The organism is Stenotrophomonas sp. TWI1183, assembly GCF_039673115.1.
In the GTDB taxonomy this organism is placed as follows: domain Bacteria; phylum Pseudomonadota; class Gammaproteobacteria; order Xanthomonadales; family Xanthomonadaceae; genus Stenotrophomonas; species Stenotrophomonas maltophilia_AA.
Genome location: NZ_JBDJKZ010000014.1, coordinates 1 through 57,422, shown reverse-complemented (window position 1 = coordinate 57,422; position 57,422 = coordinate 1). Strand labels below are relative to the sequence as shown.

Genomic DNA, 57,422 nt, shown 5'->3' with positions numbered 1-57,422 from the left:
TCACCAACAAGGCCGCCGGCGAGATGCGTCACCGCATCGACCTGCAGCTGCCGCAGGGCAGCCGTGGCGCCTGGATCGGCACCTTCCACGGCCTGGCCCACCGCCTCCTGCGTCTGCACTACCAGGACGCCAAGCTGCCCGACAGCTTCCAGGTGCTGGATTCGGACGACCAGCTGCGGCTGGTCAAGCGCGTGGTCCAGCAGCTGGAGATCGACGACGGCAAGTTCCCGCCGAAGCAGATCGCGTGGTGGATCAACGAGCAGAAGGATGAGGGCCGTCGCCCGCAGCATATCCAGCCCGAGCCCCATGACGCGTGGCTGGAAACCATGCGCCAGGCGTATATCGCCTATCAGGAGCGCTGCGATCGCGCCGGCCTGGTCGATTTCGCCGAGCTGCTGCTGCGCGCGCATGAACTGCTGCGCGACAACCCGGCGCTGCTGGCCCACTACCGCTCGCGCTTCCGCGAAATCCTGGTGGACGAGTTCCAGGACACCAACGCCATCCAGTACGCCTTCGTGCGCGTGCTGGCCGGCGATACCGGCCACGTGTTCGTGGTCGGCGATGACGACCAGGCCATCTATGGCTGGCGCGGCGCCAAGGTCGAGAACGTCCAGCGCTTCCTCAAGGATTTCCCGGGCGCGCAGACCGTGCGCCTGGAGCAGAACTACCGCTCCACCGCCAACATCCTCGGCGCCGCCAACGCGGTGATCGCGCACAACCCGGACCGTATCGGCAAGGAGTTGTGGACCGACAGCGGCGACGGTGACCCGATCGATCTGTACGCGGCCTACAACGAGATGGACGAGGCGCGTTACGTGGTCGAGCGCGCGCGCCAGTGGGTGCGCGATGGCGGCAGCTACGGCGACGTCGCCGTGCTCTACCGCAGCAACGCGCAGTCGCGTGCCTTCGAAGAAGCGCTGCTCTCCGAGCAGGTGCCGTACCGCGTGTACGGCGGCATGCGCTTCTTCGAGCGCGCTGAAATCAAGGATGCGCTGGCGTACCTGCGGTTGATGACCAACCGCAACGATGACGCGGCATTCGAGCGCGCGGTCAACACGCCGACGCGTGGCATCGGCGACCGCACCCTGGATGAAGTGCGCCGCTTGGCGCGTTCCCACGCGATCTCGCTGTGGGAAGCCACCATGCTGACCACCCAGGGCAATACGCTCGCCGCGCGCGCACGCAACGCATTGGCCGGCTTCCTGGTGCTGGTCAACCAGCTCCAGGCCGAAGCCGACGAGATGACGCTGGCCGAACGCATCGACCACGTGCTGGTGCGCTCGGGCCTGCGCGAGCATTGGTCCAAGGAAAGCCGCAACGCGCTGGATTCGGAATCGCGCGCGGACAACCTGGACGAACTGGTCTCGGTGGCCTCGCGCTTCGTCCGTCGCGAAGACGATGTCGAAGAAACCCAGGACATGAGCGAGCTGGTCGCGTTCCTCGCCTACGCCTCGCTGGAGGCCGGCGAAGGCCAGGCCCAGGCCGGCGAAGAGGGCGTACAGCTGATGACGCTGCACGCCGCCAAGGGCCTGGAGTTCCCGCTGGTGTTCCTGGCCGGCATGGAAGACGGCCTGTTCCCGAGTGCACGTTCGCTGGAAGAAAGCGGCCGGCTGGAAGAAGAGCGTCGCCTGGCCTACGTGGGCATCACCCGCGCGCGCCAGAAGCTGGTGCTCTGCTATGCCGAATCGCGCCGCATCCACGGCCAGGACAACTACAACGTGCCCTCGCGCTTCCTGCGCGAAATCCCGCGTGAGCTGGTGAACGAAGTACGCCCGAAGGTGCAGGTCTCGCGCGGCACCTCGCTCGGCGCCAACCGGGTGATGGGCCATGCGGCGCTGGAAGCACCGCCGCTCAAGCTGGGCGCGATGGTCAACCATCCCAAGTTCGGCGAAGGCATGGTCACCGACTACGAAGGCAGCGGCCAGCACGCCCGCGTGCAGGTCGAATTCATCGAGGCCGGCAGCAAGTGGCTGGTGATGGCGTACGCCAATTTGACGGTGCTCTGAGCAGGTGTGTCACGGATGACGCGCCACGTGCTCTTCATCTGCAGCCAGAACCGCCTGCGCAGCCCGACCGCTGAGCAGGTGTTTGCCGATTGGCCGGGCGTCGAGACCGCTTCTGCGGGTCTCAAGCCCGATGCCGACGTACCTGTCAGTCCCGAACTGCTGCAGTGGGCCGATCTGATCGTCGTGATGGAGCGCGCTCACCGCAGCCGGTTGGCCAGCCGCTTCCAGCGCTGGCTCGGAGGCAAGCGCATCGTGTGCCTGGATATTCCGGACGATTACGCGTTCATGGCACCTGCGCTGGTTGCCTTGCTGCAGGCCAAGGTGCCACCGCTGCTGCGGTGAGCCGAGGCAGGCGCCCGGCGGATGCGCCGACGTCATCGGTAGTGCCGGCCGCTGGCCGGCTGCGCTTTACTGTGGCGGTGTCGGGAGCCGGCCAGCGGCCGGCACTACAATGGCGTCACCCTCTTCGAACAGGCCCCCGCCATGACCGATTCGCCGCTGCACCTCACCGTCAAATTGAACGCCAGGCTCCAGCCCGAGCATCGCCATGAGCTGTTCGAAGACCCGCTGGATGCGCTGCTGGGCAGTGCCGAGCTGGGTGAGATCACCGGCGGTGGCACCGCGCTGAGCGAAGAAGGTGAAGTGGATTACGGCGATATCGAGATCGCGTTGAACGATCCGGCCTCGCTGCCCGGCGTGATCGAACTGCTGGAGCAGCTGGGTGCGCCGAAGGGTTCGCTGATCCAGCGCGAAGGCGCTCCCGATCAACCGTTCGGCGTTACCGAAGGCCTGGCCTTGTATCTCAACGGCACCGATCTGCCGGACGAGGTCTACGAGCAGTGCGATTCGAACCATGTGTTCGAGCAGATCGTCGAGCGCATCGACGGCCACGGCGAGATCTGCAGCTGGTGGCAGGGCCCGACCGAGACCGCGCTGTATCTGTATGGCGCCTCGTTCGACACCCTGCACGCGCGCATCGCCGATCTGCTGGCGAGCTACCCGCTGTGCCAGGGCGCACGCGTGGTGCGTACCGCCTGATCAGCCGTCCGGCGCGTGGCCTGCCGCTGCAGCACGGGCAGCGCATGCCTGCGCTATCCGCGTTGCGGTGGGCCAGGGCGCCTCGCTTCATCCCCGATCGCCCCCGACTCATCCCGGATTTCACGCAGTTCGTCGCGTGCCGCTTGTCGCTCCCCGGGCCGGCGCCCAGAGTCTGCCCCTGTCCGCTGGGAGCGCACTCGTGAACAAGGGAATTCCGTATCTGCTTGCTGCACTGGTCCTGCTGACATGGTCGGCAGGCTGGGCCGAGCCGGTGCTGGCCCTGTTCCAGCACGCCCAGACCTGCCTGGCCGGCGGTGGCGACTTCGATCTGCTGCGCCTGCGCTGCCAGCCGCCGCCCAGCGTGGTGTACATCGGCCGGGCGACGCTGTGGTTCTGGCTGGGTGGCATCGCCTTCGCGGTGGTCGCATTGCTGGGCACGCGCTACAAGGCGCGCTGACAGGCGGACGGCCAACCGGCATCATCAGCCTCTGTCCGAAGGAGGCCATATGGGTCCGAGCGAAAAGGAAAAGATGCTGTCCGGGAAGCCGTATCGCCCGGGCGACCCGGAGCTGCAGGCCGACATGGCCGCGGCCAAGGTCTGGATGGTCCGCTACAACGCGGCACTGGCCGAGAGCCCGGCCGCGCGCCGCGCGCTGCTGCGCGAGCAGCTCGGTGCGGTCGGCGAAGGCGCGGTGATCCGGCCGCCGTTCCATTGCGACTACGGCTACAACATCCGCCTGGGGCAGGGCGTGTTCCTCAACTACAACTGCGTGATCCTGGACGTAGCCGAGGTCAGCATCGGCGATGGCACCCAGATCGGTCCCGCGGTGCAGCTCTACGCCGCCGACCACCCGCGCGATCCGCAGGCGCGTGCCGAGGGCCTGGAGTCGGCCAGGCCGGTGCGGATCGGCCGCAACGTCTGGATCGGCGGCGGGGCGATCGTACTGCCCGGCGTCAGCATCGGCGACGATGCGGTGGTCGGCGCCGGCAGCGTGGTCACCCGCGATGTAGCGGCCGGCGCGACCGTGGTCGGCAACCCCGCGCGGGAGGTGCCGGCACGGCCGCACGGCGATTGATCCAGCTCAAGGCGTCGCGTCCACATCGGGTGTGCAATGGTGGTGTCCCCATTGCCCATCCCCAAGGAGCTCTGCCATGTACAAGCGCATCCTGATTGCCACCGATGGTTCGGAGCTGGCCGAGAAAGGCCTGGCCAAGGGCCTGGAGCTGGCCAAGGACCTCGATGCGGAGGTCGATATCGTGACTGTCTCCGAGCCGTGGGCGGTCGGCATGTACGACGCCATGGGCTGGAGCGTGGGCTACATGAACACGCCCGAGTACAAGGCCGACCGCGAAGAGACCGCGCAGAAAGTACTGCAGCCGGCCAAGGCCGCCGCCGAAGCCCAGGGCCTGCGTACCGCCACCGTGCACGTGCTGGACCGCTATGCCGCCGACGGCATCATCGATACCGCCACCGAGCGCGGCAGCGACCTGATCGTGATGACCTCGCATGGCCGCCGGGGCGTCACCCGTGTACTGCTGGGCAGCCAGACCGCCGAGGTACTGGCCCGCAGCACGGTGCCGGTGCTGGTCATCCGGTAACGGGGAACCGGTATCCGGTAACGGAGACACCGGGTAGTGCCGGCCGCTGGCCGGCTCCTCGGGTAGTCCGATGCAAGCGCAGCCGGCCAGCGGCCGGCACTACGCATCCGTTGCGCAGCGTGCGCGTCCGGTCAGTCGCGCAGCTTCAACGTCTGCGACTCATCCAGCGTGCCATCCGGCTGCAAGACCACGTAACGCTCGCCGCTGCGGTCGAACAGCACCGGGATCGGGTCACGGAACAGGGGGCGGCGCACGAAGCGCAGCTGCCAGCCGAAATGTTCGAGTGTTTCCACCGCCTGGCGCTGCTCCGCGGTCAGGCCGGCGCGCAGTTCAGCCGGATTCGGGACGTTGCGGCGTTCGGGTGTGGTCATCGAGCGTAGACGTGCAGGGACGGGCTTGCTGCCCCGGCCACCGCGTGCGGGCACGGGGCGGCGGGGCGGACACCAGCGGGGTTCACCAGCTGTAGAGCTTCCAGTAGACCGGCGAGACGCCGTCCTTGTCGCTGTCCATGCGGCCATCGCCGTTCTGGTCGTACATGTAGAACGGCGCGCCGCGCGACGGAGTCACCTTGACCATCCGCAGCTGGCCACCGACCCGGTATTCCTCGATGGTGTCGCCATTGTCCTGGACGGTCTTGAGCACGTCGGCACCCGAGACATCGACCGGGGGCCTGCCGCCACCACCGGTGGCACAGCCGGCCAGCGCGAGCAGGCCTGCGAGCAACAGAATCTTCATGGGCCGGGAGTCCTTGGGCGAAGAAGGGCTGATTATGCCCGATGGATCGTGAGCCCGGTGCCGACGACGGTCAGGGCCGGGCGCGTAGAATCGTCATATGAGCCGATTAGTCCTGATTGACGGGTCCAGTTACCTGTATCGCGCGTTCCACGCGCTTCCGCCGCTGACCAACGCACACGGTGAACCCACCGGGGCCTTGTTCGGTGTGGTCAACATGCTGCGCGCCACCCTGAAGGAGCGCCCCGAGTACGTCGCCTTCGTGGTCGATGCGCCCGGCAAGACCTTCCGCGACGACCTGTATGCCGACTACAAGGCCAACCGCCCGCCGATGCCCGACGACCTGCGCCCGCAGATCGAGCCGATGTGCCGCATCGTCGAGGCGCTGGGCCTGAGCATCCTGCGCATCCCCGGCGTGGAAGCCGATGATGTGATCGGCACGCTGGCCCTGCAGGGCCACCGCGATGGCCTGCAGGTGACCATCTCCACCGGCGACAAGGATTTCGCCCAGCTGGTCCGCCCGGGCATCGAGCTGGTCAACACCATGACCGGCAGCCGCATGGATTCGGACGCGGCCGTGATGGAGAAGTTCGGCGTGCGCGCCGACCAGATCGTCGACCTGCTGGCGCTGATGGGCGACGCGGTGGACAACGTGCCGGGCGTGGAGAAGTGCGGGCCCAAGACCGCCGCCAAGTGGCTGGCCGAGTACCAGCACCTGGATGGGGTGATGGCGGCGGCGCCGACCATGAAGGGCAAGATCGGCGAGAACCTGCGCGCGGCGCTGGAGCGCCTGCCGCTCAACCGCGAGCTGGTCACGATCCGTACCGATGTGCCGCTGGAGGTCTCAGCGCAGACGTTGCCGCTGCGCGAGCCGGACGTGCCGTCGCTGAGCGAACTGTACCTGCGCTATGGCTTCACCCAGGCCCTCAAGGAGCTGGGCGGCCCCGTGCCGGCTCCGGCCGCTGCCAGCGATGCCCCGGTCAGCCTGCGCGGCACCGCAGCCGGCTACGCTCGTGCCACGCCGGATGACGCGGTGGTGCCGGTCGATCCCGCACTCTCGGCCCCCGGCGAGTACGAGATGGTGCTGACCACCGGGCAGCTGGAGGCCTGGGTGCAGCGCCTGGCCGATGCCGAGCTGATCTCGTTCGATACCGAGACCGACGCGCTGGACGCCATGCGCGCCAACCTGGTCGGCATCAGCCTGGCCGTCGAACCGGGCCGGGCCGCCTACATCCCGGTCGGCCACGATTACCCCGGCGCGCCGGCGCAACTGCCGCGCGAGCAGGTGCTCGAGGCGCTGCGTCCTGCCCTGGAAGACCCCGCCAAGAAGAAACTTGGCCAGCATGGCAAGTACGACCTGCACGTGCTGCGCCGCCACGGCGTGAACCTGCAGGGGTATCACGACGACACCATGCTCGAGAGCTTCGTGCTCAATTCCACCGCCACGCGCCATGACATGGACTCGCTGGCGATGCGCTACCTGGGCTACACCACGATCAAGTTCGAGGAAGTGGCCGGCAAGGGCGCCAAGCAGATCTCGTTCTCGCAGGTCGGCCTGGACGAAGCCTGCCGCTACGCCGCCGAAGATGCCGACGTGACCCTGCGCCTGCACCACGCGCTGCAGCCCCAGCTGCAGGCTACGCCGTCGCTGGATGGCGTCTACCGCGACATCGAGATGCCGCTGGTGCCGGTGCTGGCGCGGATCGAAGCCAATGGCGTGCATATCGACATGGCCGAGCTGCGCCGGCAGAGCCAGGACCTGGGCTCGCGCATGCTGGCCGCCCAGCAGAAGGCCACCGAGCTGGCCGGGCGCACCTTCAACCTGGATTCGCCCAAGCAGCTGCAGGCCGTGCTGTTCGACGAGCTCCAGCTGCCGGCGCTGGTGAAGACCCCCAAGGGCCAGCCCAGCACCAATGAAGAGGCGCTGGAGGCGATCGCCGAGCAGCACGAACTGCCCCGCGTGATCCTGGAGTACCGCGGGCTGGCCAAGCTGCGCAGCACCTACACTGACAAGCTGCCGGAGATGATCAACCAGGACACCGGGCGGGTACACACCAGCTACCACCAGTCCGGTGCCGCCACCGGCCGGTTGTCGTCCTCCGATCCGAACCTGCAGAACATCCCGATCCGCACCGAGGACGGCCGCCGCATCCGCCGCGCTTTCGTGGCCCCGCCGGGGCGCAAGATCCTGGCCTGCGATTACTCGCAGATCGAGCTGCGGATCATGGCCCACCTCTCCGAGGACCCGGGCCTGGTGCGGGCCTTCGAGCAGGGCGTGGACGTGCACCGGGCGACCGCCGCGGAAGTCTTCAGCCGGCCCCTGGACGAGGTGACCCCCAACGAGCGCCGCGCCGCCAAGGCGATCAACTTCGGCCTGATGTACGGCATGAGCGCGTTCGGGCTGGCCCGCAACCTGGGCATCGACCGCGGCCAGGCCCAGGACTACGTGGCCCTGTACTTCAGCCGCTACCCGGGCGTGCGCGATTTCATGGAGCGCATGCGCCAGCAGGCCCGCGAGCAGGGCTATGTCGAAACGCTGTTCGGCCGCCGCCTGTACCTGAACGACATCAACGCCCGCAACCAGGGCCTGCGGGCCGGTGCTGAACGGGCCGCGATCAACGCCCCGATGCAGGGCACCGCCGCGGACATCATCAAGCGCGCCATGGTGAACGTGGACAGCTGGCTGCAGGACCACGGTGATCAGGCCAAGATGATTCTGCAGGTGCACGATGAACTGGTCTTTGAAACCGAAAGCGGTTTCCTCGACACCTTGCGTTTGAAAGTCGTTGAATTGATGTCCTCCGCCGCCGAACTGCGTGTTCCGCTGGTGGTGGATGCGGGCGTGGGCGATAACTGGGACGAGGCGCATTGAGGCCTGAATCACAGTCAAAAGGCTGAATTGGTTCAGTGCCCCGCGATAATCTGACTGTTGGATGAATGTTTATGGGGAGAGGCCCGGATTAATTGGGCCCCTTCACGAACTATCAATGTTCGGAGTGCTTTTATAGACCTCGACAGGCGCAATGCCTGTTGTGGATCTCTCCCATCCCCTGGAGCAGATCTCGGAACGGGGGCTCCTCCCCAAGCGCCCGTTCCCCGGCCCCGCTAACCTCCCCCTGGTTGGCGGGGCTTTTTATTTGTGGCGTCGGAACATGGCCGCCCGCGACGCCGGCCATTGCCTCGCACCGGGTGCCGGCCCATGCTGCCCGGACCAGTCGGGGAGAGGCAATGAGCGACCTGTTTGCATTGGCCATGCCGTGGTGGGAATTTATCCTGCGCGCGGTGGTGGTGTACGCGGTGGTGCTGGGCATGGTCCGGCTGTCCGGTAAACGCGCGCTGGGCCAGATCACGCCCTTCGACGTGCTGCTGATCGTGCTGCTCGGCAACGCGGTGCAGAACGCGCTGCTCGGCGAAGACACCTCCCTGGGCGGCGGCCTGCTGCTGGCGGCGACCCTGATCTCGATCAACTACGGCGTGGGCTGGCTGAGCACGCGCAGCCGACGCGTGGAGACCTTGGTCGAAGGCGAGCCGATCCTGATCGCCCGCGACGGCAAGGTGCTCGATTCGGTGCTCAAGCGCGAACTGGTCACCCCGGCTGATCTGGACGCCGCGATGCGCCAGCAGGGTTGCCTGTCGATCGACGACGTCGCCCTGGCGGTGCTGGAGATCAACGGGCACATCACGATCGTGCCGAAGAAATAATCAGACCCAGTCGCGCGGTACCAGGTAATCCGCCAAACGCGCCTCATCGCTGCCGGCCTCCGGCTGGAAGCCATACTCCCAGCGCACGCGTGGCGGCAGGCTCATCAGGATGCTCTCGCTGCGCCCGCCGCTCTGCAGCCCGAACAGCGTGCCGCGGTCGTAGACCAGGTTGAATTCGACGTAGCGGCCGCGACGGTACAGCTGGAACTCGCGCTCGCGCTCGCCATACGGGGTGTCCTTGCGACGCTCGACCAGCGGCAGATAGGCCTCCAGGAAGCCATCGCCGACCGCGCGCAGGTAGGCGAAATCGCGCTCGAAATCGCCGTGCAGGTCGTCGAAGAACAGGCCGCCCACGCCGCGCGTCTCGTTGCGATGGCGCAGGAAGAAATACTCATCGCACCAGCGCTTGTGCGCGGCATAGCGCTCCTCGCCGAACGGCGCGCACAGATCGTGCGCGACCTGGTGCCAATGCCGCACGTCCTCGTCGATCGGATAGAACGGGGTGAGATCGAAGCCGCCGCCGAACCACGACGCGACCGCCACGCCATCGCGCTCGGCGCGGAAGTAGCGCACGTTGGCATGCGTGGTCGGCAGGTACGGATTGGCCGGATGGAACACCAGCGATACGCCGGTGGCGCGCCATGAGGCACCGGCCAGCTCGGGGCGGTTGGCCGAGGCCGATGGCGGCAGGCGCGTGCCGGCCACATCGGAGAACCCGATCCCGGCCTGCTCGAACACCGCGCCATCGCGCAGGATGCGGGTGCGGCCACCGCCGCCCTCCGCGCGTTGCCAGACATCTTCGGCAAAGCGGGCCTGGCCGTCGGCGGTTTCGATCGCCGCACAGATGCGGTCCTGCAGGTCGGTCAGATACGCGCGGACGCGGTCGAAGTCGTTCATGGGCGCTACTTTACCGCAGGCCGGTGCACGGCCTGCGTGTGCCCGTGCGAGCTCAGCGGCCGCCTTTGCGGTTGGTGCTCTTGCTGTTTTTCGTCGGGGCGGGCGTTGCGGCCGGCGTGTCCTCAGCATCGGCGTCCGCATCGGCGTCCGCATCTGCATCCGCATCCGCTTCGGCCGCCATGCGCTCGGCGATCTGCTCCAGCCCGGCGCTCACCTGCATCAGGCCCCAGTTGCGGGTCGCGTGCACATCGCAGGCGACGTGCGTGCCTTTGCCATCCTTCGCGCAGAGGGCGGCCATCTGCTCGGGCAGCGCCTCGTCACCGGTGTGTTCATAGACGCTGGCCAGGTTCTCGCAGCCTTCGCGCACGCCGGCCGTGCACAGCTTCAGATAGAACGGCGCCGCCTCGGCCCAGCGGTTGCGCAGGGCCAGCTGGTGGCCGGCGGCATTGCAGCCCTGCAGCTTGCCGGCCGCGCAGCAGGCCTGGGCGCCGCCCTCACGGGTCAGCGTCGGGCAGTCCTGCGGAAGCGGGGTTTCGACGAACACCACCGGCGCGCTGCACTGCTGCGCCTCGCCGGTGCGTTCGTAGTAGCTGAAGCGGTTCCAGCTGTCCATGCCGATCAGGTTGCCGTTGGCCAGGCGCTTGAACACGAAGTCGTCGCCCTGGTCGTGGCGCACGCGGATGTCGCCGTCGACCAGGCGCGCGCGCAGCTTGCCGCCGAAGCCGCTGTCGATCATGCCGCCATCGCCGAACGGCAGATGGTCCATCAGGCCCTGGCTGGCCAGGTAGCTGCCGCAGGGCAGTGCGGTGGCCGCCAGTGGCGTCAGTGCGTTGGCATCCAGCTTGGCCAGCGGCGCCGCCCGCTCACAGGCGCGCGGGTCTTTGCCGCGGCTGCAGGCCCGCTGCAGCGCATCGCGGGCGGGGACCAGGCGGCCGGCCTCCCACAGGGCTTCCGCGGCCTTGGCGCAGAACGTGCCGCCGGTCTGTGCCTGGCAGATCGTGGTGATCTCATCGAGCTGCGCGGCCGGCAGCGGCGAGGCAGCGGCGGCCGCGAGCCCGCCGACCAGGGCCTTGGCAAAGGCCTGGCCCATGGCATCACGTGCGGCCTCCAGGCAGGCGGCCTGGTCGTACTGGGCGGCGTCGGGCTTGCAGACCTCCGGCTCGGCCATATCCGGGCTGTCATCCTGCGTGGCGGCCAGCGTCCCGGCCTCGTGCGCCTCGGACTGGAAGTTGGACAGCAGGCGCTTGCAGGCGGCCGGGACATCCTCGCGGCACCACTGGCGGAGGCGGTCGTTGCTGGCGAAAAGCATGTCGTCCAGGCAGGTGCCGATCTCGGCCCGGCAGGACGCAGCGGGGAACACCGTGGCGGGGCGACAGGGGGCGGCCTTCTGCAACCGGTACGCGTTGAAGCGGTCGCTGAGCCGGCGGCCACCGTCCTCCACGGTCAGCGCGCCGACGCCGCCGTTGTCCAGGTCGGCCAGCTTCAACTCATTGCCGAGGCGGCTGAGCAGGTACGGTTCGGGTGCCTGCCCGGGGATCTGCCGATAGCCCTGGTTGGCGCTCTCCAGCGTCAGCGTGGTGCCGGTGTCCTCGGCCAGGAAGGTGCCGCAGACCATGGCCTGGGCGGCCGCGGGCAGGCTGACCGCCGTGAGCAGGGTGAACAGCGTCGCGCGCCAGCCGTGGCGGCGCAGGAGGGGAATCGAAACAGTCACAGCGTCATCCTTGCGGGGGTGGTGCAGCGCACGCGGGCGCTGCGGGGGAATCTCAGCGGCGGAACAGTGCACGCACATCCGGCGCGCACAGGCGCACGATCAACCAGACATGGAGCACCGCGAACGCGACAGCGGTCAGTCCGGTCAATCCCGTCCAGATCACACGCAGCACCCGCAGGTCTCTGCGCAGCTGCAGGATCTCCAGCGAGTAGGTCTGCGCCGGCAGCTGCGCCAGCACATGCCGGAACGCATCGTCGACGGCCCACACGACCCCCCCGTTGAGTACGGCGGTCACGGCGAGCAGCACGACGAACGACGCCCACGCCCCGCGCCAGCGGCGCAGCATGCCCCAGCACGACACGGCGCCGGCCAGGCTCGACACGCACAGCACCATGTTGGCCAGGACCGGATGCGCCAGCAGCCACTGCAGCGTGCCAGGCAGCCAGTGCAGGTCCTCGCCGGCCAGCATCGCCTGAAGGGTGTCGGTAGCGGACAACGGAATGGAGATCAGCGCCAGCACCGCCCACAGCGCCGCCGAGGCCAGGCAGACCAGCAGCACGGACTTGAGCAGGGGCGCGAGGAACGCAGGTGCGCCATCCCCGCTGGGGCGTGGTGTGAACGAAGGCAATTGCGGGGGAAACGACGCTGACATCCGGTGTCCTGGTTGGGCAGGCCACGACGTCTAGGTCGCAGCCACCGCGTTCGCGGCCGCGGGCAGGATATGGTCTGCGCTCAGTGGTGCCAAGCGCACGCCATGCGGCGGGCGCAGCGGCACCCAGGCCAGTTCGGCGATTTCCGCCTGCGCCCGGGGCAAACCGGTCACCGTCACCCGGTACGCATTGGCGCGCACACGGTGCCCGGCTTCATGCACCGCCCACGCCTCGAAGCGGCCCAATGCGACGGCGCTTCCCGCCACCAGGGTGACACCGAGTTCTTCCTGCAGCTCGCGCGCCAGGGCGACCAAAGGCGCCTCACCGGGCTCGGGCTTGCCGCCGGGCTGGATGAAGGTCTCCGAGCCCTGTTTGCGCACCACCAGCACGCGGCCGCCGGCATCGAAAACGACCGCGGCGACGATATCGATCGTCGCCGCGGCGTGCTGCACGTCAGTGGGCACCGACGTCATCGCTGGATTACTTCAGGGTCTCTTCGAACAGCTTGAGGATGCGCTTGTACTGGTCCAGCCAGGAATCGGCACGCACATAGCCGTGGCGCTCCAGCGGGTACGGCGCAATCGTCCAGTTGTCCTTGTGCAGCTCGATCAGTTTCTGGGTGAGGTTGACCGAGTCCTGGAAGAACACGTTGTCGTCCATCATCCCGTGCGCGATCAGCAGGTGATCCTGCAGGCCTTCGGCGTATTCGATCGGCGACGACGTGCGGTACGCCTCCGGGTCGATGTCCGGGGTGTTGAGGATGTTGGCGGTGTAGCCGTGGTTGTACTGGTGCCAGTCGACCACCGGACGCAGCGCGGCACCGGCCTTGAACGTGCCCGGCGAGCGGAACAGCGCCATGAAGGTCATGAAGCCGCCGTAGGAGCCGCCGTAGATGCCGGCGTGGTCGCGGTCGCCCTGCTTGGTCTGGACCAGCCAGTCCAGGCCGTCCTTGTAGTCTTCCAGTTCCGGATGGCCCATGTTGCGGTAGATCGCCGTGCGCCAGTCGCGGCCATAGCCTTCGCTGCCGCGGTAATCCATGTCCAGCACGATGTAGCCCTTCTGCACCAGCAGGTTGTGGAACATCTGCTCGCGGAAGTAGGCGGGGTAACGCTGGTGCACGTTCTGCAGGTAACCGGCGCCGTGCACGAACATCGCGATCGGGTACTGCTTGCCCGGCGCGAAGGTCTCCGGGCCGTAGTACTTGGCCCAGACCACGCCGGCGCCGTGCTTGGACGGCACCTGCACCAGCTTGGGCTGGATCCACTCGCGCGCCTTGAATTCAGCGCTACGGGTATCGGTCAGCACCTTGGCCTGGCCGCCGGCGGTGGGCACCACGGCCAGCTGGGTCGGCAGGTAGGCGCCGGAGTAACGCACCAGCAGCTGCTGGCCGTCCGGGGAGAGCGAGAAGTCTTCCACGCCATTGAGCGAGGTCAGCTCACGCACCTGCCTGCTGGCGCTGTCCACCGCGCACACTTCGTAGTCGCCCGGCGACTGCTGGTTGCACAGGACGTAGAACCCGCGGCCGTCTGCGCTGGGGACCGGCATCGAGGTTTCCCACTTGCCGCCGGTCAGCGCCTGCGGCTTCGCCGTGCCCTGCTGGGTGTACAGGTGCGAATAGCCGGATTCTTCGGACAGCAGCCACAGCGTGCGGTTGTCGTTGGACCAGCCGAAATCGTTGAAGCTCCAGTTGATCCAGGCGCTGTCGGTCAGGCGATGACGCGTCTCCAGCTTGCCGCTGGTCGGGGTCACGCTGGCGATCCAGCGGTCCTTGTTGTCGTTGGCACGCAGCATGATCGCGGCCTGCTGGCCATCGGGGCTCCAGCGGATGCCGGGCGCACCGGGGCCACCGAGCACTTCCACCGGGCGGTTGCCCTTCAGGGCATCCTTGCCGGCCGCCTTGCGCAGCGCGGCCAGCGGGTCGGTGGCGATGCCCGGCAGGCCGTCCAGCGACAGCGGCTTGACCGTGCCGGCGACGGCATCGACCAGCCACAGCGCGTTCGGTTCCGGATCGTTGCGGCCGACGCGGGTGCGGGTGTCTTCGAACTCTTCGTAACCGGATTCGGTCACGTATTTGGGCATCTTGCCGCCGCGGCCTTCATCGAAGCTCTTCGGCTTGGTCACCACGATCAAGGTGCGCGCATCGGGCGAGAGCACGCTGTCGACGATCTCCACGTCGGCGCCCAGATACACCGGGCCCGGCGCACGGGTGCCGTCGGCACGGCGCCAGCTGGCTTCCTGTGCCTTGAGCGCCTCGCGCTGGGCGCGATCGTTGCGCAGCGTGGCCAGGGTGCGCAGCTGCTGCTCGCGCAGGGTGTCGGCCTTGGGGGCGTCGTCCGGGTTCTTCTCGGCCTTCAGGCTGGCCACCTGCTGCACGCCGGCGGCGGCGGTCCAGTGGAACCACCCCTGGCCGGTGCGCCAGATCACGCCGCCGTCGCGGGCGAAATTGACCACGTCGGACTTCTCCGTGCTGCGGGTCAGCTGGGTCAGCGCGCCGCTGCGCAGGTCGCGCACGAACACATCACCATTGCGCACGAAGGCCGAGCGCTGGCGCGCGCTGTCGTAGACCGGGCTGTCCACGTCCAGGGTGCCGCGCTGGTCATCGCCGACCTGGGCGGCCACGCCACCGGCCACCGGCTGGCGGAAGGTGTCGCGCACCGGGCTGCCGCTGCGCTTGAGCTGGTACTCGACCTGCTGGCTGTTCCAGGACCACCACGCGCTCTCGACCGGCGGACCGATCCAGTCCGGGTCGGCCATCGCCTGCTCGATGGTGATCGGCGTCGGCGCCGCATGGGCAGCGCCGCCGAGAGCGGCGAGCAGCAGCAGGGACAAAGGCAGCGTTCTGGGCATTGCGGGCGGCACCGTAGTAGAAAACCCGGCAAGCGTAGCAGCCGCAAGGACCGGGGGAGGGGGCCACAGGTCATGGGCGGGCGCTCCTGCGGCCGGCAAGCGGTGGACGGTGGGTCGGGCGCTGGGCCCCATCCCCTTGGAGGCGAAATAAAGGAGGAGGGGGCGGCCGCAGGCCGACGCCGGGGGACATTCGCCGGAAAGGGTATGGGGGCCCAGCGCCCGACCCACCTGCGACAAAGTGAAGCAGCGCGTCACCGGGTCGCATGTGCCTTTCACGGATACCGGCCCAGACTGGTGCGGATTTCCAGAAACCAGGCGGAGGCGTCACGTGGACGCGTTGTTGTTGTCGCGGATCCAGTTCGGGTTCGTCATCAGTTTCCATGTGCTGTTCCCGGCCTTCACGATCGGTACCGCCAGCTGGCTGGCGTTTGTCGAATCGCGCTGGCTGCGTACCGGCAATCCGGTCTGGCGCGAGCTGTACTTCTTCTGGCAGAAGATCTTTGCCGTGTCCTTCGGCATGGGCGTGGTCAGCGGCATCGTCATGGCCTTCCAGTTCGGCACCAACTGGCCACGGCTGAGCGAGGTCGCCGGGACGGTGATCGGGCCGCTGCTGACCTATGAAGTGCTCACCGCGTTCTTCCTGGAGGCCAGCTTCCTGGGCGTGATGATGTTCGGCTGGGGCAAGGTCTCGCCGCGCCTGCATTTCTTCTCCACCTGCATGGTCGCGCTGGGCACGCTGGTATCCACGTTCTGGATCCTGTCCTCCAACAGCTGGCTGCAGACGCCGGCCGGTTACGAAATCATCGACGGCATCGTGCACCCGCAGAACTGGTGGCAGGTGGTGTTCAACCCGTCCTTCCCGTATCGCCTGGCGCACATGGCCTTGGGCTCGTTCATCACGACGTGCTTCGTGATCGGCGGTGTGGGCGCGTGGTACCTGCGCAAGGACGTGCACCGCGAGGCCGGGCGCAAGATGCTGCTGGCGGCGGTCGGCTTCGCTGCGCTGACGGTGCCGGTGCAGATCTTCGTCGGCGACATGCACGGCCTGAACACGCTCAAGCACCAGCCGATGAAGATCGCGGCGATGGAAGCGCACTGGCACTCCGAAGGCGAGGGCAAGGGCGTCCCGCTGGTGGTGTTCGCGGTGCCCAATGAAAAGGCCGAACGCAATGACTACGAAATCGCGATCCCGCGCCTGGGCAGCCTGATCCTGACCCATTCGCTGGACGGCAGCTTCGATCCGCTGACCTCGGTGCCTGCCAGTGAGCGGCCCCCGGTGGTACCGGTGTTCTTCGCGTTCCGGGTGATGGTCGGGCTGGGCACGCTGATGCTGCTGCTGGCCTGGGTCTCCGCGTTCCAGTGGTGGCGCGGCAAACTGCTGCAGTCGCGCTGGTTGATCCGCGGCTGGAACTGGATGCTGCCCAGTGGCTTCATCGCGCTGATCTCGGGGTGGTTCGTGACCGAGATGGGCCGGCAGCCGTGGGTGGTCTACGGCGTGCTGCGTACCGCCGATGCGGTGGGTCCGCAGAGCGCGTGGATGACCGCGCTGTCGCTCGGCGTGTACATCGTCGGCTATGCGTTCGTGTTCGGCTGGGGCGTCTGGTACCTGGTGAAGATCATCCGTACGGGTCCCAAGCCGCACGATCCGGCGCCGAAACTGGATGCCGGCAGCCACACCCCGGCGCGGCCGCTGTCCGGTGCCGATGAACCGCTGGAGGAGCGCTGAGATGGAAATGACGACCTGGCTGCCCGTGGCATGGTTCGCGGTGATCGGTTTTGGTGTGCTGATGTACGTGGTGCTGGATGGCTTCGTGCTCGGCATCGGCATCCTCGCGCCGATGGCCGAGGATGAAGAACAGCTCGACATCATGATGAACACCGCCGCCCCGATCTGGGACGGCAACGAAACCTGGCTGGTGCTGGGCGGGGCCGGCCTGATGGCGGCCTTCCCGAAGGCCTACGCGGCGCTGCTGTCGGCGCTGTACCTGCCGGTCCTGCTGCTGGTGGTGGCGCTGGTATTCCGCGGCGTGGCGTTCGAATTCCGCTTCAAGGCGCACCGCTCGCGCAAACTGTGGAGCGTGGCGTTCGGCCTGGGGTCGCTGCTGGCCGCCTTCGCGCAGGGCGTGATCCTGGGCGCGCTGGTGCAGGGCCTGCAGGTGGTGGACGGCCGTTACGTCGGCGGCGCGTTCAGCTGGTTCAGCCCGTTCTCGATGCTGACCGGCGCGGCGGTGGTGTTCGGTTACGCGCTGCTGGGCAGCACGTGGCTGATCCTCAAGACCGAAGGCCGCGAGCAGACCTTCGCCCGCACCTTGACCCGCCCGCTGGTGGTGGCGGTGATCGTGTTCATGGGGCTGGTCAGCGCCTGGCTGCCGTTCCTGGATTCGCGCCTGATGGCGCGCTGGTTCAGTGATGGCAATTTCTGGTGGCTCTCTCCCGTGCCGTTGCTGACCCTGGCGGTGGCCACCGCACTGTGGCGCAGCGCGATGCACCCCAAGCGCGACCTGCCGCCATTCCTGTTGACGCTGGCCCTGTTCGTGCTCGGCTTCATCGGCCTGGTGCTGGGCATGTGGCCCTACCTGCTGCCGCCGAGCATGACCTTGTGGCAGGCGGCCGCGCCGGCATCGTCGTTGAGTTTCAGCCTGGTCGGGCTGGTGATCCTGCTGCCGGTGATCCTGGGCTACACGGCGTGGTCATACCGGGTATTCCGCGGCAAGGTGCGGGCGGATGTGGGGTATCACTGAGGAAAGCGCGGTGACTCTTCCCGGTTCCGTGTGGGCGAGGGCGGTCAGACCCTGCCCGGACGCGCCGTAAACCCATCCATGGGGGCTCGTGAGCGGCATCCATGCCGCTCCAACGGTCCCGGCAGGGTCTGACCGCCCTCGCCCTGCAGAGTTTGCGTCGTCGGTCGGAAGAAGCCAGCCGCAAAAGAAGGGTCAAAGGCAGCCGACCAGCGGTCGGCTCTACCAGAGCCAGAGCGTGGCATCGCCAGATGCATCGGGAAGAAACAAACAGCGTCGACCCGGCACTGCATTTGATGTTCACCATGCGCACCAGCCAACTGTGGAAGGGGCGGTGTGGGTGGGGTGGCGGGACCATGTGTTGCCATGGATGGCAATGAGCTTACATGGGTGAAGGCGCATTGCTCGCGAGGCACTGCCTCGCATGCGACTGAACGCACAGCCGTCAGCGGCTGGGCCGGGCCGCGGAGCGGGACTTGCAGCGGGTCCCGATACCCCACCCACGCCGACCCAGGCCAGGCACGACCGGCAAATCAAGGCTTTTGGCTTCTAAAGGCTTTCAGCTGCTCAACGAGTGGTTGGCTGCGAAAAGAGCAGCCGACCAGCGGTCGGCACTACAGGGCCTGCAGCCGGCGAAGGGAAGGGCAGCCGTCGGGAACTCAGCCGTGCAGCCCCTCGATCTCCACCAGCAGCTCCGCACGACACACCTCGGCGTGCAACACCACGAACGGCGGCGCCGTCGGCAGTGCCGCCATCTGCGCCGCCACCGCCGCCATATCCTCCGCACGACGCACATACACCTTCAGCACCGACCTCGAACCCAACACCGGTGACAGCGACGGCCGCTGACCGCGCGCCGTATCCACCAGACTCTGCAGATTCGTCAGCGTCTCCCGCAACTGCTCATCCACCGCACCCGTGTGCTGCGACACATGCCCCACGATCGCCGCCGTCCCCGACTGCAGCAACGGCAGGCCCGTGGCCAACGGCGGCAGCAGCGCCCGCGAAAAACTCGGCGACTGCGGCCCGTACTGGCGTGGATAGCGGAACGCGCTCACCTGGCGCGGATTCTCCAACGGCTGGCCCGGCTCGCGCGCCGACAACCAGTACACCTGCAGGCGGCGCTCGCCATCGAAACGGCCAATGCACGTCGCCGCCGGCAGCGCGGCTTCATCCAGTTCACGCAGGCCCCGCACGCGGCCCACGCAGAAACGCCGGTAGCGCTCCTGATCGCCCTCGCCCTCGGTCACCGCATCCAGATAGTTCCAGGTCCGCAACAGATGCGGATACCCGCAGCGCGACAGGAACGCGCTCATCCGCGCGTAGGCCTCGGCCGCGGCGGTCTCGATGTCGCTGTCGATCTCGTCGATGTCCAGCACCCCGAACAGCAGCTGGCCGTTGTGCGACCAGCGCACGCCGTCGGTGACACCGTGCTCGGCGGGCGTCTCACCACGCCACACCTCGACCTGCGCCGGGCCCTGCTCGGCCAGCGGCACCTGCAGCCAGCGCGGGTCCGCCAGCGGAGCGGGGTGCAGGCCGAAGCCGAACACCGCCAGGGTGCGCGGGTCGGCCAGGGCCGCGTCACGCTGCGCCGCCGGGACGTAGGCGACATGGAACAACGCAGGTCCGGAGGAAAGGGGGGCGACTGCCGGGGCCGTTGCGTTGTCGATCGTGTTGCTCATTTCAGAATGTGAATGCTGCCAGTGCCGAGAGTGTCATGATAGCGTGCGCTCCTTTCTCGGCACCGCCACCGGTGCCAGGCGATGTCGACGACAGGCGTGGAATGGCTGGCATGGGGGGCCGTTCTGCGTTGCCACCATGGCTCGTGCCTTCTCTTGGTACCCATCCATCATGTTGGCGGGAATGATTGAGTTTTCTGTAATCGATTGGGCGGCGTGGGCGCCGGGCATCACGACCCGGGCGGAGTGGCAGGCGTGGGCGAAGGCCCCCTGGCTGCCGGCCGGCGACGATACCCCGGCGTTGTCCGAAGTGCCGGCCATGCAGCGGCGCCGGATCGAACGGCTGGGGCGCATGGCGATCCAGACCGCGTGCTGGTGCGAGCAGCCCGACGACGGTGGCCAGGTGCCGCTGGTGTTCGCCTCGCGCCACGGCGATGTGGCCCGCTCGATGGAACTGCTCAATACCTTGAGCGCGGACCAGCCGATGTCGCCGACCGGCTTCGGGCTGTCGGTCCACAACGCGATCGCCGCGCTGTACTCGATCGCCCGCGGGCATCGGGGCAACTATCTGGCCCTCGCGGCCGGCCGCGCCACGGTCGAGACCGCCTGCGTCGAGGCCTTCGGGCTGCTCGCCGATGGCGCGCCGGAGGTGCGGCTGGTGGTCTATGAATCCCCCTTGCCACCGATCTACGCCGGCTTCGCCGACGAGCCCGACCCGTTCTTCGCCTGGTGCTGGCGGCTGGGACCGGCCGACGGCCCGGGCACCCGGCTGTCGCTGGGCTGGGGCGCCGGCGGCGAGGACCGTCCCTCCCAGGGGCTGCCGCACGGCCTGGAAGCCCTGCGCTTCCTGCTCGACGGCGGGCCTGCGCTGGGGCTGGATGCCGACGGCCAGCATTGGACCTGGCAGCGCCATGGCTGAGCGTTGGCCGGCCAGGATCAACCGTGCCTGGCGGGTGCTGGGCACGGGCCTGAGCTTTGCCGCCTTCGGGATCGGCGGGCTGGTGCTGGGCGGCCTGCTGTTCCTGTCGCTGCTGCTGATCCGCGATCCGGTGCGCCGGCGCGTGCTGGCCCGGCGGCTGGTGCAGGCCGGGTTCGCTACCCACGTGTGCCTGATGCACCGGCTCGGGCTGATGACGTATGACATCCGCGGGGGCGAGCGCCTGCAGCGCAACGGTCTGCTGATCCTGGCCAACCACCCGACCCTGATCGACGTGGTGCTGTTGATCGCGCAGCTCCCCAATGCCGACTGCGTGGTCAAGCAGGGGGTGGCGCGCAACCCGTTCATGCGCGGCCCGGTCCGGGCAGCGGGCTATGTCTCCAATGACGACGGTGCCGGGCTGGTCGACGACTGCATCGCCGCGGTCCGGGCCGGCGGCACCCTGGTGATCTTCCCCGAGGGCACCCGCACGGTGCCCGGCCAGCCGCCGAAGCTGCAGCGCGGGGCGGCCAACATCGCCGTGCGGGGCCGGCTGGACATCACCCCGGTGCGGATCACCTGCACCCCGCCGACCCTGACCAAGGGCGAGAAATGGTATCGTGTGCCATCACGGCGATTTCACGTTCAGCTGGAAGTCGGGGAAGATCTCCCGATTGCCCCGTTTCTGAACGAGACCGGCGATGCGCCCAGGGGGGATGCCTTGGCGGCCAGGCGTGTGACCGATCATCTTGCCCATTACTTCGACTTCGCTGGAGACCCGACCCGTGCAGGCACTTGAGCACGAGATCAAGGAATTGATCATTTCATCGCTTTCACTGGAAGACATTACTCCCGAAGACATCGATTCCGCCGCCCCCCTGTTCGTCGAGGGGTTGGGCCTGGATTCGATCGACGCGCTGGAACTTGGATTGGCCCTGCAGAAAAAGTACGGTGTCAGCCTGTCAGCCGATTCGGAAGAGACCCGTCGCCATTTCTCCAGCGTGCGTGCCCTGAGCGAGTTTGTCGCCGCACGCCAGCCGTCCTAACGGCGCGTCAGGATTTACCCATGACCAAGACCGAACTTTTCGAGCGCATCGTCAAGATCCTCAAGGACAGCTTTGAGATCGAGCCGAGCCGCATCACGCCCGCGGCGCGGCTGTACGACGACCTGGACATCGACAGCATCGACGCGGTCGACCTGATCGTGCAGCTCAAGCCGCTGCTCGGCCGCAATCTGCAGCCGGAAGCGTTCAAGCAGGTGCGTACCGTGCAGGACATCGTCGATGTGGTGCACGGGCTGTTGCCCGGTCAAGCGGCCGCCTGACGGCCATCGCTGAAGACTGACCATGGTCCGGGTACGCGTCGCGGCGTTTGCGTTGCTGTCGCTGGCATACCCGCTGGTGGTCTACCTGTCGCTCGGCCGGTTCGAGCCGCGCTGGTTGTCGCTGCTGCTGTTCACCCTGGCCGCGCTGCGCGCGCTGACCACCCGCCAGGCGGTGTGGTGGGTGGCCGCGCTCGGCACCGGCCTGCTCGCCCTGATCGCCACGGCCTTCAACGAGGCGCTGCCGCTGAAGCTTTACCCGGCACTGGTGAACGCGGTGATGCTGGTGATCTTCGCCACCAGCCTGCGCTTCGGGCCCAGTGCCGTGGAGCGCCTGGCGCGGTTGAGCGAGCCGGATCTGCCGCCGTTCGCGGTGCTCTATACCCGCCGCGTCACCTGGATCTGGTGCGGCTTCTTTGTTCTCAACGGAAGTCTGGCCCTGGCCACGGCGCTGTGGGCGTCCAACCAGGTCTGGGCGTTCTACAACGGAGTGTTGGCCTACGTGATGATGGGTGCGCTGTTTGGCGGGGAATGGCTGGTCCGGCGACGGGTCAAGGCGGCGCACGCGCATGGCTGAGTGGATCGCCCTTGACCGGTTGGCGCTGGCGCCGCGGCCCGGCCGCATCGTCGGCATCGCCGGCGACACCGTGGTGGACCACCCGCAGTTCCGTGCGCAGGTGCTGCGCTGGCAGCAGGCATTCGCGCGGGCGCCCGGCACCGACTGGGCGCTGTATTTCGATGACACGCTCACCTTCGCCGCCGCCCTGCTGGGTGCCTGGCATGCCGGCAAGCGCGTGTTCCTCGGCGGCGACAACCTCCCGGCCACGCTGGAAGGGCTGAGCCCGCGCGTGGCCGGATTCGCCGGTGACGTGCCGGCGCGGTACGCACCGCTGCAGCCGGATGCGGAGGTCGACCCGGCGCGGGTGCTGCAGCCGCTGGATGAGGCGGTGCTGGAGCTGGTGGTGTTCACCTCTGGCAGCACTGGCGCGCCGAGCGCGATCGTCAAGCGCATGCGCCAGCTGACCCACGAGGTGGATGCGCTGCAGGCCGCCTTCGGCGAGCAGCTCGATGGCGCGCAGGTGCAGGGCACGGTCTCGCACCAGCACATCTACGGGCTGCTGTTCCGGGTGTTGTGGCCGCTGGTGGCCGGGCGCGCGATCCAGCCGCGGCGGTTCTTCCACGAAGACCTGGTCAGCGCGCTGGGCGGCCAGCCGTCGGTGCTGGTGGCCACCCCGGCCCATCTCAAACGCCTGCCCGAGCAGCTGGACTGGTCCTCGCTGGGCGGCCAGCTGCGCGCGGTGTTCTCCTCCGGCGGGCCATTGCCGACCGAGGCCGCGCTGCAGGTGCGCGCCTTGATGGGCGTGGCGCCGACCGAGGTGTTCGGCAGCAGCGAGACCGGTGGCATCGCCTGGCGCCGCTGGAGTGCCGAGCAGCCGCAGTGGCATCCGCTGCCGGGCGTGGCGTGGCGGATCGACGCGGGCTGCCTGGCGGTCCGCTCGCCGCACCTGGACGGCGACGACTGGTGGCTGACCCAGGATCGGGCCGTGGCCGATGACGGCCACAGTTTCCGCCTGCTCGGCCGCGCCGACCGCATCGTCAAGATCGAAGAGCGCCGGGTCTCGCTGGATGGCCTGGAGCAGCAGCTGCGTGCGCACCCGGCGGTGCAGGACGTGCGCGTCCTGGTGCTGCCCGGCGCGCGCGAACAGCTGGCCGCCGTGGTGGTGCCGCAGGCGACGGGCGCCGCCCAGTGGGACGATGCCGAGCGCCGCCGCCAGGCGCAGCAGCTCGTCGCACACCTGGCGCGCAGCCACGACGCCGTGACCCGGCCGCGTCGCTGGCGTTTCATCGACGCATTGCCCTTCAACGCGCAGGGCAAGGTCACGGTCGCGGCATTGGCCGCACTGTTCCGCCCGGTGATGCCCACGGCCGAGTGGCAGCAGCGCGATGCCACCACCGCCGCGCTGCAGTTCGTGCTGGATCCGGACCTGGTCGCGTTCGACGGGCACTTCCCGCAGGCGAAGATCCTCCCGGGCGTGGTCCAGCTGGACTGGGCGATCCACTACGGTCGCAGCGCGTTCGCGATGCCGCCGCGGTTCCTGCGGATGGACGCGGTTAAGTTCCAGCACGTGGCGCGCCCGGGCGACTGCCTGCAGCTGAGCCTGGGCTGGGATGCAGCCAAGTCCGCCATGAGCTTCCGCTATGTCTCCGACCACGGCGTGCACGCCAGTGGCCGGGTGGTGTTCGGCGATGCGTGAGGACACCGTTACCCGCGTGAGCAGGCCGGCCTTCGCCCCGTTGGTGGTGATCCCGGTGTACGACCACGCGCACGCGATCGGCGCGGTGGTGCAGGGCGTGCTGGCCAGTGGCGTACCGTGCCTGCTGGTCGACGATGGTTCTCACTTGCCGTGCGCGCAGGTGCTCGATGCGCTGGCGCGCGCGCACGCACCGCAGGTGACGCTGCTGCGGTTGCCGGTCAACCAGGGCAAGGGCGGCGCGATGCTGGCCGGGTTCGCCGAAGCGGCGCGCCTGGGGTACACCCACGTGCTGCAGATCGATGCCGATGGCCAGCATGAAACCGCCGACATCCCGCGCTTCGTGGCATTGTCGCAGGCGCAGCCGGAGGCGGTGATCTGCGGCATCCCGGTCTACGATGCCAGCGTGCCGAAGGCCCGCCTGTATGGGCGCTATGCCACGCATATCTGGGTCTGGATCAATACGCTCTCGCTGCAGATCCGCGATTCGATGTGCGGCTTCCGGCTGTACCCGCTGGCACCGGTGACGCGCCTGATCGGCGAGGAAACCATCGGCCGGCGCATGGACTTCGACAGTGAGATCCTGGTGCGGCTGTTCTGGCGTGGCATCAAGGTGATCAGCGTGTCGACCGCGGTCACCTATCCCAGCGATGGCGTGTCGCACTTCGATGTCTGGCGCGACAACGTGCGCATCAGCCGCATGCATGCGCGCCTGTTCTTCGGGATGCTGTGGCGCGCGCCGCGGCTGCTGTGGCAGCGCATCGCGGGTCCGCGCGCATGACCACGCCTGCACCCGGAAGCGCGCCGCACTGGGCCGACATCGGCGAGTCCACCTCGGCCGCCGGCGTGCTGTTCCTGTGCTGGGTGCATCGCTGGTTCGGCCGTTGGCCGTTCCGCCTGTGCGTCTACCCGGTGGTGCTCTGCCATTGGTTGACCAACCGGGTCGCGCGCGAATCCTCGCTGCAGTACCTGGAGCGCCTGCAGGCGCATACCGGCGTGTTCGCCTCGGCACCGGGACGCTGGCAGAGCCTGAAGCACTTCGCGCTGTTTGCCGACACCATGCTCGACAAGCTGCTCGGCCTGGGTGGCCGCTATCCACCCGAGCACATCTACCTGCAGCGCGACCTGGTCCTGGACAAGATCGCGCGCCGCGAAGGCGGCCTGATCCTCACCGCGCACATCGGCTGCCTGGAGCTGTGCCAGGTATTGGCCGAGCGGGTGCCGGGCTTCCACATCACCGTGCTGGTGCACACCGCCCACGCGCAGCGCTTCAACCGCCTGATGCAGCGGCTCGATCCGCTGGCCTCGGTGGAGCTGCTGCAGGTCACCGACATGGGCCCGGCCACCGCGGTCGAGCTGCAGCGCCGGGTGGAGGCGGGCGGCTTCGTGGCCATCGTCGGCGACCGCGTGCCGTTGCGTGGCGGGCGCACCGTACCGGCCTCGTTCCTCGGCCACACCGCGCAGTTCCCGATCGGCGCCTATGTGCTGGCCGCGGCGCTGGCCTGCCCGGTCTACACCATGGCCTGCCTGCATCATGGCCGTGGCTACCAGGTGCGCTTCGAACAGTTCACCGACCGCATCGTATTGCCGCGCGGTTCGCGTGACGCCGCGCTGACCGCGCAGGCCGAACATTTCGCCCGGTGGCTGGAAGTTCAGGTCACCCAGGCACCCTTGGACTGGTTCAATTTCTTCCCCTTCTGGGATCAGGCATCTCATGGCAAGTAAGGCCGATCAGGCACCCTCCGTCCGCTTCGGCGATGCGCCGCTGACCATCGAAGACGTGGTCGCGCTGTCGCAGCGCCAGGCCCGGGCCGTCGTCACCGACGATGCCGCGTTCACCGCGCGGATCCAGCGCGGCGCGGACTTTCTCGATCGCCTGCTGCGCGAAGATGGCGTCATCTACGGGGTGACCACCGGCTACGGCGATTCGTGCACGGTGAACATTCCGCCAGCACTGGTGGCCGAGCTGCCGCATCACCTGTTCACCTATCACGGCTGTGGCCTCGGGCGCTTCCTGGATCCGCAGGAAACCCGCGCGGTGATCGCCGCGCGCCTGGCCTCGCTGGTGCGCGGCATGTCCGGGGTCAGCCACCCGCTGCTGCAGGGCCTGGCCACGCTGCTGCACCACGATGTGCTGCCGCTGATTCCCGCCGAGGGCTCGGTCGGCGCCAGTGGCGATCTGACCCCGCTGTCCTACGTGGCCGCGGTGCTGTGCGGCGAGCGCGAGGTGATGTACCAGGGCGCGCGCCGCCCGGCCGCCGAGGTGCTGGCCGAGATCGGGATGACCCCGCTGCGGCTGCGCCCCAAGGAAGGCCTGGCGATCATGAACGGCACCGCCGTGATGACCGCGCTGGCCTGCCTGGCGTATGACCGCGCCGATTACCTGACCAAGCTCGCCACGCGCCTGACCGCGTTCAACGTGCTGGCCAGCGACGGCAACGCGCACCATTTCGATGAAATGCTGTTCGCCGCCAAGCCCCATCCGGGCCAGACGCAGATCGCCGCGCGCCTGCGCCAGGACCTGCACAGCGACCGCCCGCCGCGCAATGAACAGCGCCTGCAGGACCGGTACTCGCTGCGCTGCGCCCCGCACGTGATCGGCGTGGTGCAGGACGCACTGCCGTTCTTCCGCCAGCTGATCGAAACCGAGCTCAACAGCGCCAACGACAATCCGCTGATCGACGTCGAAGGCGAGCGCATCCTGCATGGCGGCCATTTCTACGGCGGCCATATCGCCTTTGCGATGGATGCGCTGAAGAACACCATCGCCAACCTGGCCGATCTGCTCGACCGGCAGATGGCCCTGGTGGTGGACGCGCGCTACAACCACGGCCTGCCGGCCAACCTGTCGGCCGCCACCGGTGAGCGTGCGGCGATCAACCATGGCCTGAAGGCGCTGCAGATCAGCGTCTCGGCCTGGACCGCCGAAGCGCTCAAGCAGACCATGCCGGCCTCGGTGTTCTCGCGTTCCACCGAATGCCACAACCAGGACAAGGTCAGCATGGGCACCATCGCCGCGCGCGATTGCCTGCGCGTGATCGAACTGACCGAACAGGTCGTCGCCGCGCTGCTGATCACCGCCCGCCAGGGCGTGGCCCTGCGCGAGCGCGTCGGCATGAAGGCGACCCTGCACGGCGACCTGGCCGCGATGTACCAGGACCTCGCCGGGCGCATCGCCTTGGTCGAGGAAGACCGTGCGCTGGATGGCGAGCTGCGCGCCCTGCTGGACGATATCCGCGCACAGCGCTGGGAGCTGTATGTCGACGCCTGAGCTGAGCTTCGAGGTGGCGCTGTCGCCGGCCTTCCACGACTGCGATGCGATGCAGGTGGTCTGGCATGGCAACTACTTCAAGTACTTCGAGATCGCGCGCTGCGCGCTGCTGCAGCGCCACGACTACGACTACCCGCAGATGCGCGATTCCGGCTACCTGTGGCCGGTGGTCGATGCGCGGGTGAAGTACATCCGGCCGCTGCTGTACGGCCAGGCGCTGCGCGTGCGCGCCACGATCACCGAGTGGGAGAACCGCTTGAAGATCGCCTACGAGATCCTGGATGCGGACAGCGGTGCCACGCTGACCCGCGCCCATACCATCCAGGTCGCGGTCGACGCGGCCACCAATGAAATGCTCTACCTGTGCCCGCCGGTACTGTGGGAGCGTCTGGGAGTGCAACCGCAATGAACCGTTTCCTGCGCACGCTGTGCGTGCTGGTGATGCTGGCGGTGGTCGCCCCGGCGTGGGCCGCCACCGATGTGGACGTCGTCAAACAACGCGTGGCCAAGGTCGACGTGCTGCGCGGCGAGTTCACCCAGGAGAAGCAGGTCGCCGGCTTCAAGAACCCGCTGCGCTCGCAGGGCCGCTTCGTGCTGGCCCAGGCGCATGGGGTGATCTGGACCACGCTCAAGCCGTTCCCCTCCGAGGTGGTGGTCACCCGTGACCGCATCCTCAGCCGGCAACGCGATGGCAGCAGTCGCGTCGAAATGGATGGCCGCCAGCAACCGGCGATGCGCTCGGTCAACGCGATCATGTTCGCGCTGATGAGCGGGGATGCGCAGGCGCTGTCGGCGCAGTTCACGGTCAAGGTCGAGGTGTTGCCCGGCAACGCCTGGAAGATGCAGCTGACCCCGCGCTCGGCGATGCTCGGCAAGGTGTTCGCGCAGCTCACCCTGAGCGGCGACCGCTACGTGCGCGAAGTCCAGATCAACGAGGCCAACCAGGACGTCACCCGCATCCACTTTGCGGGCATGAGCGAGACGCCGGCCACGCTGAGCGCGGACGAGGGCGGCAGGTTTGAATGACGTGCTGACCTCGAACGGCCGCCTGCAGCGCATCTGGCGCTGGCTGGCCATTGTGTGGCTGCTGGTACTGGTCGGCCTCGGCGTGCAGCAGTGGCAGCTGTGGAAGAGCGAATCCCGGATCGATACCGACATCCTCGCGCTGTTGCCACAGGACGCGCATGACCGCCTGTTGTCCGATGTCACCCGGCGCATCGCCGATGCCAATGCACGTCAGATCGTGGTGCTGCTGGGCAGCACCGATGCGGCACGGACCAAGGCGGCCGAGGCGGCCTTCCGCGACGCCATCAAGGCAGAGCAGGGCGCGGCCCCGCTGCTGCAGGAAAGCGGCTCGATCGAGGGCTGGTTCGATCAGGCCCGCGCGTTCTACGCACCGTATCGCGACCGCCTGCTGACCAGCGCACAGCGCGAGCGCCTGCAGGACGAGCCCACCGAGGGCCTGGCAGCGTCGGCACTGGCGGCGCTGTACGGTCCGATGGGCGCACCGCGCCTGACCGAATGGCGCCAGGATCCGCTGTCGCTGTGGCCGCAGTGGTGGCAGGAACGCGCGCTGGGCTCGGGCCTGCAGATGGGCGATGACGGCCTGCTGGAGGCCGACGGCAAGCATTGGTCGATCGTGCAGTACGACACGGTCGGTTCGGCATTCAAGCTGGACGGCGAGCGGCACATCGATCTGCTGCTGGATATCGCCGCGGAAGCCGCCACGAAGCAGGCACCGGGCCTGGAGGTGCTGCGTGCCGGCGTGCCGCTGCATGCCGAAGCGGCGGCAGTGCAGGCCAGCTGGGAAATCAATACGATCGGCTGGGGCTCGCTGGCGGCGGTGCTGCTGCTGGTGTGGCTGGCATTCCGCTCGCTGCGCCCGATCCTGCTGGTTGCCGCCTCGCTGCTGATCGGCTGCGGTGTCGCGCTGGCGGTGACCGTGCTGGTGTTCGGCAAGGTGCACGTGCTGACCCTGGTGTTCGGTGCGTCGCTGGTCGGTGTTGCCGAGGACTACGGCATCCACTGGTTCGCCTCGCGCCAGGCCGAGCCCGCCGACCGCCGCTGGAAGCTGCTGCGGCATCTGCTGCCCGGCCTGTGGCTGGCCCTGCTGACCAGTGCGCTGGCCTATCTCGCGCTGGGCCTGGCGCCGTTCCCGGGCCTTCGCCAGATGGCGCTGTTCTCGGTGGTCGGCCTCGCGGCCGCCTTCCTGACCGTGATCTTCTGGTTCCCGTGGCTGGATGGCGGCGAGATCCGCCGCACCGGGTTCGCCCGCTGGCTCGGCGCCACGCTGGAGCGCTGGCCGCGCCTGCATGGGCGCAGGGCCGCGGTGTTCCTGGGCGTGGTCACCGTGCTGTCCGCGCTCGGCATCGCCCGCCTGCAGACCAACGATGATCTGCGCAGCCTGCAGTCGTCGCCGCCCGCGCTGATCGCCCAGCAGATCCGCATCAGCCAGATGCTCGGCATGCCCAGCCCGGCCCAGTTCTACCTGGTGCAGGGCGACACCGCCGAACAGGTGCTGCAGCGCGAAGAAGCGCTGATCGACCGCCTGCGCGTGCTCGAGGCCGACAAACAGATCGGGGGGTACCGCGCGATCAGCGATTGGCTGCCTTCGCAGCAGCGGCAGCACGCCGACGCCGCGTTGACCGCCAAGGTCGAGCCGCAGGTGCTGGCCCAGGTGGGTGAGGCCGTCGGTGAGCCACTGCTGCGCCCGGCCTACGCCGCGCAGGATCTGCAGGCCGAGGCCTTCCTCGCCTCGCCGGCGGCGATGCCGTTCCGCCACCTGTGGCTGGGCACGGTCGGGCAGGGCGTGGCCTCGGTGGTGATGGTCGACGACCTCTCGCGCGCCGATGCGCTGACGCTGCTGGAAGCGCAGGCCAAGGGCATCGACGGCGTGCGCTGGGTCGACCGCACCGCCGATTTCTCGCAGCTGCTCAAGCACTACCGCAAGCTGATGAGCGGCCTGCTGTTGATCGGCATCGCGCTGGTATTCGCGGTGCTGTACTGGCGCTACCGCGGGCAGGCCTGGCGCGTGCTCGCGCCGACCCTGGTCGCCGGCGCGCTGACGCTGGCACTGCTGGGCCTGTTCGGGCAGCCGCTGCAGCTGTTCAACGTGCTCGCCTTGATGCTGCTGCTCGGCATGGGCATCGATTACGGCATCTTCCTGATCGAACACCGCGGCGATGCCAGTGCCTGGCTCGCGGTCTGCGTAGGCGCGGCCAGTACCTGGCTGTCCTTCGGCCTGCTCGGGCTGTCGGCCACGCCGGCGCTGCGCGCGTTCGGGTTGACCCTGCTGTTCGGCATCGGCCTGGTCTGGCTGATTTCGCCGCTGTTCCGACCACCGCCGCACGACGCACCGCACTGAGTGACCGCGTTTTCCCTTTCATGATCTGATCAAGGATGTATCCGATGAACCCGCACGTGGAACGAACTGACATCCTGGTCATCGGCGCCGGCCCGGCCGGGTCCGTGGCCGCTGCGATGCTGCGCCAGCAGGGTCGCCAGGTGCTGATCCTGGAGCGCCAGCAGTTCCCGCGCTTCTCGATCGGCGAGAGCCTGCTGCCGCAGAGCATGGAGTACATCGAGGCTGCCGGTCTGCTGCAGGACGTGGTGCAGGCGGGGTTCCAGTACAAGAACGGCGCGGCCTTCGTGCGTGGCGAGGCGACCACCGAGTTCGACTTCCGCGACAAGTTCTCGCCCGGCTGGGGCACCACCTACCAGGTGCAGCGCGCCGACTTCGATGACGTGCTGGCGCGCGGTGCCGAGCGCATGGGCGCCACGCTGCGCTTCGGCGATGAAGTGCTGTCGGTGCAGCCCGGGCGCCCGGCGCAGGTGCAGGTGCGCCGCCCGGATGGCAGCGAATACACCATCGAAGCCGGCTTCATCCTCGATGCCAGTGGCTTCGCCCGGCTGCTGCCGCGCCTGCTGAAGCTGGAGTCGCCGTCGAACTTCCCGGTGCGCGGCGCGATCTTCTGCCACGTGCGCGACCACATTCCAGCGGGCGCGGGTTTCGACCGCAACAAAATCCTGATCACCACCCATCCCGAACACGTGGACGTGTGGTACTGGACGATTCCGTTCTCCAACGGCTGCTGCTCGCTGGGCGTGGTGGCCGAGCCGACCTTCTTCGAACGCTACCCCGGTACCGATCTGGAAAAGCTGCAGGCGATCGTCGGCGAAGACCCGAACCTCACCCGACTGCTCAGGAACGCCGAGTGGGCGGTGCTGCCGGTGCGCACCATCACCGGTTATTCGGCCAACGTCTCTTCATTGTGGGGCGAGGGCTATGCGCTGCTGGGCAATGCCGGCGAGTTCCTGGACCCGGTGTTTTCCTCGGGCGTGACCATCGCCTTCAAATCGGCGCAGCTGGCCAGCGATTGCCTGGCACGCGAACAGGCCGGCGAAACGGTGGACTGGGAGCAGGACTTCTCGGTGCCGCTGCGCGCCGGCGTGAAGACCTTCCGGCGCTTCGTCGAGGCCTGGTATGCCGGCGGCTTCCAGAAGATCATCTACCATCCCGATCCGCAGCCGGAGGTACGCCGCATGATCTCCTCGATCCTGGCCGGCTACGCCTGGGACACGCAGAACCCGTATGTCGCCGATGCCAGTGGCCGGCGCCTGCGCGTATTGGAGGAACTGTGCAGCGCCTGATCCTGACCCTGTTGCTGAGTCTGCTGCTGGCCGCGTGTGCCAGCACCCGGATGCCCACGCCGCTGGTACAGCTGCCCACGCTGCAGCTGGCGCCCTCGGCGTTGCCGCAGCCGGTGCAGCTGCAGCAGCGCCTGCAGTTCCGCTTCGGCAGCCACGAGCGCGAGCTGGATGCGCTGCTGGAAGTGGATGCCGGGCAGGTGCGGCTGGCCGTGCAGGCCATGGGCCAGACCGGCGTGCGCATGGTCTGGGATGGGCAGCACCTGGAACAGACCCGTGCGCCGTGGCTGCCGCCGCAGGTGCGCGGTGAACGCGTGCTGGACGACCTGCAGTTCTCGCTCTGGCCGGCGGCGGCGATCCGCGCCGCACTGCCGGCCGGCTGGACCCTGCAGGAATCCGATGGCGTGCGGAGCCTGGAGCAGGGCGGCAAATCCTGGCTGGTGCGCGACACGCTGCCCGATGGCCGCGTGCGCCTGCGCAACCTGGCCGAGGGCTATGAACTGGTGATCGAATCGATGGACATGGGGCAGGGCCAAGAGTGAGCAGCTGTGCGGTCTATCTGAACGAACTGGGCGTGATCTGTGCGCTGGGCGCCGACCGCGCCGAGGTGCGCGGCGGCCTGTTCGCGCCACAGCCCGGCGGATTGCGCGACAACGATGCCATCCTGCCCGGCCGCACGCTGGCACTGGGCGAGGTCCATGCGCCGTTGCCGGACCTGGCCGAGCTGCCGGTGGCCCTGCGTGGCCGCAACAACGGCCTGCTCGACGCTGCGCTCGGCCAGATCCGCGAGGCCGTCGCTGCCGCCGTGGCCCGCTTTGGCGCCGAGCGCGTGGCGGTGATCATCGGCACCAGCACCTCGGGCATCGGCGAATCGGAGAGCGCGCTGCGCAGCTACCATCGCGACGGCACATGGCCGGCCGATTTCCATTATGCGCAGCAGGAAATGGGGACCGCCGCGCGCTTCGTGCGCGAGCGGATCGGCAGCACCGGCCCGGCGTGGACGATCTCCACCGCGTGTTCCTCCAGCGCCAAGGCGCTGATGTCGGCCGCGCGCCTGCTGCAGGCCGGCGCGGTCGATGCGGTGGTCGCCGGCGGCGCGGATTCGATGTGCCGCTTCACCGTGGCCGGGTTCAGCGCGCTGGAGTCGGTCTCGGCGTCGCGCTGCAATCCGTTCTCGGTGAACCGCAGCGGGATCAACATCGGCGAAGGCGCGGCGCTGTTCCTGATGACGCGCGAGCCGGGCCCCGTGCGTCTGGGCGGTTGGGGCGAATCCTCCGACGCGCACCACATGTCCGCCCCGGACCCGCAGGCACGCGGCGCGATCGATGCCATGCAGCAGGCGCTGGACCGGGCCGGCCTGGCCGCGGCGCAGATCGACTACGTGAACCTGCACGGCACCGCCACCGGCCACAACGATGCGATGGAAAGCCAGGCGGTCGCGGCGGTGCTCGGCACGCAGGTGCCGGCCAGCTCGACCAAGCCGCTGACCGGGCACACGCTCGGTGCCTCCGGGGCGATCGAAGCGGCGCTGTGCTGGATGACGCTGGCGGACAACCCGGACCAGCAGCTGCCCACCCACTGGTGGGACGGGCAGGCCGATGACGCGTTGCCGGCGCTGGCGCTGGTGGCACCGGGCACGTGCGCCGCGCGGCCGCTGCAGCATGTGCTCAGCCACTCGTTCGCCTTCGGTGGCAGCAATGCCGTGCTGGCGCTGGCCCGGGGATGAGCATGCCGCTGCCCGATGACATCGACGCGGTGCTCCCGCACCGCGACAGCATGCGCCTGATCCACCGCGTGGTGGCCTGGGAGGACGCATCCATCGCGGTCGAGGTGGACGTGCCGGCGCAGGGTCTGTTCTGCACCCCCGACGGTGTTCCTGCCTGGGTCGGGGTCGAATACATGGCCCAGGCGATCGCCGCCTGGGCCGGGTGCCGCGCGCGCCATGCCGGCCGGGCGCCGTCGATCGGCTTCCTGCTCGGCACCCGCCGTTACACCGCCCACCAGCCGTTCTTCGCCGCCGGCAGTTGCCTGCGGGTGGAGGCGAACTGCGAGCTGTTGGGCGAGAATGGCCTGGGCATGTTCGCCTGCCGGATCCTGGCAGGTGATATCGAAATGGCGGTCGCCAACGTCTCCGTGTTTGAACCCACGGATGCGATGGCCTATCTGGAGACTGGAGAGGCATGACAGGGAATTTGACCGTGCTGGTGACCGGCGCCAGCCGTGGCATCGGCCGTGCCGTGGCGCTGCGTTGCGCGCGCGACGGCTTCGATGTGGTGGTGCATTGCCGCAGCCGCATCGAGGAAGCGCAGGCCGTGGTGGCCGAGATCCAGGCCCTGGGCCGCCAGGCCCGGGTGCTGATGTTCGATGTGGCCGACCGTGACGCCGCGCGCACCGCGCTGGAAGCGGACATCGCCGAGCACGGCACCTATTACGGGGTGGTCTGCAACGCGGGCATCGCCCGTGACGGCGCCTTCCCGGCGATGCCGGCCAAGGATTGGGATGCCGTCATCCACACCAACCTGGACAGCTTCTACAACGTGCTGCATCCGTTGGTGATGCCGCTGGTCCGCCGGCGCAAGCCGGGCCGCATCGTCACCTTGTCCTCGGTGTCCGGCCTGGTCGGCAACCGCGGCCAGACCAACTACAGTGCGGCCAAGGCCGGGATCATCGGCGCCACCAAGGCGCTGGCGCTGGAACTGGCCAGCCGCGCGATCACCGTCAACTGCGTGGCCCCCGGCCTGATCGAGACCGAGATGGTCAATGAGGAAGTCGTCGAGCACGCGCTCAAGTTGATTCCCGCCAACCGCCTGGGCCAGCCGGACGAGGTCGCTGCAGCCGTGTCCTTCCTGCTCTCCGAATCGGCCGGGTACATCACCCGACAGGTGATCTCGGTCAACGGAGGCATGGTCTGATGGCCCGTCCCGATCGTCGCGTCGTGGTCACTGGCGCCGCTGCCATCAGCCCGCTCGGGCAGGATTGGACGAGCATCCGCGCGCGCCTGCAGGCGCGGACCAACGCGGTGCGCTACATCCCCGAGTGGGAAGTGTTCGATGGCCTGAATACCCGCCTGGCCGCGCCAGCCGAGGAATTCGAGCTCCCGTCCAACTACAACCGCAAGACCACCCGCAGCATGGGCAAGGTGGCGGTGATGTCGGTGCGCGCCACCGAACTGGCGCTGGAGACGGCCGGCCTGCTGGGCCATCCGGTGCTGCGCAGTGGCATGGCCGGCGTCGCCTACGGTTCGTCCTCGGGCAGCCACGAAGCCACCGCCGAGTTCGGCCGGATGCTCCATGAGCACACCACCGAAGGCATCAGCGCCACCACCTACCTGAAGATGATGAGCCACACCTCGCCGGTGAACATCGGCGTGTTCTTCGGTTTGTCCGGCCGCGTCTACACCACCTCCAGCGCCTGCACCTCGGGCAGCCAGGGCGTGGGCTCGGGATATGAAGCGATCCGCAGCGGCAAGCAGACGGTGATGGTCACCGGCGGTGCCGAGCAGCTCGACGCCACCGCCGCGGCGGTGTTCGACACCCTGTTCGCCACCAGTGTGCGCAATGACGCGCCGCAGACCACGCCCAGCCCCTTCGATGCGCACCGCGACGGCCTGGTGCTGGGCGAGGGCGCCTGCACGCTGATCCTGGAAGAGCTGGAGCATGCGCAGGCGCGCGGCGCCACGATCCTGGCCGAAGTGGTCGGCTACGGAACCAACAGCGATGGCCAGCATGTCACCCAGCCCAGCGCCGGCACCATGGCGCAGGCGATGCGGCTGGCGCTGGAAGATGCCGGGCTGGCCGCCGACCGGATCGGCTACGTCAACGCACACGGCACCGCCACCGAGCACGGCGACATCGCCGAAACCCAGGCCACCCACCAGGTGTTCGGGCCGGGCATGCCGATCAGCTCGCTGAAGAGCTACGTCGGCCACATGCTCGGGGCCTGCGGTGCGTTCGAAGCCTGGCTCAGCATCGAGATGATGCGCGAGGGCTGGTTCGCCCCGACCCTGAATCTGCATGAGGTCGATCCCCGCTGCGGTGCGCTGGATTACATCGCCGGCGAGGGCCGCGCATTGCAGACCGACTACGTCATGAGCAACAACTTCGCCTTCGGCGGCATCAACACCTCGTTGATCTTCCGCCGCTGGCAGGACTGACCGCAGTTTCCGGCCCGCGTCGCGGGCCGGCCGTTCCGTAGACCCCTCGCATCCCCCCAACAAGGAGAAAGTTGAATGCGTCGTTTTGCCCTGATCGCCGCCACCGCCCTGCTCGCCGTTGCCAGCACCGCCCAGGCTCGCGACACCCGTGTCGAGCAGTCGCTGCATGAGCTGGTCAATTCCGCTGAAGCCCGCAATGTCGGCATCGACGGCAGCGTGAAGTTCTATCTGGCCGGTGAAAAGGTCAGCGTGGTGGAACGCCTGGGCGAGGACGTGACCAACAAGAAGACCAACGCCGCCAACAAGAGCGACGCCGAGGCCTGCCGGTGGGTAGCCCTGTCGGCGCTGCGCGCGCTGCAGGATGGCGCAAAGTCACGCGGTGCCAATGCCGTGGTCGACATCGTCAGCTACTACAAGAAGAACGAGTTCAAGAGCACCACCAACTACGAATGCTATGCGGGCGCAATCCTGGCCGGCGTGGCGCTGAAGGGCACCTACGCCAAGGTGAAATAAGCACGCACGACCACCGTCCCCCCGGGGCGGTGGTCGGCGGAAAGCGACGCATTCATCACGGCGGCATGGGCAGACTGCAGCGGCGCCCAGCTGAACGACATCGCGACATTGATGAACCCCATGCTGTCCCGCGACGGAAAACCGACAGCAGAGCGTGCACGCAGCTTTCACCTGTGCCGGCTTTCCTCCACAATCATTGCCATTCACTACCCTGGGCAAAGCCCTGCGGCATGCAAGCCTACGTCTATAAAAGCCAACGCAAGCAGGACAGCTTCGTCTATCTCGCCGTTCGTGATGACTTCTCGGTCATCCCGGACGCGGTGAAGGCCTCGCTGGCGCCGTTCCAGTTCGTTCTCGAAGTGGCCCTGACTCCCGACCGTCGCCTCGCCCAGGCCGATGCCGCACAAGTGCGCCAGAACCTGACCGAGCGGGGATTCCACCTGCAGCTGCCGCCGCCGCCCCTGGCGCCGGTCCGGATCCCGCGACGCAATGACTGACGCCCAACGCCCCCGCGCCGTTGCCTCCGCTGCCACGCTCGGCGTGCTGCTGGCCCTGGCTGCGGCCGTCGGTGGCGTGCCCGGCGCCGTATGCGCCGCGCTGGCCCAGCCCGCATTCGCGCTGGCGGTGTCGTGGTGGCGCCGCACCCGGCCGCTGCAAGCGCTGCCACAGGTGGCGCGCCAGGATGCTCCCGCGCTGCTGGCGCTGTGGTCCCTCGGCCCGCTGCTGCTGACGTTGCTGGTGGCCTGGCCACTGAGCGCACTGCACGACAGCGGCAGCCTGGCGGCCGTGCTGGGCCTGAGCGTGGCGGTCAGCGCCGCGCTGCTCGGGGTCTGGCGGACCTGGCCGTTGTGGAATGACGTGGAGCGCAGCGAAGGCAGCCTGGCGCGCCACTGGCAGACCCTGGCCGGGCGCGACCTGACCGCCTGGCGCGGCCTGGCCGTCGCCGCGCTGGTGGTGCTGGTCTGCGCGCTGGTGGTGCTGCCGGCGTGGCCGGGGCTGGTGTCGGACGCACTGCACTGGCCGACCGCCGCTGCGGTCGTGCTGCTGTCGCCGTTGGCGCACCTGCTGCTGCAGGCGATCGCACCGGCCGACGCGTTGACGGCGACATTGCCGGTCCAGATGAGTGGCGACCGCGAGGATCCGTTCGCCGGGCACCACGCCGAGCCCACGCCGCTGGAATCGATCGGCCTGCACGAACAACAGCCGGCGCTGTACGACGCCGCGCGCAGCGGCCGGGTCGACCGCGCCCTGCAGCTGCTGCAGGCCGGCGCGGACCCGCACGGCCTGCCTGATCCGGCCTGGCGCGACCAGCGCAGCCTGGCCGTGCTCGCCGCGGTGCTGCCGGACCTGCGCCTGCTGCGTGAACTGATCGCCCGCGGCGTGGGCGTCAACGCGCCGCATCGCGGCATGACCCCGCTGCTGGCCGCCACCCGCGACAGCTGGCACGGTCGCCCCGAGGCGGTGATGACCCTGCTCGCCAACGGCGCCGATCCGCGTGCGGTGGACAGCGAAGGCAACACCCCCCTGCACCATGCCGCGCGCAGTTCCGATCCCGGCGTCGCCGCGTTGCTGCGCGATGCCGCCGCCGAAGTGGATGCGCTGAACGACGATGGCTGGTCACCGCTGGCAGTCGCCTGCCAGGTCGGCAACTGGCGTCTGGCCAAGTTCCTGCTCGAACGCGGCGCGAAGACCGAGCCGGCCGAAGGTACGCCCGTGCTGCTTGCCGCCGCCGGTACCGAAGAAGACGATCCGGCCGGTGTGCAGCTGCTGCTCAAGCACAAGGCCCGCGCCGACGCGCGCGACCGCCAGCGCCGCAGTGCGCTGCACGAAGCCGCGCTGGCCGGCCATGTCGACATCATCGATGTGCTGCTGGCCGCCGGCGCCAATCTGGAAGCGCGCGATGCACTGGCGCGCACGCCGTGGCTGGAAGCCGCGCGCGGGGGCCGTGCCGGCGTGGTGGAACACCTGCTGCCACACCAGCCCGACCTCAATGCGGTCGACGGCGAAGGACGCAATGCGGTACTGCTGGCCTGCATGGCGGACAACGTGTCGCCGCTGCTGGTGCGCCGCCTGCGCGACCTGGGCATCGCCGTCGACGTGGCCGATCCACAGGGCCGCCGTGCGGTGGACATCGCCGCCGGCGCCGGGCGCTGGGCGATCGTCTCGCTGCTGGATCCCGCCTATCCGCTGCCGTCGGCGGTCAGCGATGGCCTGGTGATGTCTGGTGACAGCGATGCGGCCGCGCCCTCGTTGCCGGACCGCCCGCCGCTGGAACTGCTGCGCGAAGCGCTGAGCTTCGGCAACGTGGAGGGCATGGCCGCGCTGGCCCGCCTGTGCGCGCCGGAGGAACTCGGTGCGCTGCTGCACGATGCCGAACTGGCGCTGGATCCACAGGCGCTGGACTGGTTGCTCGCGCACGGCGCGGCGCCCGAAGTGCTCGATGCCTGCGGTGATACCCCGATGTTCGCGCTGCTGGCGCGGGGCATCGACGCGGTGCCTGCGCTGCAGGTGCTGCTGCGCCGTGGCCTGTCCCCGGCCGGTCGCGGTGGCCTGGCACGGCTGTTGAGCGCCTGCGCCCAGCACGACCACGCCTCGCGCGGGCTGGAACAACTTGCGCTGGAACTGCTGGAACGCGGCGCGGATCCGTTCGCGCCGTCGCCGGCCGGCGACCCGCCGCTGTCGCTGGCGGTGCGCCTGGGCTGGCTGCGCCTGCAGCAGGCGCTGCTCACCCAGGGCGTGGACCGCGAAGCGCGCGACAGCCATGGCATGACCGCGCTGCATCTGGCCACCGCGCTCGCACGCGAAGGCTCGATCAAGCTGCTGGTCCAGCAGGGCGCCTCACCCGAAGCGCGTGCGGCCGACGGCCAGACGCCGCTGGGCGTGGCGCTGTCGATCGGTCGCCGCGACCTCGCCGACTGGCTGGACTGGCGGGTATGGCCTTTGCCGCGCCGCGCGCTGCGCGACGGCGACCTGCCGGCTGCGGCGATGGCCGGCGATGCAGATGCCGTGCGTCGCCTGATCGATCTCGGCTTCGGCGTCGATGTGGTTGACGCCCAGGGCTGCACCGCGCTGCTGCGTGCCGCCGGTGGCGGTCACCTGGCCGTGGTCGACCTGCTGCTTGCCCGCGGCGCGAATCCGCAGCATGCCGCGGCCAGTGGCGCCACGCCGCTGTCGGCCGCGGTGAGCATGCGCCAGATCGATATCGTTTCGGCCCTGCTCGATGCCGGTGCCGAACTCGAATACCGCCTGCCGGGCGGTGTCACCGTGCTGATGCTGGCCTCGGCGCTGGGCCTGCCGGACATCGTCTCGCGCCTGCTCACCGCCGGTGCCAACGTCCATGCGGGCGACGCCCAGCAGCTCGGCCCGCTGCACTGCGCCGCGCTGTACGGCTTCAGTGCGCGCGACCGCTCGCGTCTGCTCGCGCTGCTCGACACGCTGCTGCTGGCCGGCGCCGAACCGGACCAGGCCGCCGCCGGCTCGGTCACGCCGTTGCTGCTGCTGCTCGGCGCCCGCGCCGAACCGGGCACCGCCTGCGACGAGCAGATCGTGCTCGCCGCGGTGGAGCGCCTGCTGGACGAAGAGGTCTCGCTGGACGTGCGGGATCCGCGTGGCTTCGGCCCGCTGCATCTGGCGGCCCTGCACGGCCTGCCGCTGCTGGTGCAGCGCCTGCTGCGTGCCGGCGCCGACCCGGACGTGCGCGACGCACTCAACCGCAGCCCGCGCGAGATCGCGGTGATGCGTGGTTTCATCGACGTCGCCGGCGAATTCGAACCGCTGGTGCCGGGGGTGTCCTCGATGGCCCGGTTCCTGCGCGATAACGGCTGAGCCCCGCCTGGTAGTGCCGGCCGCTGGCCGGCAGCGCTCAATGATGCACGGGCAGGTGCACCCCCAGGTCCATCAACGCGGTGGGGTGCCGTCCGCACCCTTCCCATCACTCTCCGCATCTGCCTCAAACAGATGCATCAGGTCCGCACGCGCATCGCGCGAGGTCTGGATCACCGCCGCTTCGTCGTCGTAGACCAGGTACTGGTCGCGCAGCAGCTTCTCGTCGTGCTCGCGGAAACGCTGCACATGGTTGCGCGCGGTCTCCACCGACATGCCGAGCGCGATCAGCATCCGTTCGCTCAGTTCCAGGCTGGTCCCGAACACTTCGCGGAACGGCTCGGCGGACATGTCCATCAGGCGCCACGCATGCTGTCGGTTGCGCGCGCGCACCAGCACCACCGCATCCGGGTACATGCGCCGGATCAGCCGCGTGGCCCGCATGTTGGCGTCCGGATCATCCAGCGTGACCACATACACACGGATGTGCTCGCCGCCGGCGGCACGCAGCATTTCCGGCCGGGTCGGGTCGCCGTAATACAGCTTGTTGCCGAAGCGGCGCAGGTCCGAGACCGTGTCCGGATTCGACTCCAGCGCCACGAACGGAATCTTCTGCGCGGTCAGCAGGCGCGCCACCACCTGGCCGAAGCGGCCCATGCCGGCGATCATCACCTGGGGCTGCACATCGTTGATATCGACGGTGTCGGCAGGCTGGGCGGGGGCCTTGGGGCCCTCATCGCGACCCAGCAGGCGGATCAGGCCGATCATCAGCAGCGGGGTGATCGCCATCGACAGGCCGACGATCGCCACCAGCCGGTCATGGTTGGCATTGCCGAGCAGATGCGCGCGCTGCGCCTCGTTGAACACCACGAACGCGAACTCGCCGCCGAGCCACAGCACGCTGCCCAGCAGCACCGCGTGGCGGGTCCGCAGTTTGGCCAGCTTGCCGATGCCGAACAGCAGGCCGAACTTCACCACCAGCAGGATCGCAACGCCCGCCGCGATCATCATCGGCTCGGCGACGATGCGGTCCAGGTCGATGCCCATGCCCACGGCGATGAAGAACAGGCCGAGCAGCAGTCCCTTGAACGGCTCGATCTGCGATTCCAGCTCGTGGCGGAATTCCGAATCGGACAACAGCACACCGGCCAGGAAGGCGCCCAGGCTGGGGCTCAGGCCGGCCTCCTGCATGAACCACGCCGTGCCGAGCACGACCAGCAGCGCGGTCGCGGTGAACACTTCCGGGCTGCGCGTGCGTGCGATGATGTTGAACAGCCGGCGCAGCACCGGCCGGCCGCACAGGATCACCACCGCCAGCGCACCGATCGCGATCGCCACGTCATTCCACTGCAGGGTGTCGTTGCGTGCACCGCCGAGCAGCGGGATCGCCGCCAGCAACGGGATCGCGATCAGGTCCTGGAACAGCAGGATCGCAAATCCGAGCCGCCCGTAATCGCTGTTGATCGCTTTGTGTTCGGACAACAGCTGCAGCCCGACCGCCGTGGAGGACAGCGCCAGCGCGATGCCGACGATCAATGCACTCTTCCACTGGAAGTGATCCAGCATCAGCAGGCTGCCCAGCACCAGCGCGCTCAGCGCCACCTGCAGCGCGCCGGCCCCGAACACCGAGCGGCGCATCACCTTCAGGCGGGCGGGGGACAGTTCCAGGCCGATCACGAACAGCAGCATCACCACGCCGATTTCGGCGGCACTGAGGATGCGGTCGGCGTCCTGCACGAAGCCCAGGCCATCCGGGCCGAGCACCACGCCGGCGGCCAGGTAGCCGAGCACCGCGCCGAGGCCGAGCTTCTTGAACACCGGTACCGCGATCACTGCGGCCAGCAGCAGCACCAGGGCCAGCTCGAGCGCGCCGCTATGCATGGGAGAACCTGCTCATGGGATCGTGTGCCGTGCGGGTGGAAAACCTCCCCGGCAGCCGGGGCCCGTGGCCGGGGCCACGCACCATTATGCGGCCGGCATGGACGCCGAAGGCCACTGTCACCCGAACGGGCCGCGGCCCAAGGGTTGACCTGCGTCACACCCGGGTCCAGACTGCCCGCCGCTGCTGGCGCGTCCGCCGTCGGCAGTACACCCCTCCGGAGTCTCCAACCCATGTCCAGCGACAGTAGAAGTCGACCTTGCTCGACGCCAGCGATGGCTACCGCCTGACACGGGTCGGTTCGCCAGCGTTGGCGTCGCGCAATGCGATACCCACAGGCGAATACGATGAACCAGAAAGACCTGCTGCGCCCGGTGGCCGATGCCGCCTCGTTGAGCGCACCCCTCGATAATTTCAACACCGCCGATGCGGTGGAATTCCTCAACACGCTGAGCCTGTCGCGCGCCGCCGACACGCTGGCCGCGTTGCCGTTGCCGCGTGCGGTGAAGATGCTCGAACAGCCCGAGCTCAACCGCGGGGGCGACCTGGTGGCGGCGATGCCCGTTGCCCGCGCGGCCGCCCTGCTGGGCCTGATGGCCGACGACCGCGCCACCGATATCGTCCACGAGCTGGACGAGGACGAGCGTGCGCGCCTGATCCCGCTGCTCAGCCCGGAAGCGCGCAAGGCGATCCAGCAGCTGCTGAGCTACCCGGCGCACACCGCCGGTGCGCTGATGACCACCGAGTTCGTCAGCGTGCCTTCGGACTGGACGGTCGGGCGCACCCTGCAGCACATCCGCGAGGTCGAGCGCACCCGCGAGACGGTGTACGCGATCTACGTGCTGGACCCGCACACCCGCGCGCTGGTGCAGGTGGTGACCATGCGCCGGCTGATCACCGGGCTGCCCGAGGAACCCATCCTCGACGTCGCCCAGGTCAACCCGCCGGTGACGGTGGAGGTGCAGATGGACCAGGAAGAGGTCGCGCAGCTGATCCGCCGCCACGACCTGCTCGCGATCCCGGTGGTCGATGCGCAGCACCACGTGCTCGGCATCGTCACCGTGGATGACATCCTGGATGCACTGATCGAAGAATCCACCGAGGACGTGCACAAGTTCGGCGGCATGGAAGCGCTGGAAAAGCCGTACATGCAGATCGGCTTCTTCGAGATGCTGCGCAAGCGGGCTGGTTGGCTGAGCGTGCTGTTCCTCGGCGAAATGCTGACCGCCAGCGCGATGCAGCACTACGAAGATGAACTGGCGCGCGCGGTGGTGCTGACGCTGTTCATCCCGTTGATCATGAGCTCGGGCGGCAACTCCGGCTCGCAGGCCACCTCGCTGCTGATCCGCAGCCTGGCCCTGCGCGAGCTGCGCCTGCGCGACTGGTGGAAGGTGGCGCTGCGCGAGGTGCCGACCGGCATCACCCTGGGCGCGATCCTGGGCGTGCTGGCGATCATCCGCATCGTGTCCTGGCAGCTGCTGGGCCTGCACGACTACGGCGAGCACTGGCAGCTGCTGGCGCTGACGATCGGCGCGGCGCTGGTCGGGATCGTCACCTTCGGCTCGCTGTCCGGCTCGATGCTGCCCTTCATCCTCAAGCGCCTCGGCTTCGACCCGGCCAGCGCCTCGGCCCCGTTCGTGGCCACGCTGGTCGACGTCACCGGCCTGGTCATCTACTTCAGCATCGCCGCGATGATCCTGCGCGGCACCCTCCTTTAACGGGGACGGAGGTAGTTAATAACAGGGACGGAGGTGGTTATTAACCACCTCCGTCCCTGTTACTGTCTGGTCGCATGAGCACCTACCACCTGCAAGCCGTCTTCCGCCCGCAGTCGGTCGCCGTGATCGGCGGCAGCCCGCGTGAACGCTCCGCCGGTCGTGCGGTGATGCGCAATCTGCGCGACACCGGGTTCCCCGGGAAGGTCGCCTGGATCAATCCGCGATACAGCGAAATCGACGGCATCCGCACCGTGAAGCGGCTCAAGGACCTGGACTGGGTGCCGGAACTGGTGGTGATCACCGCCCCGGCCAGCATCGTGCCGCAGGTGGTGGCCACCGCCGCCGAGCGCGGCGTCAGTGCGGCGATCATCCTCACCGCCAACCTGGGCGAAGGCCCGGGCTCGCTGGCCGCACAGGTGGAGGCGGCCGCCCGGCCCAAGGGCCTGCGCATCCTCGGCCCGCACTGCCTGGGCGTGATTGCCCCGCACGCGCGCTTGAACGCCAGCATCGCCGCGCATTTCCCGCAGGCCGGTGACCTGGCCCTGATCTCCGAGTCCAGCGCGATTGCCGCGGCCCTGGTGGAGTGGGGCGTGGCACGCTCGGTCGGTTTCTCCGCCGTGGTCTCGCTGGGCGACACGCTGGATGTCGATTTCGGCGACCTGCTCGATTACTTCGCCACCGATTACCGCACCCGCGCGATCCTGCTCTACGTCGAACACATCCGCGACGCGCGCAAGTTCATGTCGGCCGCGCGTGCCGCCGCGCGCGCCAAGCCGGTGGTGGTGGTCAAATCCGGCCGCCACATCCGCATCAACCCCGATGCCGATACCCACGTGCAGGCGCTGGCCAGCGCCGATGCGGTCTACGGCGCGGCATTCAACCGCGCGGGCCTGCTGCGCGTGAGCGCGCTGGACGAACTGTTCACCGCCGCCGAAACGCTGGGCCGGCTCGGCACGTTCCCCGGTCGTCGGCTGGCGATCCTGAGCAATGGCGGCGGGGTGGGGCGGCTGGCGGTGGATCAACTGCTGGCCCTGCGCGGCAGCCTGGCCGAGCTGTCGCCGGCCACCGTCACCCAGCTCGATGCGGTGCTGCCGCAAGGCTGGTCGCGCAGCAATCCGGTCGACATCGTGGTCGACGCCGATGGCGACCGCTACGCCGCCGCGATCGAAGCGCTGATGTCCGATACCGAGAACGACGCCGTGCTGGTGGTCAACGTGCCCACCGCGTTCACCTCCTCGGCCGATGCCGCGCAGGCCCTGACCCGCACGCTTGGCCTGCGTCCCCGCCATCACCGCGACAAGCCGGTATTCGCGGTCTGGCTGGGCAACGACGACCGTGCCACCGCCACGCTCAACGCCGCGCGCGTGCCGACCTATCCCACCGAAGCCGAGGCCGTCCGCGGCTTCCAGCATCTCGTGCGCTACCGGGATGCGCAGGCCGCGTTGATGGAAACTCCGCCCAGCCTGCCAGAGGATTTCGTGGTCGATACCGCCGGCGCCCGTGCGCTGGTGGACGCCGCGCTCGCCGCCGGTCAGCAGTGGCTGGACCCGATCGCCACCCACCAGCTGCTCACCGCCTACGGCATTCCATCGGCACCGGTGATGCAGGCCCGTGATGCCCACGAGGCGATGGACCTGGCCCAGCCGTTGCTGGAGCAGGGCGCCACGGTGGCGATCAAGGTGTTCTCGGCCGACATCCCGCACAAGTCCGATGTCGACGGCGTGCGCTTGAACCTCAGTACCCTGCAGTCCGTGCATGCGGCAGCCACCTCGATCATCGCGCGCGCGCACGAGAAGCGACCGGATGCGCGCATCGATGGCGTGCTGGTGCAACCCACCATCGTGCGGCCGAAGGCGCGCGAGCTGATCGCCGGCATTGCCGACGACCCGACCTTCGGCCCGGTGATCGTGTTCGGCCGTGGCGGCACCGCCGTCGAAGTGATCGACGACAAGGCCATCGCCCTGCCACCGCTGGACCTGCGCCTGTCGCACGAACTGATAGGGCGCACGCGCGTGTCGCGCATCCTCAAGGCATACCGCGATGTCCCGGCCGCCGACGAACGCGCGGTCGCGCTGATCCTGGTCAAGCTCGCCCAGCTGGCCGCCGACATTCCCGAGATCCGCACGCTCGACATCAATCCGCTGCTCGCCGACCGTGATGGCGTGATCGCGCTGGATGCGCGCGTGGCGATCGAACCGTCGCGCAAGCTGCACAAGGGCCGCGGGCATCCGCGCTTCGCGGTGTTCCCGTATCCCAAGGAATGGGAGCGCACCATCACCCTGTCCGACGGCGCACCGGCCTTCGTGCGCCCGGTCCGCCCCGAGGATGACGCGCTGTTCCGCGCGTTCTTCGCCCGCGTCACCGATGACGACCTGCGCCTGCGCTTCTTCCAGTCGGTGAAGCACTTCAGCCACGAATTCATCGCGCGCCTGACCCAGCTCGACTACGCGCGTTCCATCGCGCTGGTGGCCATCGACCCGCGCAGCGGCGACATGCTCGGCGCGGTGCGGCTGCACGCCGATGCGGACTACGACCGCGGCGAGTACGGCATCCTGATCCGCTCCGACCTCAAGGGCCATGGCATCGGCTGGCGGCTGATGGCGATCATGATCGAGTACGCCCAGTGGCTCGGCCTGAACATCATCGAAGGCCAGGTGCTGCGCGAGAACAGCACCATGCTGGCGATGTGCCAGAGCCTGGGCTTCAAGACCAAGCTCGACCCGGACGACTCGACGGTGATGGTGGTGACGCTGCCGGTGCAGGACGTACAGGTGCCGCAGGTACCGGTGTGAGCATCGCCCGGCAGCATCGAAACGGCCGCTTCTACTGGAACTGGAATTCCTCGATCACCTTGCTGCACGTGTTGTCCAGCTCCACACTGAACGACTTGCGTTCATTCCTGCCCAGCGGATCTGCAAGATCGTCCTTATGCAGGACGGCGAAGCCGCGGCCACCGGCCAACGGCGGCGATATGGACACCAGATAATCCGCCGGTTTCCACGTCCGCGTACGCCGGACGTACGCGTCCACAACGCGTACGCACTCCGGGTGCTTCTGTGCCGCCAGAACATTGGCCTTCACCAGCTCAGGCAGTGTCTGCAGCGCATCCTTGTCCGAGGCCTTGCATGCAGGGGATATGGCAGCAAGACAAAGGCACAGCGCGAACGTCGGTACTCTGGACATCATTCGCCCCTCCGAACAGGTATGAATTCATAGCCCTCGTGGCTTCGGATCAAACCCGGTACGCCCATCTGCTGCATGAAAGTGGCGTCACCCGGGTTGCCGAACGGATTGTACCCCTCCGCGCGCGTATTAGGATGCGTGTGGAAGAAGCCAAGCACCGTACAGCCGCAGATGAACGGGTCCGGCTTGATCGTGGATTCCTGACTCATCCTGTCGCGGCTGCCGGCAGGCAGTCGATAGAGCCAGGGCTGACGCTCGCCCAAGGTCAGTACCACCCAGCCGCCGTTCTCGCGTTTGGTTGATCCAGGCCTTCCCGCGCGCACTTCGGGCGCATTCGGACTGGAATCCTCCCAAGCGCGCTCGGTCTCTTTTCGCAGTTTCGGATCCCGCGCCCATTCCGGGTCGTCCGCTCCCACCGGCCACCCGACCCGCGCCGCCTCGCTGGTCTGCCTTGCGCCCCCGGCCGCGTTGCTGCCGCCATTCACTCTGGTGGCCATCGTGGTGAACTCGCCGGTGCTCATGCAGCTCCCATCCTTATTGGCCAGGTGAGACCCGGTGCAGCGCCCATCCGGATCATGGTACCGGTACGGGTTGCTGTCGGCGTAGCGGTACCTGTTGAGCATGGCGACCGGGTTCATGAAGGCCGGTATGGGATCCGGCGACAGGAACAGTGCAATCTGCGGATCGTAATAGCGCTGTTGCATGTACACCATGCCTGGATCTGCGTCCTCCACATGGCCGGTGAAGCCGGGCTTGCCATCGCTTACCCCGGTCGACATGCCGAAGGTGGTGTACTGGAGGCGTTGGAGCACGGTTCCCTGGGCAGAGCTGTAGGCAATGGGACTTCCGAGGACGTCGTTGTGGACGTACTTGATTGAGGCAGTGCCGTCCTGGGCCGTCTCGATCGCCGCAACCGCAACGCCATCTAGGTAGACATGCGAGGTGTGGCGAAGCGCCTTCGACTCGAACTGGACGGCAAGCTTTCCGGAGCGGGTATAGAAGTATCGGTTCGTGTCCTGGCCATCCGCTGCCCGGCGCTGGACTCTCCTGCCCGCGGCATCGTAGGCATAGGTGGTCGAACTGGCCGACGCGACGAGCCGGTTGTTCGCATCGAACGTGAAGGTCCGCCCGTTCTTGTTGATCATGTTGCCCTGCGCATCGTACGCAAGGCCAATGATGGTCGCGCCATCATCGGTCCGGATGTTGGTCAGACGATTCGAGGCATCGTAGTAGTAGTTGAACGGCGTGGCTCCTGCGGTCGTCATGCGCGTGAGGTTGTCGAAGTCATCATAGGAGAACGACTGGTTGACTCCGGCCTCGGGCGTTATGACGTTCAATATCCGATCCACACCGTCATAGCTCATCTGGCGATTGAGGCCGGTCTGCCCGTCAAGATCCATCATGGAGCTGACATTGCCGCCCTTGTCGTACCCATAGGCAAGCCGCATAACGCCTGCGTCGCTCACCTGGCTCGGCAACAACCGCTCATTCAAGGTTCGCTGATGGCGAATGCCATTTCCGTAGATGAACTCTGCGATGGTTCCGGTCGCACCACGCTTGACCCCCGAGACAAGCGTCCGCCCGGCGCTGTCGGTAATGCCCCGCGACCTGCCGAGCGCATCGGGATGGTGGTCGATGTGGACGCCGGACGGAAGGGTATAGCCGGCCAGGGAGCCATTGCCATCATAGGTATACGAAATGGTCCAATCCGACTCATTGCTGATGCTCGACGTCTCCGATGCCAGCGACCGGCGGCTGTTGTAGGTAAACGTAGATACGGCCGAGATACCGCCGCCGTTGCTTGAGGAGATGCTGTTGATGAGCCCGTCAGGGGTGTACAAGATGCTTTGGTTGCCCAGTCCATCCGGCGACACGATCGCCGACAGTCGACCGTTTGCGTCATAGGAGCGGGTAATCGCGCGCGGGGAGCTTGCGGCAGCCTGCTGATCACAGCTGCTTGTCGAAGGAAGCGCCAGCCCGCTGGCGGTCCACAGGATGCGCCCAGCTGCGTCCAGGCCGACAGCGGTCGCCCCGGTCTCGGGTTCAATGCTCTTGCAGAGGCGATAGTGGGTGTCATACACGTAATGGCGCTGAAGCGGAGCGCCGTTTCTTGAATCCCGCGCGATGCGGGTTATGACGCCGTAGGGGTTGCGATCAATTCGGGTGACGCGGGACTCGGGCTCTTCGATCAGCGTTTCCCGATCTGTTTCCGGATCCGAATAGGCCTGGTAGGTAGTCGTCGTCACGTTGTTGCGTGCATCGGAACGCTTGACCCGGCTTCCCGCCAGATAGACCTGGGCGGTGACCAACGGGCCCTGTTCACTGTCCGCAGAGGTGCCGGTCAACCTGCCCAGCGCATCGTAGGTGTAGGTGGTGCCCCGCAGCGGCGGAGGCGGAGGAGGGGGCGGTTCGCTCACCGTGATGGCGACGTTTGGCGTGAGCACGCCGAACCATTCCACGCCATCGCGCACCATGCGCCACTGGAAGTTGTAGACGCCCGGTTGTGCCGGTGCGACGACGGTCGCCTTGAACTCTCCGACCGCGCCCAACGGCACGTCTGCCGTCTGTATCCGGTGGGTACCCCACAGGGTGTTGTCAGGAGGGTTCTGCGCGCCGAGCGAATACGCCTGGCTGGCGCTCCACACAAAGTCGCCGGTATTCCTCAGCCGGATTGTGACGGGATAGGACTTGCCCACCTCCATCGCTGTGGGTACCTCCTGCGAATCAAACTGTGAGGCGTTGATCGGATTGATGATGTACACGGAGAACACCTGCGTTGGCAGGCCGAAGGCGACCGTGTCCCGGCGCATCTGGAACTGGAAGTAGTAGTTGAATCCGTGCGGATTGAAAATCTTTGCGGTGATGTTGAACTGGAAGGTGTACGACTGGCCGGGGGCCACATCGTGGGAAATGCCCTGCGGGGCGAAGTCCCAGACGTAGCTGTCACCTCCGTTCACGAAATCGAGGAAGTAGCTTCCGGCGCGCCAGGTTGTTTCACCGGTGTTGACCATCTGGATGGACATTGTCATGGGCCGCCCGGTTACCGGAGGTCCGACCGAAGAAATCGTGCCCGGCGCGGCGGCATCGATCGGCTCCGGTGGGCTGTTGACCGTGATGACGACAGGGCCGCTGGACATCGGACGGTGGGTCATGTCGCCATCGGGCAGAATCCGGGTGGCGATCGCGCGATACATGTACTCATAGCGACCGGGCGGAAGCCCGCGTACAGGGATGGTCCCCTGCGGGATGACACTGATAGTCACGCCGTTCTGGGTGATCGCGGTGTTCTCGATGAACTCCGCTTTGGGCCCGGAGGACACCGAATAGCTCACCTGGAGATCGAAGTTTGCAGGCGCAACGTAGGTCGTCGTGGCCGGCCCGGTCAGTTTGATGGTTGCCTGCGCAGCGGCGTTGGAGGCGGTGAGTACCGTCAGCAGCAGGAGGAAACGGAGGAAGACATGTGCGCGCATTGGGGTCTCCATACCTCAGCGATAGCGACCGGGATAGGATTCGTAGATCAGCCGATTGGCATGGTCGTACCGCCGTAGGGTCTGGGACAGAGTTCCCGCCCTGTCTGCAGCGTCGTATTCCTCCTCCAGGACCGGCCTCAGCAATGCGTCGTAGTAGGTGACCTTGCGGCGGTTACCTGTCGCTTCGGTTTCCTTCCAATGGCCGGCCGGTATGCCCAGCTCGGCTGTTGGCAGGCGCGAGAAGGTCATGGAGGTGGCGTTCCAGGCGGTCCCGGCATCGGCAGGGAGGGTGATCATGGAGAGCCTGCCCATTGAATCGTAGGCGTAGCTGGTCTGGAGATTGTTCTCGTCCCGCGCGGCGCCCACCCAGCCGTTGTCGTCGACCGTGGCGCCGCGAGTGGTCCCGTCGGGGTTGATCACGTGCTGCGGAGTACCACGCTTCCACTGCTGAAGCTGGGTCATGCGGCCGGTAGGATCGGTGGCGGTTGCCACCGTGCCATCGCCGTTGTAGGTGAAGCTCACCTGCAGCAGCCCAAAGCTGAACTTTTCCAGCGGACGCAGCAGATCGTCATACGTCGCCGCAGACAGGACTTGCCCGGAATCCTCGTCGCGTGTCGATGCCACTGCACCGAGGATCCAACGGGCCGGGTTGTCCAGGTACTGTCGCCGCTCGCGCATCACGCCCGACGGGCCGCTCCGGGTGGTCAGCGCCGGCCTCGCAAACGCGTCCCACCCGTCGCTGGCACGCCGGTACTGCGTGCTCTCCCGCACGGTGAGGCGCTCGGCAAGTGGCTGGACCAGACCGTCTGCGTACTGCATGAAGTGCAGGCTGCTTCCAACACGCGCTGGGTAGTGCGCTCCGGCCGGCGGCGAGCTCAGATACCGCGAGCTGGTGCTTTCCAGCACAACGCCATCGCTCCCGGCGGTCTGGCGTTCAATGATCTTGCCTTCATCGACAAGGAACGTGTGGCCGAACCCGTAACGCGTGGTCGAGCCATCGGGGTGGGTCACCGTCGACCAGCGCAGCGGTGTGGATGGGTATCCGCCGGTTATCGACAGCTGTGTGCGCATTTCACCGAGCCCGGCGCCGGCGACCACTCGATCTGTCAGCGACCAGACGGAGTAGTAGTTGGGCTGCACCGGCGAGTAGCAGGCATCCAGATTGGAGCGGAAGATGGTCTTGTATACGAACGAGAACGTGGCGCGCGCGCCGCCGGGATGCGTGACGTTGTAGGCGTAGGGCCCGGTAACCTCCCCGATGATGGTATCGCAGGGCGTGGCTCCCTCCTGTGGCGGTGCCATCCAGGCCGGTCGAACGCTGCCCACCCAGTCGTAGCTCCAACGGGTTGCATCGGGAAGGATCACCGCCGCCAGGCCTCCATCGGTCGTGCTGGTCGGCTCGCGATACTGGTACTGCCAAGTGCGTCCTGCGGTCGTGGCGCTGACCATGCGTCCATTCTGGTAGGCCATGTCGATCCTGCGGCCGTCGTTGGACTGTATGGAGGCAAGGTTGTCGTTGACGTAGGTGTACGTGACCCAGTTGCCCTGCTGGTCCTCGACACGCGATGCGGCCAGGTACACCTTGTAGTGGGGGACGGTGTGATACGTTCGCAGGCGGAAATTCGGCATCTGCCGGGTGATCATCGTGTCGAAGTAGTAACGCGTTCCATCCGGCATGACGGCAAGGAACCCTTCACCGGGCGCACCATTCTTGAGCTGGGGCAGGCAGCGGATGCGGATGTCCCCATCTGCGGCCCACGGATAGGTCTGACCATCTGCCGGCATCGGAATAGCTGCAGCCGCCTTCAGCATCAGCCGTGCGGGTTGTCCGGGAAGATGCAGGTTGTAGCCCGACCACATCTTCTCGATGTAGAAGTCGCCCAGAATGGCGCTGTAGGGTGCCTGTTGCAGACTGCATCGGGCATTGCGCGAGGGGTTGCCCTCGGCCGCCATCGTCCAGCCGTGACTGGTAAAGCTGCCCTCCAGGAAGGGGACTTCCAGTTGCCAGTCGTAGAGCGACCCGAAATCGAACAAACGCGAGCCGGAAATGAAGTAGCGCTCATCGATCTGGCGGCTGCGGGTGAGCTCCACCTTCAATGCGTTGTTGCCGGGAATAGAGATATCGGTGGCTGAGAACCGCGTTCCGCCATCCAGGTAGGAGATCTGCTCCCCAAACGCCTCACCGGCGTCCAGCGCGGCGGTGCGTCGCGCCTGCACCTTCTGCGCGTAATCGGACACTTCTTCCAGATAGCTCTGGGCGTGGCTTGCAGTACATAGTCCGATGCCGAGCAGCACGCTGACGAGCGTGCAGGTAAGACGGTTCATGCAGGTCCCCTTTGGCGACGATTCAGCGCGATGAGCAGGCACCCCTGCCGCCCATGCAATTCCGTCCCAATATTCGCGATGAAAGACAGCGCTTCCGCTATCGGGATTCTCTGAAATATGTGTAGGGAAACCGGCTGGGCAGGGGGCGCAGGGACGGCTGCCCATTGTCTGAAACCCACTGCGACGGCTGTCAGCGGGGCGCTGGCGCGTCGCCGACCTTGGTCTGGGACCCGGCACGGGGGACACTGTCGCGATGACCGATCGCTTCCCCCTGCTGCTGCTCCCGGGCCTGCTCAACGACGCTGAACTCTGGCGCGCGCAGATCGCCGACCTGTCCGATATCGCCGACTGCATCGTCGGCGACCAGACCCGCGGTGAGACGATGCAGGCGGTGGTCGAGGACGTGCTGGCACAGGCACCGGCGCGCTTTGCCCTGGCGGGATTCTCGCTGGGCGGCTTCGTGGCGCAGGCGATCCTGCGCACCGCGCCAGAACGGGTGTTGCGGCTGGCCCTGATCGACACCTCGATCCATGCCGACTCGCCCGAACGTGCCAAGCAGCGCCAGACCCAGCGTGCCAGCGTGCGCCTGCCCGGGAAATTCCACGGCTTCGGCGACACCCTGATGCGCAGCTATATCGATGCCTCGCGGCTGGATGACTACGTGCTGGTCCAGCGCGTGCGCGACATGACCGCGCGGCTGGGCGCGGAGGTGTTCCTGCGCCAGAGCGCACTGGACCGCGTGGATGGCCATGATGTGCTGGCCGGGTACCGCGATCCGCTGTTGATCGTGTGCGGTGCGAACGACCGCATCACCCCACTGGCGATCAGCGAGGAGATGCATGCGCTGGTGCCGCACTCGAACCTGGTGGTGCTGCCGGACTGCGGGCATCTGACCCCGATGGAGAAGCCCGACGAGGTCAGCGCGGCAATGCGGGACTGGTTGCGGTGATACCGGCCACGCACTTCCGGTGATGCCGGCCAGCGGCCGGCACTACCCGATGATGTCCACGCCGTTGATCGGGCGCTGGCTCTTCCGGTAGGTGCCGACCGTTGGTCGGCACGCACCCCCCACGCCCGACCAACGGTCGGGCGCTACCGATCAATCCCAGGCCGGCGCGATCGCTTCCGGGTTGGCCAGGCGATGCCCGCGATCCAGCGTGGCGATCTGCGCCATGTCCTCATCGCTCAAGCGCAAGTCGGCGGCCAGCAGGTTGCCGGCCAGGTTGTCGCGCTTGGTCGAGGACGGAATCACCGCGTAGCCCTGCTGCAACGCCCAGGCCAGCGCGACCTGGGCCGGGGTGGCCTGGTGGCGGTCGGCGATGGCCTGGATCACCGGGTCCTTGAGCACTTCGCCGTAGGCCAGGCTCATGTAGGCGGTGACATGGATGCCCTGTTCCTTCAGGAACGCGATCAGCGCGCGGTTCTGCAGGTACGGGTGGACTTCGATCTGGTTGGTCGCGATCGCGTCGGCCCCGAGGATGTCGATGGCCTGGCGGGTCTGGGCGATGGTGAAGTTGGAGATGCCGATCTGCCGGGTCAGCCCGAGCGACTTGGCCTCCGCCAGCGCGCCCAGGTACTCGGCCATCGGCACGGCATCCTTCGGCGACGGCCAGTGGATCAAGGTCAGCTCGACGTGGTCGGTGCGCAGCTTGCGCAGGCTCTCGCGCAGGCTGGCCAGCAACGCGTCGTGCTGGAAGTTGGCGATCCAGATCTTGGTGGTGAGGAACAGATCATCGCGGGCCACGCCGGATTCGGCGATGGCCTGGCCGACCTCGGCCTCGTTCTCGTAGATCTGTGCGGTATCGATGGCGCGGTAGCCGACGTCCAGTGCGTTGCGCACCGAGTCGATGACGGTCTGGCCCTTCAGGCGGAAGGTGCCGAGGCCGAATGCGGGAATGCTCATGGAAACTCCTTCATGGGGTGAGGTGCAGGCTACGCCGTGCACCGTAAAGCGACGTAGAGCCGACCGTTGGTCGGCTGCGGTTGCGTGAAACGAATCGTTGGGCGACTGCTGTTGCGTAAGGCGAACCGTCGGTCCGGATCGATCAATGCGCACTCACCGCGATGCCTTCGGCGCGGTCGGCCACACCATCGCGACGGTCCAGGCGGCCACTCCATGCGGTCAGGCCGAAGGCGCCCATCACCACCAGCGCGCCGAGCCACGGGGTGTGCATCAGGCCGAAGTGATCGACCACCAGGCCACCCAGCGAAGCACCGAGCGCGATGCCGACGTTGAACGCGGCGATGTTCAGGCCCGAGGCCACATCGGCGGCCTGCGGGGCGAACCGCTGTGCCTGCTTGACCACGTACACCTGCAGCCCCGGGACGTTGCCGAACGCCACCGCACCCAGCGCCAGCACGGTCAGCAGCACCAGCCAGGTGTTGTAGGCGGTGAAGGTGAGCACGAACAGCACGGCCGCCAGCAACGCGAAGATCAGCTTCAGTGCCGGGATCGGGCCGCGACGGTCGGCCAGCCGGCCGCCCCACAGATTGCCGATCGCCACCGACACGCCATACACCAGCAGCACGCCGCTGACCGCATTGGCGGAGAAGCCGGTGACGTCCTGCAGGATCGAGGCCAGGTAAGTGAACGACAGGAAGGTGCCGCCGTAGCCGAGCGCGGTGATCGCATACACCAGCAGCAGGCGTGGCTGGGCGAGCACGGCGAACTGCTGGCCGAACGTGGCCGGCGCGCTGCGCTGCAGGTTGCGCGGGACGAACAGCAGGCTGCCGATCAGCGCGATCACGCCGAGCGCGGCCACGGCCAGGAAGGTGGCGCGCCAGCCCAGGTGCTGGCCGATGAAGGTACCCAGTGGCACGCCGGTGACCAGCGCCACGGTGAGGCCGGTGAACATGATCGCGATCGCGCTGGCGGCCTTTTCCTTGGGCACCACCGAGGTGGCGATGATCGAGCCGATCGAGAAGAACACTCCGTGCGCCAGGCCGGTCAGCACGCGCGCCACGATCAGCGAGCCGTAGCCCGGGGCCATCCAGGCGATCACATTGCCGAGGGTGAACAGCAGCATCAGTGCGACCAGCAGGGTCTTGCGCGGCACCCGGCCAGTCAGCGCGGTGAGCACCGGCGCACCGACCGCCACGCCCAATGCATACAGCGACACCAGCAGCCCGGCCGAGGGCAGGGTGACGCCAAGGTCGGCGGCGATGGTCGGAATCAGGCCGACGATGACGAATTCAGTGGTGCCGATGGCGTACGCACCCAGCGTCAACGCCAACAAGGTCAAGGGGATACCACGGGACATGGACGGATACCGGTGGGGAGTGAGGCTGCGCAGTCTGCGCGCCGTACTCTTGCGGAAAAAGCGGCCTTCACGCCAATCACTGTTGCCCCATGGTCAATAATGGAGCACCTCCACCATGCCGCCGCCATGAAAACGACCCTGGATGAGATGCAGGCCTTCATCGCCGTGATCGACAGCGGCTCGATCACCGCCGCCGCCGAGCAACTGGGTCAGACCACCTCCGGGGTCAGCCGGGCGCTGGGCCGGCTGGAGGAAAAGCTCGGCACCACGCTGTTGACCCGTACCACGCGGCGCCTGCAGCTGACGGAAGAAGGCGACGCCTTCCTGGCCCAGGCCCGCGCCATCGTGGCCTCCGTGGAAGCGGCCGAGGAGCAGATCGCCGCGCGGCGCCAACGCCCGGCCGGCCGCCTGCGCGTGGATGCGGCGATGCCCTTCGTGCTGCACGTGATCGCCCCGCTGGTGGCCAGCTATCGGGCGCGCTATCCCGACGTGGCCCTGGAGCTCAACAGCAGCGAGCGCTACATCGACCTGCTGGAGCGGCGCACCGATGTCGCCATCCGGATCGGGCCGCTGGCCGATTCCACCCTGCATGCGCGGCCGCTGGCCCACAGCCGCCTGCGCGTGATGGCCAGCCCGGCCTACCTGCAGCAGCACGGCACCCCGCGCGATGTGGCGGCACTCGGCGAGCACACCCTCCTCGGCTTCAACGAGCCCGATTCGCTCAACCACTGGCCACTGCCCGGCGCGACCGACGCGCTGCTGCACGTGCGCCCGGCGGTGGCGGTGTCCAGCGGCGAAACGCTGCGCCGGCTCGCGCTGGAAGGCGTCGGCATCGTCTGCCTGTCCGACTTCATGACCCACCGCGACCGCGAGGCCGGCGCCCTGGTGCAGCTGCTGCCGGAAATCACCGTGGAAGTGCGCCAGCCGATCCACGCCGTGTACTACCGCAACACGGCGGTCTCGGCGCGGATCAGCTCGTTCCTCGATCACCTGGCCGAGGCCATGGTGGGCACCCCCTACGTCCGGTAGTGGGGGGGGGGCGGGGGGCGGGTGGGGGGGCGAGGTGGCGAAAGTGGGGGGGCCCGCGGCCGGG

General features: G+C 67.9%; 49 protein-coding genes (1 of these 49 running past the window's edge). 35 read left to right on the top strand and 14 right to left on the bottom strand.

The window, feature by feature from the left end:
* From uvrD to ABE434_RS13395, 6 genes are all read left to right on the top strand, one after another.
* Positions 1 to 2,006 carry the 3' portion of a DNA helicase II gene (gene uvrD / locus ABE434_RS13420; protein WP_346479190.1) on the top strand. It extends 184 nt beyond the left edge of the window, so the window shows 2,006 of its 2,190 coding nt (coding positions 185-2,190); its start codon lies beyond the left edge, outside the window; its stop codon occupies positions 2,004 to 2,006.
* Positions 2,007 to 2,021: 15 nt separating this feature from the next.
* Positions 2,022 to 2,348 (top strand): low molecular weight protein tyrosine phosphatase family protein, encoded by a 327-nt coding sequence (locus ABE434_RS13415; protein ID WP_346479189.1) that lies wholly within the window; start codon positions 2,022 to 2,024, stop codon positions 2,346 to 2,348.
* A 141-nt stretch (positions 2,349 to 2,489) separates the two neighbouring features.
* On the top strand, positions 2,490 to 3,044 hold the full coding sequence (locus tag ABE434_RS13410) for a hypothetical protein (RefSeq protein ID WP_346479188.1): 555 nt from the start codon (positions 2,490 to 2,492) through the stop codon (positions 3,042 to 3,044).
* A 199-nt stretch (positions 3,045 to 3,243) separates the two neighbouring features.
* Complete coding sequence (locus ABE434_RS13405) at positions 3,244 to 3,501, top strand: hypothetical protein (protein WP_346479187.1); 258 nt, start codon at positions 3,244 to 3,246, stop codon at positions 3,499 to 3,501.
* Positions 3,502 to 3,550: 49 nt separating this feature from the next.
* Entirely contained in the window at positions 3,551 to 4,120 is a 570-nt protein-coding gene (locus tag ABE434_RS13400) for a sugar O-acetyltransferase (RefSeq protein ID WP_176987807.1), read from the top strand.
* A 76-nt stretch (positions 4,121 to 4,196) separates the two neighbouring features.
* Entirely contained in the window at positions 4,197 to 4,643 is a 447-nt protein-coding gene (locus ABE434_RS13395; protein WP_121040915.1) for a universal stress protein, read from the top strand.
* Positions 4,644 to 4,774: 131 nt separating this feature from the next.
* Here ABE434_RS13395 and ABE434_RS13390 read toward each other — a convergent pair whose 3' ends face one another.
* Both ABE434_RS13390 and ABE434_RS13385 read right to left on the bottom strand, forming a co-directional pair.
* Entirely contained in the window at positions 4,775 to 5,014 is a 240-nt protein-coding gene (locus ABE434_RS13390) for a hypothetical protein (protein WP_176987809.1), read from the bottom strand.
* 82 nt (positions 5,015 to 5,096) lie between these two features.
* On the bottom strand, positions 5,097 to 5,378 hold the full coding sequence (locus tag ABE434_RS13385; protein WP_176987810.1) for a DUF2782 domain-containing protein: 282 nt from the start codon (positions 5,376 to 5,378) through the stop codon (positions 5,097 to 5,099).
* Between the two features lie 97 nt (positions 5,379 to 5,475).
* Between ABE434_RS13385 and polA the strand changes: the two genes are divergently transcribed.
* Together polA and ABE434_RS13375 are read left to right on the top strand one after the other, a co-directional pair.
* Positions 5,476 to 8,247 (top strand): DNA polymerase I, encoded by a 2,772-nt coding sequence (polA, locus tag ABE434_RS13380; RefSeq protein ID WP_346479186.1) that lies wholly within the window; start codon positions 5,476 to 5,478, stop codon positions 8,245 to 8,247.
* A gap of 356 nt (positions 8,248 to 8,603) precedes the next feature.
* Positions 8,604 to 9,077 carry a YetF domain-containing protein gene (locus tag ABE434_RS13375; RefSeq protein ID WP_176987812.1) on the top strand — a complete coding sequence of 158 codons (474 nt, stop codon included), beginning with the start codon at positions 8,604 to 8,606 and terminating at the stop codon, positions 9,075 to 9,077.
* Here ABE434_RS13375 and hemF read toward each other — a convergent pair whose 3' ends face one another.
* From hemF to ABE434_RS13350, 5 genes are read right to left on the bottom strand one after another with little or no spacing between them, the layout of a single operon-like run.
* Positions 9,078 to 9,974 carry an oxygen-dependent coproporphyrinogen oxidase gene (gene hemF / locus ABE434_RS13370; protein ID WP_179459709.1) on the bottom strand — a complete coding sequence of 299 codons (897 nt, stop codon included), beginning with the start codon at positions 9,972 to 9,974 and terminating at the stop codon, positions 9,078 to 9,080. It abuts the gene before it with no gap.
* Between the two features lie 52 nt (positions 9,975 to 10,026).
* Positions 10,027 to 11,685: a hypothetical protein gene (locus ABE434_RS13365; RefSeq protein WP_346479185.1), complete on the bottom strand. Its 1,659-nt coding sequence runs from the start codon at positions 11,683 to 11,685 to the stop codon at positions 10,027 to 10,029.
* Between the two features lie 52 nt (positions 11,686 to 11,737).
* The gene (locus ABE434_RS13360) at positions 11,738 to 12,337 is read right to left on the bottom strand and encodes a hypothetical protein (protein ID WP_346479184.1); all 600 of its coding nucleotides are present in this window, start codon (positions 12,335 to 12,337) and stop codon (positions 11,738 to 11,740) included.
* A 30-nt stretch (positions 12,338 to 12,367) separates the two neighbouring features.
* The gene (locus ABE434_RS13355; RefSeq protein ID WP_346479215.1) at positions 12,368 to 12,787 is read right to left on the bottom strand and encodes an NUDIX domain-containing protein; all 420 of its coding nucleotides are present in this window, start codon (positions 12,785 to 12,787) and stop codon (positions 12,368 to 12,370) included.
* A 28-nt stretch (positions 12,788 to 12,815) separates the two neighbouring features.
* A complete protein-coding gene (locus ABE434_RS13350) occupies positions 12,816 to 15,182 on the bottom strand; it encodes a S9 family peptidase (RefSeq protein ID WP_346479183.1) in 2,367 nt (788 codons plus the stop codon).
* 328 nt (positions 15,183 to 15,510) lie between these two features.
* Here ABE434_RS13350 and ABE434_RS13345 point away from each other — a divergent pair, with 328 nt between their 5' ends.
* Both ABE434_RS13345 and cydB read left to right on the top strand, forming a co-directional pair.
* Positions 15,511 to 16,908, top strand: a complete 1,398-nt coding sequence (locus tag ABE434_RS13345) for a cytochrome ubiquinol oxidase subunit I (protein WP_346479182.1) — start codon at positions 15,511 to 15,513, stop codon at positions 16,906 to 16,908.
* 1 nt (position 16,909) lies between these two features.
* Positions 16,910 to 17,923, top strand: a complete 1,014-nt coding sequence (gene cydB / locus ABE434_RS13340) for a cytochrome d ubiquinol oxidase subunit II (protein WP_176987818.1) — start codon at positions 16,910 to 16,912, stop codon at positions 17,921 to 17,923.
* 656 nt (positions 17,924 to 18,579) lie between these two features.
* On the opposite strand, the gene ABE434_RS13335 is transcribed toward cydB, so the two are convergent.
* Positions 18,580 to 19,602, bottom strand: a complete 1,023-nt coding sequence (locus ABE434_RS13335; protein WP_346479181.1) for a pteridine-dependent deoxygenase — start codon at positions 19,600 to 19,602, stop codon at positions 18,580 to 18,582.
* Positions 19,603 to 19,783: 181 nt separating this feature from the next.
* On the opposite strand from ABE434_RS13335, the gene ABE434_RS13330 reads away from it, so the two are divergent.
* The 21 genes from ABE434_RS13330 to ABE434_RS13230 all read left to right on the top strand — a co-directional run bounded on the left by ABE434_RS13330 (position 19,784) and on the right by ABE434_RS13230 (position 40,497).
* Entirely contained in the window at positions 19,784 to 20,518 is a 735-nt protein-coding gene (locus ABE434_RS13330) for a beta-ketoacyl synthase chain length factor (protein WP_346479180.1), read from the top strand.
* Complete coding sequence (locus ABE434_RS13325; RefSeq protein ID WP_346479179.1) at positions 20,511 to 21,314, top strand: lysophospholipid acyltransferase family protein; 804 nt, start codon at positions 20,511 to 20,513, stop codon at positions 21,312 to 21,314. The genes ABE434_RS13330 and ABE434_RS13325 overlap by 8 nt, the downstream gene beginning before the upstream one ends.
* The gene (locus ABE434_RS13320; RefSeq protein WP_019185497.1) at positions 21,301 to 21,561 is read left to right on the top strand and encodes a phosphopantetheine-binding protein; all 261 of its coding nucleotides are present in this window, start codon (positions 21,301 to 21,303) and stop codon (positions 21,559 to 21,561) included. Before ABE434_RS13325 ends, ABE434_RS13320 begins: the two co-directional genes overlap by 14 nt.
* 20 nt (positions 21,562 to 21,581) lie before the next feature.
* Positions 21,582 to 21,839 carry an acyl carrier protein gene (locus tag ABE434_RS13315; protein ID WP_176987821.1) on the top strand — a complete coding sequence of 86 codons (258 nt, stop codon included), beginning with the start codon at positions 21,582 to 21,584 and terminating at the stop codon, positions 21,837 to 21,839.
* A 22-nt stretch (positions 21,840 to 21,861) separates the two neighbouring features.
* On the top strand, positions 21,862 to 22,413 hold the full coding sequence (locus ABE434_RS13310) for a hypothetical protein (protein WP_176987822.1): 552 nt from the start codon (positions 21,862 to 21,864) through the stop codon (positions 22,411 to 22,413).
* Positions 22,406 to 24,091, top strand: a complete 1,686-nt coding sequence (locus ABE434_RS13305; RefSeq protein WP_346479178.1) for an AMP-binding protein — start codon at positions 22,406 to 22,408, stop codon at positions 24,089 to 24,091. The genes ABE434_RS13310 and ABE434_RS13305 overlap by 8 nt, the downstream gene beginning before the upstream one ends.
* Positions 24,084 to 24,869, top strand: a complete 786-nt coding sequence (locus ABE434_RS13300) for a glycosyltransferase family 2 protein (RefSeq protein WP_346479177.1) — start codon at positions 24,084 to 24,086, stop codon at positions 24,867 to 24,869. The genes ABE434_RS13305 and ABE434_RS13300 overlap by 8 nt, the downstream gene beginning before the upstream one ends.
* Positions 24,866 to 25,813: an acyltransferase gene (locus tag ABE434_RS13295; protein WP_176987825.1), complete on the top strand. Its 948-nt coding sequence runs from the start codon at positions 24,866 to 24,868 to the stop codon at positions 25,811 to 25,813. Before ABE434_RS13300 ends, ABE434_RS13295 begins: the two co-directional genes overlap by 4 nt.
* Positions 25,803 to 27,359: an aromatic amino acid ammonia-lyase gene (locus ABE434_RS13290; RefSeq protein WP_346479176.1), complete on the top strand. Its 1,557-nt coding sequence runs from the start codon at positions 25,803 to 25,805 to the stop codon at positions 27,357 to 27,359. Before ABE434_RS13295 ends, ABE434_RS13290 begins: the two co-directional genes overlap by 11 nt.
* A complete protein-coding gene (locus tag ABE434_RS13285; RefSeq protein WP_346479175.1) occupies positions 27,346 to 27,768 on the top strand; it encodes a thioesterase family protein in 423 nt (140 codons plus the stop codon). Before ABE434_RS13290 ends, ABE434_RS13285 begins: the two co-directional genes overlap by 14 nt.
* Entirely contained in the window at positions 27,765 to 28,385 is a 621-nt protein-coding gene (locus ABE434_RS13280) for an outer membrane lipoprotein carrier protein LolA (RefSeq protein WP_346479174.1), read from the top strand. The genes ABE434_RS13285 and ABE434_RS13280 overlap by 4 nt, the downstream gene beginning before the upstream one ends.
* Complete coding sequence (locus ABE434_RS13275; RefSeq protein WP_346479173.1) at positions 28,378 to 30,723, top strand: MMPL family transporter; 2,346 nt, start codon at positions 28,378 to 28,380, stop codon at positions 30,721 to 30,723. The genes ABE434_RS13280 and ABE434_RS13275 overlap by 8 nt, the downstream gene beginning before the upstream one ends.
* A 44-nt stretch (positions 30,724 to 30,767) precedes the next feature.
* Positions 30,768 to 32,009: an NAD(P)/FAD-dependent oxidoreductase gene (locus ABE434_RS13270; protein ID WP_346479172.1), complete on the top strand. Its 1,242-nt coding sequence runs from the start codon at positions 30,768 to 30,770 to the stop codon at positions 32,007 to 32,009.
* Positions 31,997 to 32,548, top strand: coding sequence for a DUF3261 domain-containing protein (locus ABE434_RS13265; RefSeq protein WP_176987831.1), 552 nt, complete (start codon positions 31,997 to 31,999; stop codon positions 32,546 to 32,548). The genes ABE434_RS13270 and ABE434_RS13265 overlap by 13 nt, the downstream gene beginning before the upstream one ends.
* Positions 32,545 to 33,732 carry a beta-ketoacyl-[acyl-carrier-protein] synthase family protein gene (locus ABE434_RS13260; RefSeq protein WP_346479171.1) on the top strand — a complete coding sequence of 396 codons (1,188 nt, stop codon included), beginning with the start codon at positions 32,545 to 32,547 and terminating at the stop codon, positions 33,730 to 33,732. The genes ABE434_RS13265 and ABE434_RS13260 overlap by 4 nt, the downstream gene beginning before the upstream one ends.
* Positions 33,733 to 33,734: 2 nt before the next feature.
* Positions 33,735 to 34,190, top strand: coding sequence for a hypothetical protein (locus tag ABE434_RS13255; RefSeq protein ID WP_257018678.1), 456 nt, complete (start codon positions 33,735 to 33,737; stop codon positions 34,188 to 34,190).
* Positions 34,187 to 34,918, top strand: a complete 732-nt coding sequence (locus ABE434_RS13250) for a 3-ketoacyl-ACP reductase FabG2 (RefSeq protein WP_346479170.1) — start codon at positions 34,187 to 34,189, stop codon at positions 34,916 to 34,918. The genes ABE434_RS13255 and ABE434_RS13250 overlap by 4 nt, the downstream gene beginning before the upstream one ends.
* Positions 34,918 to 36,159, top strand: coding sequence for a beta-ketoacyl-ACP synthase (locus tag ABE434_RS13245; RefSeq protein WP_346479169.1), 1,242 nt, complete (start codon positions 34,918 to 34,920; stop codon positions 36,157 to 36,159). Before ABE434_RS13250 ends, ABE434_RS13245 begins: the two co-directional genes overlap by 1 nt.
* Positions 36,160 to 36,234: 75 nt before the next feature.
* The gene (locus ABE434_RS13240; protein ID WP_319207511.1) at positions 36,235 to 36,672 is read left to right on the top strand and encodes an excinuclease ATPase subunit; all 438 of its coding nucleotides are present in this window, start codon (positions 36,235 to 36,237) and stop codon (positions 36,670 to 36,672) included.
* Between the two features lie 230 nt (positions 36,673 to 36,902).
* Complete coding sequence (locus tag ABE434_RS13235; protein ID WP_176987837.1) at positions 36,903 to 37,169, top strand: YcgL domain-containing protein; 267 nt, start codon at positions 36,903 to 36,905, stop codon at positions 37,167 to 37,169.
* Positions 37,162 to 40,497: an ankyrin repeat domain-containing protein gene (locus ABE434_RS13230; RefSeq protein ID WP_346479168.1), complete on the top strand. Its 3,336-nt coding sequence runs from the start codon at positions 37,162 to 37,164 to the stop codon at positions 40,495 to 40,497. The genes ABE434_RS13235 and ABE434_RS13230 overlap by 8 nt, the downstream gene beginning before the upstream one ends.
* A 72-nt stretch (positions 40,498 to 40,569) precedes the next feature.
* Here the strand turns inward: ABE434_RS13230 and ABE434_RS13225 are convergent, their stop codons facing one another.
* Positions 40,570 to 42,375: a monovalent cation:proton antiporter-2 (CPA2) family protein gene (locus ABE434_RS13225; RefSeq protein ID WP_176987839.1), complete on the bottom strand. Its 1,806-nt coding sequence runs from the start codon at positions 42,373 to 42,375 to the stop codon at positions 40,570 to 40,572.
* A 345-nt stretch (positions 42,376 to 42,720) separates the two neighbouring features.
* Here ABE434_RS13225 and mgtE point away from each other — a divergent pair, with 345 nt between their 5' ends.
* Entirely contained in the window at positions 42,721 to 44,091 is a 1,371-nt protein-coding gene (mgtE, locus tag ABE434_RS13220; protein ID WP_176987840.1) for a magnesium transporter, read from the top strand.
* Positions 44,092 to 44,165: 74 nt separating this feature from the next.
* Positions 44,166 to 46,883, top strand: coding sequence for a bifunctional acetate--CoA ligase family protein/GNAT family N-acetyltransferase (locus tag ABE434_RS13215; protein WP_346479167.1), 2,718 nt, complete (start codon positions 44,166 to 44,168; stop codon positions 46,881 to 46,883).
* 31 nt (positions 46,884 to 46,914) lie between these two features.
* On the opposite strand, the gene ABE434_RS13210 is transcribed toward ABE434_RS13215, so the two are convergent.
* From ABE434_RS13210 to ABE434_RS13200, 3 genes are read right to left on the bottom strand one after another with little or no spacing between them, the layout of a single operon-like run.
* Complete coding sequence (locus ABE434_RS13210; protein WP_346479166.1) at positions 46,915 to 47,274, bottom strand: hypothetical protein; 360 nt, start codon at positions 47,272 to 47,274, stop codon at positions 46,915 to 46,917.
* A complete protein-coding gene (locus ABE434_RS13205; RefSeq protein ID WP_346479165.1) occupies positions 47,274 to 50,744 on the bottom strand; it encodes an RHS repeat-associated core domain-containing protein in 3,471 nt (1,156 codons plus the stop codon). Before ABE434_RS13205 ends, ABE434_RS13210 begins: the two co-directional genes overlap by 1 nt.
* A 15-nt stretch (positions 50,745 to 50,759) precedes the next feature.
* Positions 50,760 to 53,069 carry a hypothetical protein gene (locus ABE434_RS13200; protein ID WP_346479164.1) on the bottom strand — a complete coding sequence of 770 codons (2,310 nt, stop codon included), beginning with the start codon at positions 53,067 to 53,069 and terminating at the stop codon, positions 50,760 to 50,762.
* A gap of 253 nt (positions 53,070 to 53,322) precedes the next feature.
* On the opposite strand from ABE434_RS13200, the gene ABE434_RS13195 reads away from it, so the two are divergent.
* Positions 53,323 to 54,018, top strand: coding sequence for an alpha/beta hydrolase (locus ABE434_RS13195; protein ID WP_346479163.1), 696 nt, complete (start codon positions 53,323 to 53,325; stop codon positions 54,016 to 54,018).
* Positions 54,019 to 54,168: 150 nt separating this feature from the next.
* Here ABE434_RS13195 and dkgB read toward each other — a convergent pair whose 3' ends face one another.
* Positions 54,169 to 54,972, bottom strand: a complete 804-nt coding sequence (gene dkgB, locus ABE434_RS13190) for a 2,5-didehydrogluconate reductase DkgB (RefSeq protein ID WP_346479162.1) — start codon at positions 54,970 to 54,972, stop codon at positions 54,169 to 54,171.
* 142 nt (positions 54,973 to 55,114) lie between these two features.
* A complete protein-coding gene (locus ABE434_RS13185; protein ID WP_346479161.1) occupies positions 55,115 to 56,329 on the bottom strand; it encodes an MFS transporter in 1,215 nt (404 codons plus the stop codon).
* Between the two features lie 126 nt (positions 56,330 to 56,455).
* Between ABE434_RS13185 and ABE434_RS13180 the strand changes: the two genes are divergently transcribed.
* A complete protein-coding gene (locus tag ABE434_RS13180) occupies positions 56,456 to 57,358 on the top strand; it encodes a LysR family transcriptional regulator (RefSeq protein WP_346479160.1) in 903 nt (300 codons plus the stop codon).
* Positions 57,359 to 57,422 lie beyond the last annotated feature (64 nt).

Excerpts from the sequence above, each read along its gene's own strand:
- ABE434_RS13390 (WP_176987809.1), bottom strand. The coding sequence starts at position 5,014 with ATGACCACACCCGAACGCCGCAACGTCCCGAATCCGGCTGAACTGCGC.
- ABE434_RS13375 (WP_176987812.1), top strand. The coding sequence starts at position 8,604 with ATGAGCGACCTGTTTGCATTGGCCATGCCGTGGTGGGAATTTATCCTG.
- ABE434_RS13280 (WP_346479174.1), top strand. The coding sequence starts at position 27,765 with ATGAACCGTTTCCTGCGCACGCTGTGCGTGCTGGTGATGCTGGCGGTG.
- polA (WP_346479186.1), top strand. The coding sequence starts at position 5,476 with ATGAGCCGATTAGTCCTGATTGACGGGTCCAGTTACCTGTATCGCGCG.
- ABE434_RS13330 (WP_346479180.1), top strand. The coding sequence starts at position 19,784 with ATGATTGAGTTTTCTGTAATCGATTGGGCGGCGTGGGCGCCGGGCATC.
- ABE434_RS13245 (WP_346479169.1), top strand. The coding sequence starts at position 34,918 with ATGGCCCGTCCCGATCGTCGCGTCGTGGTCACTGGCGCCGCTGCCATC.
- ABE434_RS13335 (WP_346479181.1), bottom strand. The coding sequence starts at position 19,602 with ATGAGCAACACGATCGACAACGCAACGGCCCCGGCAGTCGCCCCCCTT.
- ABE434_RS13195 (WP_346479163.1), top strand. The coding sequence starts at position 53,323 with ATGACCGATCGCTTCCCCCTGCTGCTGCTCCCGGGCCTGCTCAACGAC.
- ABE434_RS13385 (WP_176987810.1), bottom strand. The coding sequence starts at position 5,378 with ATGAAGATTCTGTTGCTCGCAGGCCTGCTCGCGCTGGCCGGCTGTGCC.
- ABE434_RS13235 (WP_176987837.1), top strand. The coding sequence starts at position 36,903 with ATGCAAGCCTACGTCTATAAAAGCCAACGCAAGCAGGACAGCTTCGTC.
- ABE434_RS13315 (WP_176987821.1), top strand. The coding sequence starts at position 21,582 with ATGACCAAGACCGAACTTTTCGAGCGCATCGTCAAGATCCTCAAGGAC.
- mgtE (WP_176987840.1), top strand. The coding sequence starts at position 42,721 with ATGAACCAGAAAGACCTGCTGCGCCCGGTGGCCGATGCCGCCTCGTTG.
- ABE434_RS13180 (WP_346479160.1), top strand. The coding sequence starts at position 56,456 with ATGAAAACGACCCTGGATGAGATGCAGGCCTTCATCGCCGTGATCGAC.
- ABE434_RS13250 (WP_346479170.1), top strand. The coding sequence starts at position 34,187 with ATGACAGGGAATTTGACCGTGCTGGTGACCGGCGCCAGCCGTGGCATC.
- ABE434_RS13360 (WP_346479184.1), bottom strand. The coding sequence starts at position 12,337 with ATGTCAGCGTCGTTTCCCCCGCAATTGCCTTCGTTCACACCACGCCCC.
- ABE434_RS13295 (WP_176987825.1), top strand. The coding sequence starts at position 24,866 with ATGACCACGCCTGCACCCGGAAGCGCGCCGCACTGGGCCGACATCGGC.
- ABE434_RS13230 (WP_346479168.1), top strand. The coding sequence starts at position 37,162 with ATGACTGACGCCCAACGCCCCCGCGCCGTTGCCTCCGCTGCCACGCTC.
- ABE434_RS13290 (WP_346479176.1), top strand. The coding sequence starts at position 25,803 with ATGGCAAGTAAGGCCGATCAGGCACCCTCCGTCCGCTTCGGCGATGCG.
- ABE434_RS13395 (WP_121040915.1), top strand. The coding sequence starts at position 4,197 with ATGTACAAGCGCATCCTGATTGCCACCGATGGTTCGGAGCTGGCCGAG.
- ABE434_RS13285 (WP_346479175.1), top strand. The coding sequence starts at position 27,346 with ATGTCGACGCCTGAGCTGAGCTTCGAGGTGGCGCTGTCGCCGGCCTTC.
- ABE434_RS13225 (WP_176987839.1), bottom strand. The coding sequence starts at position 42,375 with ATGCATAGCGGCGCGCTCGAGCTGGCCCTGGTGCTGCTGCTGGCCGCA.
- ABE434_RS13400 (WP_176987807.1), top strand. The coding sequence starts at position 3,551 with ATGGGTCCGAGCGAAAAGGAAAAGATGCTGTCCGGGAAGCCGTATCGC.
- ABE434_RS13200 (WP_346479164.1), bottom strand. The coding sequence starts at position 53,069 with ATGAACCGTCTTACCTGCACGCTCGTCAGCGTGCTGCTCGGCATCGGA.
- ABE434_RS13215 (WP_346479167.1), top strand. The coding sequence starts at position 44,166 with ATGAGCACCTACCACCTGCAAGCCGTCTTCCGCCCGCAGTCGGTCGCC.
- ABE434_RS13255 (WP_257018678.1), top strand. The coding sequence starts at position 33,735 with ATGCCGCTGCCCGATGACATCGACGCGGTGCTCCCGCACCGCGACAGC.
- ABE434_RS13300 (WP_346479177.1), top strand. The coding sequence starts at position 24,084 with ATGCGTGAGGACACCGTTACCCGCGTGAGCAGGCCGGCCTTCGCCCCG.
- ABE434_RS13310 (WP_176987822.1), top strand. The coding sequence starts at position 21,862 with ATGGTCCGGGTACGCGTCGCGGCGTTTGCGTTGCTGTCGCTGGCATAC.
- ABE434_RS13210 (WP_346479166.1), bottom strand. The coding sequence starts at position 47,274 with ATGTCCAGAGTACCGACGTTCGCGCTGTGCCTTTGTCTTGCTGCCATA.
- hemF (WP_179459709.1), bottom strand. The coding sequence starts at position 9,974 with ATGAACGACTTCGACCGCGTCCGCGCGTATCTGACCGACCTGCAGGAC.
- dkgB (WP_346479162.1), bottom strand. The coding sequence starts at position 54,972 with ATGAGCATTCCCGCATTCGGCCTCGGCACCTTCCGCCTGAAGGGCCAG.
- ABE434_RS13350 (WP_346479183.1), bottom strand. The coding sequence starts at position 15,182 with ATGCCCAGAACGCTGCCTTTGTCCCTGCTGCTGCTCGCCGCTCTCGGC.
- ABE434_RS13415 (WP_346479189.1), top strand. The coding sequence starts at position 2,022 with ATGACGCGCCACGTGCTCTTCATCTGCAGCCAGAACCGCCTGCGCAGC.
- ABE434_RS13270 (WP_346479172.1), top strand. The coding sequence starts at position 30,768 with ATGAACCCGCACGTGGAACGAACTGACATCCTGGTCATCGGCGCCGGC.
- ABE434_RS13205 (WP_346479165.1), bottom strand. The coding sequence starts at position 50,744 with ATGCGCGCACATGTCTTCCTCCGTTTCCTCCTGCTGCTGACGGTACTC.
- ABE434_RS13240 (WP_319207511.1), top strand. The coding sequence starts at position 36,235 with ATGCGTCGTTTTGCCCTGATCGCCGCCACCGCCCTGCTCGCCGTTGCC.
- ABE434_RS13325 (WP_346479179.1), top strand. The coding sequence starts at position 20,511 with ATGGCTGAGCGTTGGCCGGCCAGGATCAACCGTGCCTGGCGGGTGCTG.
- cydB (WP_176987818.1), top strand. The coding sequence starts at position 16,910 with ATGGAAATGACGACCTGGCTGCCCGTGGCATGGTTCGCGGTGATCGGT.
- ABE434_RS13185 (WP_346479161.1), bottom strand. The coding sequence starts at position 56,329 with ATGTCCCGTGGTATCCCCTTGACCTTGTTGGCGTTGACGCTGGGTGCG.
- ABE434_RS13305 (WP_346479178.1), top strand. The coding sequence starts at position 22,406 with ATGGCTGAGTGGATCGCCCTTGACCGGTTGGCGCTGGCGCCGCGGCCC.
- ABE434_RS13410 (WP_346479188.1), top strand. The coding sequence starts at position 2,490 with ATGACCGATTCGCCGCTGCACCTCACCGTCAAATTGAACGCCAGGCTC.